A 55,305-nucleotide genomic window follows, 5' to 3' on the forward strand; every position below is an offset into this window, starting at 1 on the left:
TCCTGATGCTGATCCTGACCGCGCTTGCCAATATCGGGCACGCGCTTAGCTGACGGGCGGCACTCATCGTCTCTCGGGCGCGATTTTCTGAACCCACAAAATCCGCGATCAAAACGTACAAGGCGTACGTCCCGTACGCCCGCACCTGAAATCACCCGGATTTCCGTACGTTTCGCGCGTACAGATCGTACGCTTTGTACGTTTTGCCTCACGCCCAGAGGGCATTTTGGATTTCCGGATGAAATTTTCGCCCGGCATGCTATTTTCTTTCTCAGCCACAGAGTCCGGCTCACCGGACCACTGCCGCCACAGGAGTTAAGAAATATGTGCCGCATGTTTGCCGGACAGGATCCAGATCGTTACCAACTTGAAACCCGCCGGATGCGGCTGAACGGTCAAAGCACCAGCATCAGACTGGAAAATTCTTTCTGGGGTATCGTCGATGAAATCGCCGAAAACGAGGGGCTGACCGCCCCGGCATTCGTCTCCAAACTTCACGCAGAAGTGCTTGAATTACATGGAGAACCCAAGAATTTCACCTCGCTTCTGCGCTGCGCCTGCCTAGTCTATCTCGAAAGCGGTGCTGGCACCAACAGCGCCCAGATCGCCGCTGAATAAGCGCTACCGCGCCACGTAGTATCCATTTACTACCCGGGCTTTGCACCGGCGCGCTAGCCTTCCTGAAACAACAACGGTTTGGGAGGGCCCGATGGCAAAAGCCATTCACAGCATGATTCGTGTCCTGGACGAGGCGCGATCGCTCGATTTCTACAGCAGGGCTTTCGGGCTCGAGGTTGCCGACCGGCTGGATTTCGAAAACTTCACGCTGGTCTATCTGAGCAATTCCGAAAGCACGTTCGAACTGGAACTGACCGTCAACAAAGGCCAGTCCGAACCCTATGATCTGGGCAATGGTTACGGCCATTTCGCCGTGCTGGTCGAGGACCTGGAATCCGAACATGCCCGGTTTGAAGAAGAGGGGCTAACCCCCCGTAAAATAGTGGAATTTGCGCCCGACGGCAAACTTGTCGGCAAGTTCTTTTTCGTGGCCGATCCGGATGGCTACGAGATCGAGGTATTGCAACGCGGCGGGCGCTTCAAATGACAAAACGCAAGGGAGGAAACGAGATGAAAGATATAGCAGACCCGAAAGGGCTGACCCGGCGAGAGCTGCTGTCGAGGACGATGGCCGCAGGCGCCAGCTTTGTTGTTGGTGGCAGTTTCGTCGCCGGGGCCGATGCGGCTTGGGCGATGGAAACTACCGCTCTGAAACCTGAAACCATGGCGACACTGATCCAGATGGCACGCGATATTTACCCGCATGACCATGTGGGCGACGAATATTATGCCGTCGCGGTCAAAGGCTATGACACCGCAGATGCCGCTGATGGTGTCGAGGCCGGGATTGCCGCCCTGAATGCGGTCGCCCGCGGCAAAGGCCACGCAGATTACCTCTCAATCGGGTGGGAACGCGACCGTGTCGACATCCTGCGCGCGATGGAAGACAGCGCGTTCTTCCAGAAGGTCCGCGGTGGCCTGGTGACGGGCCTTTATAACCAAAAGGCGGTGTGGCCGCTCTTTGGCTACGAAGGTGAATCCTATTCCCAGGGCGGTTACATCGACCGTGGCTTCAACGACATCAACTGGCTTTAAGCCATAGCCAGCAAGGAGAAACAGACTATGGCTGCACCATTTGAAATGAGCGACGACAGTGTGATTGTCGTGATCGGAACAGGCGCCGGTGGCGGCGTTCTGGCCAATGAACTGGCGCAACGCGGGGTTAGCGTTGTGGCACTTGAGGCAGGTGGGCGTTACCTGCCCGAGGATTATGTCAATGACGAATGGGAGAGTTTCGGGCAACTGGCCTGGCTTGACCCGCGCACCACATCCGGCGACTGGCGCGTCGCCAAGGACTTTTCAGGCCTGCCCGCCTGGATCGTCAAGGCGGTTGGCGGCACCACCACCCACTGGGCCGGTGCCTCTCTGCGCTTCCAGGACCATGAGTGGAAGGCCAAGACCACCTATGGGGATGTCCAGGGCGCAAATCTGCTGGATTGGCCCATAGACGAATCGGAAATGGCCCCGTGGTACGAATTGGCGGAAAACAAGCTGGGTGTCACCCGCACCGGTGGGCGTGAAGGCCTGCCAGGGAACAACAACTACAAGGTTTTCGAGGCTGGCGCGAAGAAACTGGGCTACCAAGAGGTTCACACCGGCCGCATGGCCATCAACAGTGCTGATAATGACGGTCGCCCCGCCTGCCAGCAGACCGGTTTCTGCTTTCAGGGTTGCAAATGGGGCGCCAAATGGTCGGCGGCCTATACCGACATCCCCAATGGCGAGGCCACCGGCAACTTGGAGGTGCGCGAAAAGGCCCACGTTCTCAGGATCGAACATGGCGAGGATGGCAAGGTCAACGGTGTGGTCTATGCCGACGCCGAAGGCAATGAACACAAGCAGATGGCGCGTGCCGTCTGCGTGGCGGGCAATTCGTTCGAAAGCCCGCGTTTATTGCTTAATTCCGCTACCTCGATGTATCCGGACGGGATGGCCAACAGCTCGGGCCAGGTGGGGCGCAACTACATGCGGCACATGACCGGATCCGTCTACGCAACGTTCGAGCAGCCCGTGAAGATGTGGCGTGGCACCACGATGGCGGGCATCATACAGGACGAAGCGCGACACGATCCGTCACGAGGTTTTGTCGGCGGGTATGAGTTGGAAACGCTGGCACTTGGCCTGCCCTTCATGGCCGCCTTCCTTGATCCAGGTGGCTGGGGGCGTGAGTTTACAACCGCACTCGACAGCTATGAAAACATGGCTGGCATGTGGATCGTGGGTGAGGACATGCCACAGGAAACGAACCGGGTAACGCTGAACCATGACGTCAAGGATGACTACGGCATGCCGGTTCCGAACGTTCACTTCGATGATCATCCCAACGACATTGCGATGCGCAATCACGCCTATAAACAGGGTGCGGCTGTCTATGATGCAGTTGGGGCGACGCGGACTTTCCCGACACCACCCTACCCGTCCACGCATAATCTGGGCACCAACCGGATGTCGGAAAATCCACGGGATGGCGTCGTCAACGCCAATGGCCGCACGCACGATATCGAGAACCTGTTCATCTCCGACGGCTCGCAATTCACCACCGGCGCGGCGGAAAACCCAACGCTTACCATTGTTGCTCTGGCGATCCGGCAGGCCGATCACATCGCGAATGAACTGTCAGCTGGAAATCTCTGACCGGTCAGGAGCATAGAAACATCCGGCGCCCTTTACCAAGGGCGCCGGGCTCAGTTCATGCCGCGCCCGACGGCAGATAGGGGATGCCGCCCGTCGCATCGGTGTCGTCGATCACGAACAAGCTGCTATCGGTTCCATCCCGCCGCGCCCTGGCAAAGGGGGCGTAATCAGGGTCTGCGGCAAAAGCCTGGGCCGCATCCACGGACGGAAATTCAATCAGGGCAACCACATCCGCATTTGGCGCGTCGCCCTCTAATTGTGTAATGTTCGCGCTGCGGCTCAAATATTTGCCACCGTGCCGGTCCGCCAGGTCATGCACTTTGGCGGCATAATCCGGTATCCAGGCATCATCTTTCACGTTCACAAGCGCGATCAGGTATACGGCCATTTTCCCCTCCAATTGAATTTGCGCCACTCTGGACGCTGGCGAGAACGAACCTAACGCGTTAGCGTTTTTCAAAGAAGCCGGGATATGTCGCCAACACTGCGACATTAGTATGGTTTGCAGGCGTCTCAACATCCTGACATCGCCCGATTTCGTGCAAAGACAGTCCGGTCGCGTCAGGGCAGCGGCAAAAAATTGCATCCTCGGTGCGATTTTCGCTTGCAGGGGACGCCCATAGTTTATATCTGACGCCTCACCCAAGGACGCGGGTGTAGCTCAGGGGTAGAGCGTTACCTTGCCAAGGTAAATGTCGTGAGTTCGAATCTCATCACCCGCTCCAAATTTTCCATCCAGACATGAATAGACTTCCCCCTAGGGGGTGTTTTGGCAACGGCTTTGCCTATGAAGCCCCATTCCTCTTGGCGGGCGAACAAAGCCGACTTATACACCGCAGTGCATACACCAGCGGAGATGCCTTATGCGCAGCGCTTTGATCACGCGAAAGACGGCCGAAACCGATATCAGCGTCGAGATATCCCTCGACGGAACCGGTAGCTATGACAACCAGACCGGCATCGGGTTTTTCGATCACATGCTGGATCAACTGGCACGGCATTCGCTGATCGACATGAAAATCCGCTGCTCGGGCGATCTGCATATCGACGACCACCATTCGGTCGAGGATGTGGGGATAGCGCTTGGTCAGGCTCTGACCAAGGCACTTGGCGACAAGAAAGGCGTTCGCCGCTATGGTGCGTGTCTCTTGCCGATGGATGATGCGCTTGTGCGCGCCGCGCTGGACCTGTCAGGACGGCCCTTTCTGGTGTGGAACCTTGATCTGCCCACGCCCAAGATCGGTAGTTTTGACTGCGAATTGGTGCGCGAATTCTTTCAGGCCTTCAGCACCCATGGCGGCATCACACTGCATGTGGACGCGCTGCACGGGATCAACAGCCACCACATCGCCGAAGCGGCTTTCAAGTCTGTGGCACGTGCCCTGCGGGAAGCGGTTGAAACAGATCCGCGCAAATCAGATGCGATCCCATCGACCAAAGGTGCGCTCTGACACATCCCGGCGCGATGCGCGGTGAAGGAAAAGCAATGACGACCGTCATTATCGACTACGAAAGCGGCAACCTGCATTCGGCAGAAAAAGCATTCCGCCGGATGGCGGAAGAAGTCGGCGCGGGCAAGGTCCGGGTCACCTCGGACCCTGATGAGGTGCGTAAAGCTGACCGCGTGGTGCTGCCGGGCGACGGTGCATTTCCAGCCTGCCGCAAGGAACTTTTCGATCATCGGGGCCTGTTTGAAGCCATGAAAGAAGCGGTAATTGATGGCGGGCGTCCCTTCATGGGCATTTGTATCGGCATGCAGATGATGGCGACCAAAGGGTTGGAATATGCCGAAACCCCCGGATTTGACTGGATCAGTGGCACGGTCGAGCCGATCTTGCCAGACCACACCGATCTGAAAGTACCGCATATGGGGTGGAACGATTTGGTGATTGATCACCCGCATCCTGTCTTTGAGGGAATAAAAAGCGGTCAACACGCCTATTTTGTGCATTCCTTTCACTTCCGGGCGAGCGATCCGACCCAGAGGCTGGCACATGTAGAATATGGCAACCAGATCACGGCTGTTGTTGGGCGCGACAACCTGGTCGGCACACAATTTCATCCAGAAAAAAGCCAAACTACCGGCCTGAGGATGATCGCCAATTTCATGCGCTGGACACCCTAGATGTCGATCACGGCCCCCCAGTTGCAAACAATTCTTGATGAAATTGCATCCATAGCGGAATCGACAACAGATAAGGGCCGCGTCGCTGATTACATCCCCGAACTAGCGGGCGTGAACCCGGATCAATTTGCCATGGCGGTCTCTCGGCCCGGTCAGTCGACACTCATCGCTGGGGATGCAAATACGCGCTTTTCGATCCAGTCGGTTTCCAAGGTTTTCACTCTGGCGCTGGCCCTGGGGAAAGTGGGCGATCGTTTATGGCAGCGGGTCGGACGTGAACCATCGGGGCAGGCCTTTGATTCCGTAATCCTCCTTGAGCAGGAAAAAGGCCGGCCTCGCAATCCCTTCATAAATGCAGGGGCAATCGTGACCACGGATACCGTGCTAGAAGGGGCGACCCCTAGCGAAACGCTGGGCGCTATTTTACGGTTTGTTCGTGCCGCTGCGAGTGACGATGAAATCCATATCAACGATCAGGTGGCCCAGTCCGAAATCACCACGGGCCACCGAAATTTCGCGATGGCGCATTACCTTTTATCCCATGGCAATCTGGTAAATGCGCCGGAACAGACCCTTGGCACCTACTTCCATCAATGCGCCATCGAAATGACCTGCGCTCAACTGGCCAATGCGGGCCTGTTTCTCGTCGGCGGACCTGAGGCACCCCGGCTGGTTTCGGACGACCGCATCCGCCGCATCAACGCCCTGATGATGACCTGCGGGCATTACGATGGATCGGGCGACTATGCCTACCGTGTCGGATTGCCGGGCAAAAGCGGCGTTGGCGGCGGCATCCTTACGATTGTCCCTAACATCGCCTCAGTCGCAGTCTGGTCGCCAGGGCTCAACCGCTACGGCAACTCGAAGCTGGGCACTGAGGCGATGCAGATTCTGGCAGAAAAAACCGGCTGGTCGGTGTTCTAAGTCAGACGTCTAACATGTCAGGCAGCCTACTCAGTTCAGCTACTTGACGCGTTGCCAACTCTGGCTGCGACAAATCACGGCCACGCAACCCGACACTTTCAACGTATTGCCATTTAACGACATTTTCGACTTGTAGGTCTTGTTGCGATCCGGGGCCCATATCTTGCCACCAGCATAAGCCCCCTCCCCCTTGGCCTGCATGTCCCAAAGCATTCGCTTGCCCAGATGCTCGTATCCCTCGGAGACCGCTCCACCTTCTTTGTAGGCCTGCTTGATGACACCACAGATCGCCTCTCCGCATTTTGAGACAGTGACATGCAGATATCCGCCGGTATCGCCGGGCTGGGTCTTCCAGACGCCCTCAACCGGGTCTGCAAAGCTGGCACTGGCGCTCAGGATCAATGCGGCGGCGCTGAGTGCTAATTTCTTCATGGTCTCGTCCTCCCTGAAACTCTGCGCGACATTGGCCAAGGGATGGATTTCGATCAAGTCTGACGTTGGGTCGCGTTGCAATTGCTGTCCGCGCGTGCAAAACGGCGGGCAAGATTTCGCTGAAAGGGCCACGCCATGATCCTCTACCCCGCCATCGACCTGAAAGACGGCCAGGCCGTGCGCCTGTTCAAAGGTGAGATGGACCAGGCCACCGTGTTCAATGACGATCCTGCAGCGCAGGCAATGGAGTTCGTCGAAGCGGGTTGCGAATGGCTGCATCTGGTCGATCTGAACGGCGCTTTTGCGGGTGAGCCGATCAATGCCGCCCCGGTCGAGGCGATACTGTCGCGTACCAAGGTGCCAGCCCAGTTGGGAGGCGGCATCCGCGAAATGGCCACAATAGAACGTTGGCTGTCAAAGGGGCTTGCGCGGGTCATTCTAGGCACTGTGGCCGTGGAAAACCCAGGCCTCGTGCGCGAGGCTGCCAAAGCGTTCCCCGGTCAGGTCGCGGTGGGTATCGACGCCCGCAACGGTCGTGTCGCCACCAAGGGCTGGGCGGAAGAAACCGACGTGATAGTGACCGATCTGGCGAAATCCTTCGAGGATGCGGGCGTGGCCGCGATCATCTACACCGACATCAACCGCGACGGCGCGATGCAGGGCCCGAACACCGAGGCCACGGCGGCACTCGCCAACGCGGTCAGCATTCCGGTGATCGCGTCGGGTGGCGTCAGTTCGCTCGACGATCTGATCGCCCTTCGCGATTGCGGTGCGGCTTTAAACGGCGCAATTTCTGGCCGAGCCCTCTATGATGGCGCGATTGATCTTAAGGAAGCATTGAATACGCTGAAAAGCTAAAAAACACTTCAAAAACAGCATTCTGCAACATCTACATTCCCGACGCCTTGCCCGTCAGTTTAGCCAGCGCGCCGGTCATTTTTTTCACGTATTCTGCATCTTTCGGCACATTTAGGTCTTCGAGCATTTCGGCAGGGTCTTCATAGGCAAGCCATGTCTGGCCGTCACCATCCTGATAGACCAGCACCTTCATCGGCAGGTAGAGCCCTGCAAGCGGGTCATCCTGCATCGCCGGTGTGCCCAGCTTGGGGTTACCGAAGATCAGCACCTGCTCCGGCGCCAATTCCATGTCCACCTTCGCCGCCCCGGCGGCATGGTCGACGCGGGCGAATACCGTGGCCCCTGCCCCGGTCACGGCGGCTTCCAAAGCATCCATGGTGCTGGCGACATCTCCGCTGGCCTTGACTTTCACGATGTCCTCGCTGGCTACAGCAGGTACGGCAGCCATTGACAACGCGGCAGCGGTGATAATTTTTTTCATGACGATCTCCTCAAAAATCCGACAGGTGCATGCCTATCCTCTGGCATGTGGACCAATTTGCCCATAAACGGTTGCGTGAGTTTTGTGACGGAAAGCAAGAACATGCTCAAGACCCGTATCATCCCCTGTCTGGACGTGGCCGATGGCCGCGTGGTCAAGGGCGTGAATTTCGTTGACCTGGTGGATGCCGGTGACCCCGTTGATGCGGCACGTGCTTATGATGCCGCAGGCGCTGACGAGCTGTGTTTTCTGGACATTCAGGCCACCCATGAAAACCGGGGAACGATGTTCGACGTGGTGCGCCGCACAGCCGAACAATGCTATATCCCGCTGACTGTGGGCGGCGGTGTGCGAACGGTCGAAGATGTACGCGCTTTGCTGCTGGCCGGGGCTGATAAGGTCAGCTTTAATTCCGCCGCGGTCGCCAACCCGGATGTGGTACGCCAGGCCGCGGATCAATTCGGCAGCCAGTGCATTGTGGTTGCCATCGACGCCAAGACAGTAAGCCCCGGAAAGTGGGAGATCTTCACCCACGGCGGACGCAAACCAACTGGCATCGACGCGGTTGAATTTGCCCGGTTGGTCGAAGCCAACGGTGCCGGTGAAATTCTGCTGACCTCGATGGATCGTGATGGCACACGCGCGGGATTCAACTTGCCGCTAACACGCGCCATCAGTGACGCGGTGAATATTCCGGTCATTGCTTCTGGCGGGGTCGGCACTTTGGATCACTTGGTCGACGGGGTGACAAAAGGTGGCGCAAGTGCGGTGCTGGCTGCGTCGATTTTTCACTTCGGTGACTACTCGATCGCCGAAGCCAAAGCGCATATGTCCAACGCGGGTATCGCGATGAGGTTGGACGTATGACACTTGATGATCTGGCAGAAATCATTGCCAAACGCGCAACAGCAGATGCGTCTGAAAGCTGGACCGCCAAACTGCTTGGCAAAGGCCCGGAAAAATGTGCTGAAAAGTTCGGAGAAGAGGCTGTTGAGGCCGTGATCGAAGCCGTTCGGGGCGACAGGGAAGCGCTGACCAACGAGGCTGCCGATGTGCTTTTCCATCTGCTGGTGATGTTGCAATCACGTGATGTGGCGCTGTCCGATGTCATGCGAGAGCTTGCCCGCAGGCAAGGCACCAGTGGTCTGGTTGAAAAAGCCGCAAGAAAGAAGGGCTGAACATGATCCGTCACATCGTTTTTTTCAGCGCATCTGATCCCACCGATATCAAGGCCATTCGCGACGGGCTGATGATGCTCAAGGATATTCCGGACAGCAGCCATTTCGAAGTTGGAGAGAATATCCACAGCGATACAATTTCCGGGCCCCAAATAGACGTTGTCGTCTATGCTGAGTTCGCTGATGAGGCCGCCCTTGCCGCTTACAAATCCAATCCGATTTACGAGGCGTGTATTGCGCGGGTCCGACCCATGCGTGAAATAAGAATTGCAGCAGACTTCAAAGCGTTTTCAGCTACTTGACGCACGTTTTTAAAGTTTTGAAGAAATAACGCCCGTATTGAAACCACCCATCCTGAGTTCTCCGAAAAGCCGCTGGTTTTCGATCTTGGGACAGCGGTTCATAATCACCTCAACGCCGCGCTCACGTGCCATTTGAGCAGCCTCTTCATGGACGACGCCAATCTGCATCCAAATCGTCTGTAGTCCCGAAAAGGTTTCCAGCGCCTCCTCGACCACGGGCGGTACGTGTTCCGATCTGCGAAAAATATCGACCATATCGACCGGGTCTTCTATTTCCGACAAATAGCCCCTGACGAGTTGGCCAAACAACATTTTGCCCGCATGACCCGGATTGATCGGAATCACCGTGAACCCTTTGAGTGCGAGATAGCGCGCCACATAATAGCTGGGGCGTATTGGGTTCATCGAAACACCGACCACTGCAATGGTCTTTGTCCGGGTCAAGACTTTGCGCAAATATGCGTCTGAATATTCTTCCGACATCTCAAAGCCTTGGCTGGAATCGCTTTGCACACTTTAACTATTTGTACGGATAAAAAAAGCGCCCAGGGAAACCTGGGCGCCAGTCGCGGAACGAGGGACAGTGAAGTGAAACGTTGATGTTCCAGATCAACGCTTCTGTAATATAGATAGGTCCTGCTTTAGGAATAAAAAGAGAATGTAATACAGGTGTGAACAGAGTGTTAAAATTGGGGACCTAATCGAAGATATCTTCAACCACGTCCCAAAGCTCTTCAAAAATCTTGCGTGACAGCGGTTTTCGTTTTTTTTGCTTCACCGGTTTGCGAAAGTTTCGCCGCTTATCATCATCCGAAAACTTACGTCGGCTTGGTCGATATGGCGTAGGTTTTCGCATACTCTCTGCGCGTTTCTCGGGCTTCGCTGGTGATATGGGCATGAACTTCATGTCATGAAGAGGTGCACCACAAGCTGAACAGCTCAGCTCATGCCGGGCCTGATCCAGCATCAAAATGCTTCTTGCGCCGCAGTAACAGCAGGTCGCGATCTTACGGGTTTGTGGCATTGTGCGGCGTTCCAGTCGGCGTTTCTTCGCCTTGATATTGGGCGGCGCGCCCCTTGTCGCAAGGGCAAGATCGCCAATAACGGCTCACAAAACAGATGATGACCTTGATCAAGGTCGCGCGGCATACATCGCCACCGCAGCCGCGTTCGATACATTCAACGATCCGAAACCACCTGCATAATCGATCCGAACCAACTGATCACAGGTCTCGCGTGTTTTCTGCCTCAACCCCGGCCCTTCTGCCCCAAGCACCAGCGCGATGGGCCGATTGCGCCGCCCCTCGACTGCCTGCTCTATGGTCATTTCGGCCTCACCATCAAGGCCAAGCACGACATAGCCCATCGACTGAAGTTCGGTGATCCCATCCGCAAGGTTGCGAATACGTAGATAAGGTTGACGCTCCAGCGCACCGCTGGCGGTCTTCGCTAACGCGCCAGTCTCGGGTGCCGCATGGTGGCGCGGGGCGATCACGGCACAAGCTCCGAAAACTTCGGCCGATCGCAAGATCGCGCCGACATTATGTGGATCGGTAACACGGTCCAACAGGATCACACGAGGCGGGCTTTCCCCATCTCCCAGGCAGCGGCTTGCCAATGTGCCCCAATCCAACGGCTTCACCTCAAGCGCGGCCCCCTGATGCACCGACTGCGGATCAATGGGCGCCGGAAACCGACGCGGGTCGGCAGGTTCGGGCGTCATACCAGAGGTTTCTATCGCATCCGCAAGCTTGTCATGCGCATTTTTCGTAACGACAAGTCGTAACTTTTCACGGGCTTCATTTTGCAACGCATCGCGAACCGCATGCAAGCCAAACAGCCAGAGCGTTTCCGCTGCAACCGCCCGCTTTGCCTGCTCTTTTTCGACCACCCAACGGGGTTTTTTCATGGCTTCAATCGCCCCTTTTCCTGAGCGCGCGACAATGCGCTGCGTCTTGGCGTTGTGCAAGGTATTTTCCTGTTGACGGTGCCGGGCCGCGCTAGTAATCAGCGCTGCACGTCAAGCGGTTTGACCGCTGGCAGTGGGCGACAGGCCGCAAGGTGTGGCAGGGGACTGTAACTCCCTCGCGGAGACGCACGCCTGGTTCGATTCCAGGGTCGCCCACCATTTTCTTCTTTCTCGAGTACTTAGAACGCAAAACCCGCCGGTGCGACGCACAGGTGAGACAAATACATGCGTTTTCTGGCTGAACGGTCGCTACAAGTCACTTGGTTAAGAGATCACCGGGTTTCATGTCTGAAGGGGTCGCGAGATGGGAAAGTCATCGATCAGACCGTGCCAGAAGGTGACGAAATTGTGCTACTCACTAACATCGTCATCGCACTCGCTCCTTTCATGCACCCCGAGGTTCCAGATGGTAGGGGTTCCTCATTCCTCGCTCTTCTGTGAGGTCTGCAAAACCCAACGTTCCAATACCGTAGCCTCTTGGGTCAATTTCACGCCCGACCGTTTCACAAGAAAATACCCACGGCCGGTCTTGAGAGAAACTTTCAAAGGTTGCACCAATTCGCCATTACCCAATTGCCGGTCGAGTAGCCGGTCCCACCCAAGGGCTATTCCCTGTCCGGCACATGCGGCCTGAATGAGAAGTGGCAAATTGTTAAACCCGAGTGATCGCATGTCCTCTGAGAATGGGATCTTCTTCTTTGTCAGCCATTGATGCCAGTCGACCCAATCCCAGCGGTCGCCCCGGAGATCCAACAAGGTATGATCCAGAAAATCCCTTGGGGCCAAGATTGGTGGGTTGTTCTGCAAATATTCAGGGGCACAAACCGGGAATATCTCCTCTGAGACAAGCAAGGTCGCATCAAATCCCGGCCAGTTTCCATCTCCGTACAACAAAGCCATGTCGACACCGCTTTTCAGACAATCCCCTTCGCTATCCGACGCGATGATGTTTACGGAAATCTCAGGAAACTGCGCCTGGAATTCGTGGAACCGAGGCATCAGCCAAAGATGGGCCATCGAAAGATCCGCCCCCAGGGTCAGATCATGGGGCGTGTTTTCAACCCGTATTGAACCCGCTGAATTCGCAAGCAAGTCCAAAGCGACAGACACCGAATGCTGGAAACGCTGGCCTGCTTCGGTCAGTTCAATCCGCCTGTGAGTGCGGTCAAACAGTTTCACGCCAAGATACTGTTCCAAAATCCTAATTTGCCGACTTACTGCGGCTTGCGTGATAAATAACTCCTCTGATGCACGGGTAAAACTGCGTAGCCTCGCAGAGGCCTCGAACGCAGCAAGTGTTGTCATCGGCGGCAACTGACTTCGAACTTTATCCATAAGTATTCCTGATGAGACAAGCAAAGTTAATATCGTTTGAGCGGCTTCAAGCACAATTATATCTTATGTCTCACGCAAATGTGGGTTTGAAATTATTTATTATCTTGGTGATCGTTAACGCCCGTCGCGCGTCAGAGTAGGCACAAGCCTGCCGGAAATCGAACAACGGGGAGCACTTCCAATGTCTGATCCGGTATTTTTTCAGTTCTCTACAGTTACCGTCATAATCCTCTTGGCACTTTTCTATGGTGGCACCTTTTGGATGTCGACTTTCGTCAATGAAAAAGAAGAGAGCGTTGACGGCTTCATGGTTTCAAGCGGCGAGGTCGGCTTTGGCATCTCAGCCGCAAGCATGACCGCGACGTGGATTTGGGCGGCGTCTTTTTATGGCGCGGCAATCTCGGGCTACAACTACGGCTTGTCCGGGCCAATGCACTATGGGTTTTGGGGGGCGTTAATGATCCTCTTCATATATCCGTTTGGCCTGCGGTTCAGGAAACTTGCACCAAACGCCCATACCCTGGCCGAGATCATGCATGCACGGCATGGATCCGGCAGCCAGCTGATCCTGGCAATTTCCAACCTTTTTGGCAGCGTGATCAGCCTGATGGTGAATTTCACTGCGGCAGGTGCACTTGTATCTGTGCTATCACCGCTATCCTTCCAGGCGGGGGTGCTAATCGCCGGTATTGGCGTGCTATCCTATACGCTTTGGTCCGGTTTCCGAGCATCCATCCTAACCGATTTTGCCCAAGTGGTTGCAATGATGTCCATTGCTGTCGTCATCATCCCATGGGTCTATTTCAGCGCGGGCGGTAGTGAGGCGTTGAGTAACGGTTTTGCCATCATTACAGAACAGCAGGCCGATTTCTTCTCGACCACCGCAATTCTGGAACAGGGCGCGCCCTTCTTCGTGGCGGTACTGGCCTACGCCATCGGCAATCAAACAATAGCTCAGCGTCTATTCGCTGTGCGCGAGGACCTAATCAAACCCACCTTTATCACGGCAACACTAGGTTATGGGTCGATTGTGATTGGTCTGGGTATGCTAGGTCTGATGGCATTGCTGCTTGGCGTGGCACCACATGAAGGTGACTTGAATAACCTTATCCCACAGATGGCGTCAGCCTACCTGCCACCGTTCATGATCGCGCTTTTCTTCATCCTGGTGATCGGTTCGCTATCTTCTACGGCAGATTCTGATTTATCCGCTCTGTCGGCGATCATGATGACCGATATCTATGGCCGTAATCTGGCCAAGGGCAATCCAAACCCACGCAAGATGCTGCTGTTGGGTCGCCTGACAATGATCGTGGCCACCGTGGCCGGGCTGATCCTCGCGAGTTTCTCGCTCGATATCCTGGTGATGCTGGTATTCGTTGGTGCTCTGTGGGGGGCTATCGTGTTTCCTGTGATCGCCAGTTGTTACTGGAACAGAGTTACCAATACGGCATTCATCTGGGCCGTGCTTGGCGGGCTTGTCCTGTTCACAATCGTGCGTTTCGAAGTCCTACCGCTCAGTGGAATTTTTGGTGGGTTTTTCGAACTTGTCGCCGCAGTAGGTGGTGGTGTGGTTCTGGCCTTAATGGCCTTCGGCTTCTTCGGACGCATCGTTGGACTATTGGTGGGTGTCATTGGATTTGTGGCATGTGCTTTCTACTTCAGTGGGTTTCTTCGGGACTACACTGTCCTGTTAGGATCGCTGACCGCCTATGGCGCCAGCACGGTTATCTGTGTAGCGCTGAGCTTGATGGGCAAGGAAGAGTTTGATTTCGACCTGATCAACGAGCGCGTCACCAGCTTTGACGATGACGCCGCGATGGCGGCTGTTCGTAAAGAAGATGAGCGCCTGAAAAACGCCTGATAAAATGAAAGGAATAAACCAATGCTGACACTTTACATCCTGATATGGCCACTGATTTCCGCGGTCGTTCTAGCCCTGATTGTCACTACGTTTGTGCGCGAATTGCGTCAGGCCAAAAAAGACGGAAAGAAGGTCGTGTAACACATCGGCCGAGGCCTCCCACCTTGGCCAAGCGCTGAAGGCCCGGACCCTAAGCGCAAGCGCCCTCGCGATTTCCCGTTTCGCGAGGGCGCATTTCTGACCGCTCAGCAAGCGAGTTTTTCTGCGACCGCTCTGAGAAAATTCAACCCCTGCTGCAACTCGGTTACTTCAATATACTCATCTGCCCCATGGGCGCGGCGGATCGTTCCAGGCCCGAAAACGACCGTCGACAGGCCTTTATCGCTGAAATACCCGGCATCTGTGCCGAATGAGACGACGCTCTGACTGTTTTGCCCCGTAATCTCACTCACAAAGGCCGCCGCGCGCGCAGCGTTGCGATCATCCAACGGCGGCACCGCAACCTCTGTAATGATTTTGATATCTGCTTTTGGGCTAACAGCCTTCATCACCGGTAGCAGTTCTTGCGCAGCAAAATCTTCGATCTCCCCAATGATGGCACGACTATCTTGCCCCGGCATACCGCGGAACTCCCAATCGAAATTACACCATCCTGCAGTCGCGTTTCGGGCCGCCCCGCCCTCAATCGTGCCGATATTGAACGTCGCGTAGGGCGGATCATAGGGTGAACCGGGCACAGGATCAGCCGCCAGCCGCGCACCTATCTCCTCAATCTTGGCAATCAGGCGCGTCGCCGTTGAAATCGCGCTGACACCGCCGCGGGGATCGCTGGAATGCACCTCGTGGCCTGTAATCTCGGTACGCATCTCGTCACCGGCTTTGTGACCGGTCACGATGTTCATTTCTGTAGGTTCCCCCACGATGACAACCGACGGCTTACATCCCAACGCCTCCATACTATCCAGCAGCACTGGCATCCCAAGCCCGCCAATTTCTTCGTCATAGGTGAAGGCGATATGGATGGGACGTGTCAACTGGGCCGCTTGAAACACCGGGACCGAGGCCATGACACATGCCAGAAAACCCTTCATATCGACCGATCCGCGCCCATAAAGCCGGTCATCAATACGGGTTAACTTGAAGGGATCGCTGGCCCAATCCTGACCTTCAACCGGAACCACGTCGGTATGGCCATTCAGCACGATACCGCCATCAATCCTGGGTCCGATCGTGGCAAACACATTTGCCCGTTCACCATCAACATCATAGCTGAGAATGACATCGACGCCCTGCGCTTCAAGCGTGTCTTTGATGTACCCGACAATCGCCTGGTTTGGCCTGCCCGATACACTGTCAAACCCAACAAGGTTTTCCAGTATTTCAATCGCCGAATTCAGTGTATCAGCCACGTAAAAGCCCCATGAAGCACTCCAACCGAACGGACCCTATAGCGGCGACGCTCGATTCGCCTAACCTAAAATATGTGATGTCGCTAACACGCTAGTCAGGCGCATTTGATCGTGGAAGTCTCTTTCTCATGGAGAGCTATCCCCCCTTCACCTCCACCCCTGTCAGCGGGACATATCAGACCGACAAAGGGCCGGGCAAACACCGGATTGGCCTGATCGTTTTGTCGAATGATTACGTGACCGAGCGTGACTTCATCAATATGCGCCCCAGCGATGACGTGGCGCTTTTTACCAGCAGGGTGCAGAACAGCCAGGATTGCACCTTGGAAACACTGCCACGAATGGCACCACATATTTCCGACGCAGCGGCGCTATTGGTGCCGGATGGACAGCTTGACGTAATCGCCTATGCCTGCACGTCGGGTACAGTAGTGATGGGATATGAAGAAGTCAGCGCTCGCATCTGTCGAAATCGAGCGGAGGTAAAAGTCGTCACGCCGATCACGGCAGCGATGGTAGCCTTCCGGCGACTGGATGCACAGAGGCTGTCGGTTTTGACACCCTACACTGAGGATGTGAACCACGCGATTGCCGATCATCTGGTCGAGAATGGCAAGGATGTTCGCGCGTTCACTTCCTTTCACATCGAAGATAACGAGGTCATGGCTGCCCTGCCGACTGAGGCGATCTTTCACGCGGCGCTCGAAGCTGACCAGCCCGATGCAGATGCGCTTTTCATCTCGTGCACGGCCATTCGCGCCGTCGATGTCATTCAGCAGATCGAAGATACCATTGGGAAACCCGTTGTCACCGCCAATCAGGCGATGATCTGGCAGTCGTTGCGCTGGTCTGGATACCAGGGCGAAATCGCTAATTACGGGAAATTGCTTCATCTCTCTCACCCGACCTAGACAAGGATTTTCAGAATGCGTTCCAAGGATGTTCTATCCCACCCGGCACGGGTTCTTACCCAGCAAGAGCGCGAGTTCTTCTTTGACCAAGGGTATATCGCCCGCAAAAACGTTATCGACGAGAAGTGGCTGGTCAGGCTGAACGCGGCCATTGATGCACAGGTCGACCGTTCGCGGATCCTGACACAATCGGACGGAACATTTGATCTTGAAGCCGGACACAGCGCCGATACACCCCGCCTGCGCCGCATCTCGTTTCTGGATGATCTTGACCCGGTCTTCTGGGAGTTCTGCACCCAGAGTAACCTCCCGGATATGGCGGCAGATCTTATGGGGCCCGACGTGCGCTTCCGCGAATGCATGATCAACATCAAATGGGCCGGTGGCGGGCAAGAGGTGAAGTGGCATCAGGACATACCCTTCTACCCTCTGACCAATCTTTCCGTTGCGCAGTTTCTGGTCTGCCTGAACGATGTCGGTCCGGAACAAGGCCCACTTCAAGTCGTTCCTGAAAGTCACAAGGGCCAAATCTATAACCACTACGATGACGAGGATAATTGGCTGGGCTATATACCCGACGACCGGCTTGGCGATGCAGGGCTTGAGCGTGCGGTTGATCTAACGGGACCAGCGGGTACGGTCACGGTTCACCATTGCGCAACATTGCACGCTTCGCGCGCCAATCTCAGCCCGCGGGGACGTCCGGTTCTGATCGTGGGATTCGCGGCATGCGACGCCCTGCCCTATACTGCACCCGCATATAAATCCTCGCATTATGGCCATGTCGTGCGTGGCAACGAAGCACGATTTTCGCATCATGATCCACTGGATATGCGGCTGCCTCCCGATTGGTCTGGCGGTTACACCTCTATCTTCGAACACCAACAGGATAAGGCGGCGCAGCGATAGCAGCCAAAGGTTTAACGCCTGCCCCTAAGTGGTGAGTTCTATTTAAGATTGCAGCAATAACGCCAACTCGCGGCGCACCTGGCAATGGCCAGACTCCAGTCGAATTTTTTCTATAGGTTTTTCTTTGGTTATCATAGATATTATACGATTGTAGCCTTGTAGTTTTCTGCCCTAGTGTCGTCCACCAGAGGCTGAATCGCAGCACCGGGCTATAACTGGGGGAAATACAAAAACAAAAAATCTGGGGGTGGCTGTCATCATAACGTTAATAACAAGCGCCAATCCCCCTTTGTCTGACTAAACGTCCAATGGAGGAAATATGAAAAGACTACTGTTATCAGGAGTAGCCGTCATCGCATTGCCGGTGGCCGCCTACGCCAATTGTCCGGCAATTACCGTTGCGGACATGCAAGGTGTCGCCGCAGGCGCCTACCCGCAGCAATACGACCTGTCTGAATTCCAGGGCGCCGCGGGCTGCACGATGGAATTTTCAACCAACCCGAATATCGACGCGCTGAATGGCAAGATCAAAGGCAATGGCGACCTGCCGGCACTGGCTGATCGCCTTCCGCAAGAGCCGCTGGTCGTGGTTCCCTACGACTCGATTGGTCAATACGGCGGCACGCTGGATGTGCTGTCGAACGCGACCGAGGCCGGGACATCGGACTTCCTTTCAGTACGCCACGTCAATCTGGTGCGCTACTCGGATGACCTTCAGACCATCGTGCCCAATATCGCCCAATCCTGGGAATGGAACGATGATTACACGCAACTGACATTCAAGCTGCGCAAAGGCCACAAGTGGTCGGATGGTGCGCCATTCACCTCTGCGGACGTGAAGTTCTGGCATGACAATCTGATGCTGGACACCAACATCTTTGAAAAACCGAAAGACTATGTGACCGTCGGTGGCGCGCCGATGACTGTCGATGCGCCCGACGAGGAAACTGTTGTCTTTAACCTGCCCGCGCCGAAGCCCGGCCTACTGGCGCATTTCGCGACCTCATATGCTCAGGGCTTCCAACCCAAGCATTTCCTGGGGCAATTCCATCCGGAATTTAACGCGGATGCAGACAGCTACGCCCAAAGCCTCGGCTTTGAAAACGGCTACGATGCGATCAAGGCGTATTACGGTAATTCGGACTGGACGGACACGCCCACTCCGATGCTGTCAAAACCGGAATTGGTGGACGGTCTGCCAAAGAACACCGTTCCCACGCTGGAAAGCCATATCTACATCAATGATACGACAGAGGGGCGCCAGCTGGTTGCCAATCCGTATTTCCACCAGGTTGATACTTCCGGTCAGCAGCTGCCTTACATCAGCGAACAGGACGAAGTTTACATCAACGACAAAGAGGTGCGGATCCTCAAGCTCGTGAACGGCGAGATTGACTATAAATCACAGTCCGTCCGCCTGGAATCGGCTCCGATCCTGCTTGAGAACCAGGAAGCTGGTGGATATTCGATCCAGCTGAAACCAACCGTCGCGATGCCGGCGTTTTCGTTCAACCTGACAGCCGAGGACGAAGCAAAACGCGCTGTCTTTGGTGATCTGCGCTTCCGCGAGGCGATGTCAGTTGCGATCAATCGCGACGAGTTGAACGAAGTGGCGTATTTCGGTCAGGGCACACCCAGCCAGATCGCACCGTTCCTGCCAACGCCTGATTTTGTTGATCCCAAGTGGAGCAGCTACAAGTCAGAATTCGACCCGGATGCTGCCAAGGCGGCACTGGAAGAGATTGGCATGAAAGACACCGATGGCGATGGCTTCCGCGAATTGCCGAATGGGGACAAGCTGGTTCTGACAATGAACTACTCGACCCAGGGCATTTCCGGACAGGTCGTGGAACTGGTCAGCCAGTACTGGGCTGATGTCGGCATCGAATCGACCGTAAAAGAGGTGACACCGGACGAATATCGCTCGGCGCAATCGTCGAACAAACTGGATGTCGGTCTCTGGCAATATGGTGCGCCTCTGGCGATCCACCTGGGCCTCAACACCTTCTTCCGGGCGCCTTTCGGAACGTATTTCGAACATCGCACCGGGATGCTTTGGGGTGAATGGCTGGATTCCGATGGTGCCAAGGGCGTTGAACCGCCGGAATACGTGAAGCAGCTTGCCGCTGACATCGACGCGTTCCAGTCGGCAACTCCGGGTTCCGACCAGGTTGGGGAACTGGGCAATGCGCTGGTTCAGGGCATCGTCGAGAACCTTGTGCTGATCGGCACCGTTCAAGCACCCGAGCCAGTTTATGCCAGCAACAAGCTGCAGAACTTTACCGAGTTCAAGACCTGGTCCTACGAATACTACCGGACGTACCCGTATCGGGCGTCGCAGTGGTGGCTGTCGGAATAACCGACAGCTCTTTCGTACCTCACTGCGGGCGGCCAATGTCGCCCGCGGTCCTCACGCAAAAGCGTTGAAGATCGCGCCAAAAAGCGATCAAAAACGCAGATACGGAACGGGAACATGTTACAATTCGGCCGCTTCGTGATGGTCAGGGCGATGATGGCGATGACGACGCTGATTATCGTATCGCTGGTTGTGTTCACGCTGATGGAACTTGTGCCAGGCGATTGCGCCGAACGCTATCTTGCCTTCAAGAACACCCAAGGCTCCGGCATTTCGCTGGAAGACATCGAAATCGAACGTCAGCGCCTTGGTCTGGACCGTCCCTTTCTGACACGTTGGGCCAGTTGGATCGTCAACGCCTTTCAGGGCGAATACGGTGACAGCTGTATTCTTAGGGTCAACATCGCCCAACTTCTTGGCGCGAAGTTCTGGCTCTCGCTCGGTGTTTGCCTTGCCTCTCTGGCCCTGGCCTACGCCATTGCCATTCCGGTCGGCATCATCTCGGCCGCCTCCAACAACCCCTTCCTCAACAACGGCCTGCGCCTCTTCAGCTATCTGGGCCTCGCGATGCCAAACTTCCTGTTGGCGCTGATGATCATGCTGGTCTCGACCATATGGTTCGGGGAAACGCTCACCGGTCTATTCAGCAAGGAATACCGCGATGCCCCGTGGGATTGGAACAAGTTTGTCGACCTCATGAAACACGCCTGGTTGCCAATCTTCATCCTGGGTTGGTCGGCCACTGCCTTTGCCCTGCAAACGGTGCGCGCGCTGATGTCTGATGAGATTGGCAAGCTTTATGTAACCGCCGCGGCTGCCCGCGGCGTCTATGGCCGCAAGCTGCTATGGCGCTACCCTGCACGGCACGCCCTGGGCCCCATCGTCAACTCACTGGGTTTTGACCTCAACCGGATCTTTAACGAATTGCCCATCGTGGCGTTGATCCTGACCCTGACAGAAGCCGGCGCATTGTTGATCGAAGCCCTGGCCAGATCCAATGACCAGCAGCTTGCGGGCGCGATCATCTTCCTGCTGACCGCATCCATCGTCACACTCAACTTCTTCACCGACATCCTGCTGGCCGTCATCGACCCGCGCGTCCGTAAAAGCATTCTGAGGTAACCGCCATGACCGATGTGACCACAGACAACACGCAGGATCAGAAGGCCAAAGAGGCTTATTTCACCGCCTCGCAGGGGCAGCTCATCTGGGCACGCTTCAAGAAACAGCGTGCCGCACTTATCGCCGCTGTCATTCTGGTGGCGCTGATCCTGTCGGGTATCTTCGCCCCGTTCCTGTCGCCCTATGACCCGACAATTGCGGGCCGCGACAAGGATTACACCAACGGCGCGCCGCAATTACCGCAATTCTGCGATTCCAATGGATGTTCCGCCCGTCCCTTCATCCACGCGGTCAAGCGCGAACGCTCCATGGCGACAAACTTTCGCTGGGTGACAACGATTGACGAAGACACGCGCCTTTACATGAATTTCTTTGTGGAGGGCGACGACTATCACCTCTTTGACCTGATCCACATGGATACCCACCTCTTCGGCGTCGAAGGTGGTAAAATCCACCTCTTTGGAACTGATGAGGACGGGCAGGATATCTTCTCCCGAACGCTCCATGCGATCTGGACCTCAATGAAAGTAGGGTCCATCGGGGTCTTCATCGCCTTTGTTCTCGCCCTCATCATCGGAGGGGTTTCCGGCTATTACGGCGGCTGGATCGACGGGGTCATACAGATGATCACCGATGCGGTCCGAACGGTCCCGGCAATTCCGCTCTTCATGGCGGTGGCGGCCTTCATGCCCCCCGAAATGACGGCGGAGGCCAGGTTTTTCTACATATCACTCATATTGGGCTTCATCGGCTGGCCCACCCTGGCGCGACGTGTCCGCACCCATCTGCTGACCGAACGCAATCAGGAATACGTGCTGGCCGCCCAGCTTTGCGGTGCCAAACCCGGCCACGTGATCCGCCGTCACCTGCTGCCCAGTTTCACCAGCTACATCATCGTCGATCTGGTGATTTCTTTCCCCTACATGGTGCTTAGTGAAACCGCGCTTTCATTCATCGGGCTGGGCCTGAAAGACCCGGTCAGCTCGCTTGGCGTGATGCTACAGAAAGCCACCAGTGCTGACGTTCTTCTGAACTACCAATGGTACTTCATCCCGGTGATTTTCTTCATCGCGCTGGTGATGGCCTTTGTGTTCGTAGGTGACGGGTTGCGTGACGCCGCCGACCCCTATTCGGAGGCCAAGAAATGAGCCTGCTGACCGTTGAAAACCTGACGCTCCAATTCGACACGGATGAGGGACGGATCACCGCCGTGGACGATGTTTCATTCTCGCTTGAACCCGGCGAGGTCATGGGGCTGGTGGGCGAAAGCGGCTCGGGCAAATCGGTGACCGCGAAAGCGCTGATGAAGCTCAATGCCGGCAACGCGCACTATGCGCCCGAAACCAACATCACGCTTAATCTGGATGACCAGTCAATCGACGTCATGTCACTGAAATCCCCGCGCGAGATGCAGCTTGTGCGCGGCGGGGCCATTTCGATGATCTTTCAGGAGCCGATGGCAAGCTTTGCCCCCGCGATGACAATCGGCAAGCAGATGGTTGAACAATTGCTGATCCATTCGGACATGTCCAAGGCGCAGGCCAAGGAACTGTCGATTGAAATGCTGGACCGGGTCGGCATTTCTGACGCCTCTACCCGCTTTGGGCAATATGCCTTTGAAATGTCGGGCGGGATGCGGCAGCGGGCCATGATTGCAATGGCGCTGAGCACCAAACCCAAGCTGCTGATCGCGGACGAACCCACGACGGCGCTTGACGTGACCATCCAGGCGCAGGTGATCGACCTGATGAAGGATCTGGTGGATGAATTTCACATGGGCATCATCTTCATCACCCACGATCTAGGCGTGGTCGCCCAGACCGCCGACAAGGTGGCGGTAATGTATCTGGGACGGATGATCGAACAAGGCCCAGTGCGCGACGTGATCCGCCGCCCGCAACACCCCTATACGCAGGGACTTCTGGACGCACTGCCGAAACTCGATGATCTCGAAGCACCTCTGACGCCAGTCGCGGGTGATATCCCGTCGCCGCTTGAGCGCCCCTCGGGCTGCGTGTTTCATACGCGCTGCCCCAAAATCATCGGCGACATCTGCAAGCGTGACGTACCGCAGTGGGCCGATACCGGTGAAAACCACCGCACCGCCTGCCATCTTTGTACCGTCAGAGGAGAAGCGGCATGAGCGAAGACCCCCTCATCAAAACCCGCAACCTGTCGGTCGAATTCAAGATCGGTGGCGGCCTCTTTACCAAGCAGATTCTCAAGGCGGTCGATGGCATCTCAATCGACATTCCGCGCGGATCGTTCTTTGGCGTGGTCGGGGAAAGCGGCTCGGGCAAGACGACCCTTGGACGCGCCCTCTTGAAGGCCGTTCCGATCGCCAGGGGCGAGGCCAATTACGACGATGGCGAGGTCCAGTATGACCTGACCACCCTCGCCGGGCCCGAGTTGAAGGATTATCGCAAACGCGCGCAGCTGATTTTTCAGGATCCTTACGCCGCGCTGTCCCCGCGCATGACCGTACGCGACATCATTGCCGAGCCGCTCGAAGTGATGGGGATCACCAGGACACGCGATGAAACCGATGCCCGCGTCCGCGAAATCGCTGAAAAATGCCGCCTGAACCTCGAACACCTGCGCCGCTTTCCCCACGCCTTTTCCGGCGGGCAGCGGCAACGGATTTCGATTGCCCGCGCATTGGTTTCCGGCCCGCAGTTCATTGTGGCGGATGAAAGCGTCGCCGCCCTTGATGTGTCGATCCAGGCCGACGTGCTGAACCTGTTGAAATCCATCCAGCGCGAGATGGGCCTGACCTTCATGTTCATCAGCCACGACCTCAGCGTCGTGGCCCATACCTGTGATCATGTCGCGGTGATGTATCTGGGTCGTATCGTCGAAAGCGCGCCGACACGACAGCTATTCGACAATGCGCGCCACCCCTATACCAAGGCGCTCTTCTCGGCGATCCCCTCGCTTGATCCCGATGATCGCGGTACGGCGCAGAAACTCGAAGGGGAAATCCCCTCGCCCACCAACCAGCCGCCGGGCTGCAAGTTCCACACCCGCTGCCCGTTCGCGACAGATATCTGCAAACGCGAAGAACCCTCGCTAGATACTTGCGAAGAAGGCCACGCCGTATCCTGCCACCACTGGCAGGAGCTGAGTGAAAAGGCCATCGCCTGACAGCAATTCCATCTCGAAGATAAGGATTACCGGATATGGCGCGATCTCAAAACGTGCTGTTCATCCTGATCGACCAGCTGCGTGCCGATCTACTGCACGGCGTGCTGGCCGATCATGTCGACCTGCCAAATCTGCGCGCCCTGATGGCCGAGGCGGTGACGTTTCGGCGCCACTATTCTGTGGTCAATCCCTGCGGGCCATCCCGTGCCTCGATCCTGACGGGTCAATACGCCAAGAACCATCGCTCTGTGCGCAACGGCACGCCCCTGCGGCATGACACGCCGAACCTTGCCATCGAGGCGCGCAAGGCCGGCTATCAGCCGCTGCTCTTCGGCTATACCGACACCACGCTTGATCCACGCATGCATCACCCGTCAGACCCGGCGATGCACAGCTACGAACAACCCATGCCGGGCTTTGACGAGATCGTGGAAATGCGCTCGGGCGACTCCTATCCGTGGCGGGCTTACCTGGCAGGCAAGGGCTATGACCTGCCGGATTACGATAGGTTCTATGTACCTAACGCAGCACAGGATCAGCCGCGGACGCTCACCGATCCAGCTTTCTACAAGGCCGAGGATAGCGACACCGCCTTCCTGACAGATCGCTGTCTGGACCATCTGCGCGTCCAGCAGGGCCAGAGCTGGTTTACCCATCTGACCTATATCCGCCCGCACCCACCGCTTGTTGCGCCCACGCCCTACAACCGGATGTACGACCCTGCCAACCTGCCCCTGCCGCGCCAATCCGGCGATGCGCCTCACCCCTTCCACGAGATTTCCAAACAGCGTGTCACCCCACGGGATTTCGTGCAGGGTTTCGATGACCTTGAAGCGACAGAAGAAACCATCCAATCCCTGCGCGCGATCTATCTGGGCCTGGCAAGCGAGGTCGATCATCATATCGGCCGCGTGATCCGCTACCTGAAAGAGACCGGACAATATGACGACACCTTGCTGATCGTCGGCGCAGATCACGGCGAGATGCTGGGGGATCACAATTCCTGGGGCAAGATGACCTTCTACGACGCGGCCTACCACGTGCCGCTGATCATTCGCGACCCCCGCAATACCGCCCAGCACGGCAATTCCGTCAGCGCTTTCACCGAGTCGGTCGATGTCATGCCAACGCTGCTGGATTGGATCGGGGAGCCCACGCCAACATCGGTCAATGGCCACTCGCTGATGCCTTTCCTGCAAGGTGAAAACCCAAAGGGCTGGCGCGGCGAAAGCTATTCCGACTTGGATTTCGGCGATCCGCTCACCCTAACGATCTGGCAGAACGAACTGGGGCTCAGCGAGGCCGAGGCGAGCATGTCCATCCTCAGAACCGACCGCCTGACACTGGTGCATTTCGCGGGTAATCTGCCGCCGGTGCTGTTTGATCATCAGGCGGAAGGAGAGCTGCGTAACGTCGCCGCTGATCCCAAGTATGCAAGCGACCTACTGGCGATGACGCAAAAGCTGCTCAGCCACCGCATGCGGCATCCCGACACGACGCTGTCAAAGACAATGATCACCGATGCCGGCCCGGTGACCGGTCGCTGAAACTGCCCTCTTCTTTGCCGCGCATAAAACCGTATAGTAACGCCAGGCAGTAAGGCAGAAGCGACGGGACATGGCCGGGCAGGCAGGAATTTCACACCCCTACAACATCGTGGTTGTTGGTCAGGGCGGCAGATTGCAATACGAGGCGATCATCTTCGCCGCTTCCCTGCGTGCCATGAGCCCCGATTTCGCGGGTCGCCTGATCGTGGCCGAACCGCAGCCCGGTCCGCGATGGGACAACGATCCGCGGCTCCGGGGCGACGACACGCACGAATTGATGGAGCGTCTGGGGATCGAAGTTATTCCTTTTGAAAACAGGTATTTCGGCCAATCCTACCCCTATGGCAATAAAATCGAGGCGCTGTTTGCCCTGCCCAAGGGTGAACCGTTCGTCTTCTTCGACACCGATACGCTGGTGACGGGGGATATCGCCAGCGTTCCGTTTGATTTCGACCGTCCCACCGCCTCGCTCAGACGCGAAGGCACCTGGCCCAAGCTCGAACTCTACGGCCCCGGCTACACCCAAATCTGGAAATCGCTTTATGATCTGGTCGGGCTGGATTTCGAAAGCTCACTGGATGATCGCTGGCCTGACGAGTACTGGCAACGCTACCTCTATTTCAACGCCGGGTTCTTCTTCTACAAATGCCCGCACGAATTCGGCCAGCGGTTCCTCGATTACGCGCTGGCGATCCGCGACACCCCGCCGCCCGAGCTGGTCGTGCAGGAATTGAACCCCTGGCTGGATCAGGTTGCCTTGCCGCTGGTCATCCATGCCCTGGGCGGCGGGCGCGATACCCTGCCCGACGGTCTGCTGGACGGCGACATCACTTGCCATTACCGCATCCTGCCGCTGCTATATGCTCGCGAAAACGACCATGTGGTCGAGGTGCTTGAAGCGGTCACCGCCCCCAACTGGATCAAGAAAGTGCTGAAGAAATACGATCCGATCAAGCGGATGATCTACCAGGAACGCGGCCACAAGGTGCGCGCACTTTTCGACCGCGAAAACTTGCCCCGCAAGGAACAGGCCATTCGCAATACGATCAAGCGTAACGGTTTCTGGATGCGCTGATGGCCATCTTACCGACCTGCCGCCATTAACAAAATCTCGCCGTATTGTTGTCCAGACCGTCTGGTATGGCTCAAAACCACGCCATTCGCGTATTTTAAGTTCAGAGACACGTTGAACATCAAAGAGGTTGAAATGAATAAACTGCTCGCCGCGCCTATACTTGCCCTGCTTCTGACCGCCTGCGGTCAACCAATACCAGTGACCGACCCGGAAACGGGCGAGAAGAAATACGTGACTTTCGGCGACTAAGCGTCGACAAAACAGCGGTTGTCCTGATTTCCGCTTTACCCTAACCCTGTAGCGAAAGTTTTACAGGGAGATATTCCAATGTCCGATCGCGTTCACGAATTTGGCTTCGACACGCTGCAAATCCACGCGGGCGCCCGGCCCGACCCGGCAACCGGCGCGCGCCAGACCCCGATCTACCAGACAACAGCCTATGTGTTTCGCGATGCCGAACATGCCGCGGCTTTGTTCAACCTTCAGGAAGTCGGCTATATCTATTCGCGCTTGACCAACCCCACGGTCGCCGTATTGCAGGAACGCGTTGCCACGCTCGAAGGCGGTGTCGGCGCGGTCTGCTGCTCATCCGGCCACGCGGCGCAGATCATGGCACTTTTCCCGATCATGGCACCGGGGCGCAACGTCGTGGTCTCGACCCGTCTCTACGGTGGCTCGGTCACCCAGTTCAGTCAGACCATCAAGCGCTTCGGGTGGGAGGCGAAATTCGTCGATATCGACGACGCGGATGAAATCCGAGGCGCGATTGATGAAAATACCCGTGCGGTCTTCTGCGAATCCATCGCCAACCCGGGCGGCCATATCGCCGATATCAAGGCAGTGGCCAAAATCGCCGACGATGCGGGCATCCCGCTTATCGTCGATAACACCTCGGCCACGCCCTATCTCTGCCGTCCGATCGAACACGGCGCCACGCTCGTCGTGCATTCTTTGACTAAATACCTCACGGGCAATGGCACCGTCACAGGTGGCGTCGTGGTGGATTCTGGCAAATTCGACTGGTCCGCCAGCGATAAATTCCCTTCGCTCAGCGAACCGGAACCCGCCTATCACGGGCTGAAATTCCACGAAACCTTCGGCCCGCTGGCCTTTACCTTCCACGGCATCGCCATCGGTCTGCGCGATCTGGGCATGACCCTGAACCCGCAGGCGGCGCATTACACGCTGATGGGCATCGAAACCCTCAGCTTGCGCATGCAGCGCCACTGCGAAAACGCGCAGGCGGTGGCCGAATGGCTGGAAAAGGATGACCGGATCGAAGCGGTCACATACGCGGGTCTCAAATCCTCGCCCTATAACAAACGCGTCAAGACCGTTTGTCCCAAGGGCGCGGGCGGGCTTTTCACCGTCGCGTTGAAAAGCGGCTATGACGGCTGCGTCAAACTGGTCGATAACCTCGAACTTTTCAGCCATGTGGCCAATCTGGGCGACACAAGATCGCTGATCATCCACTCGGCCAGCACCACCCACCGCCAACTCACACCCGAACAACAAAAAGCGGCCGGGGCCAGCCCGAATGTCGTGCGGATTTCAATCGGGATCGAAGATCTCGACGATATCATTGCCGATCTGGATCAGGCCCTGACCAAGGCCGCGTCATAACCTTACCGGCCCATGATCCGCCCCGTCGCCCCATCTTTCCCCGGGGCGGCGGGGCTTTTTCTTTGCCTCGGCGGTGAACTGCTGTAAATTCCGGTAAGTACGAGTTGATCTCCCGCAGGTCCTGCCTAGGTGTTAGAGCGTTGACCATGAAACCGAATTTTGCCTTAACCCTGTCCTTCGAGGGGATCGGCCTGTTGCACCGGGCCTTTCCCGGTTGGCATCTTGTGGGCGAAATCGGTCTGGACAACAGCGACCTTCCAGGTGAGCTCAGACGACTGCACGACAAGGCCGTAGCGCTTGATCCTTCCGGGGTGCGCAGCAAGCTTGTGATCCCCAACGATCAAATCAGATATGTCCAGTTTGACGCCACCGATGCCACGCCTGAAGACCTGCCTGGTCTGGTGGAAAAAAATCTGGACGGCGCGACACCCTATCCGCTCGCAGATCTGGTTTTCGACTGGGCCGAGGATGACGGTGCTGTCACTATTGCCGCTGTCGCCCGCGAAACCCTGCGCGAGGCCGAGGCCTTCGCGAAAGAACATCAGTTCAACCCAATCAGTTTCGTCGCCGTGCCCGAAAACGGCGATTTTTCGGGCGAGCCATTTTTTGGCGAAACCTCCTGTGTCGGTGAATATGCGCAGAACGGCGAAGCGGTCGAGCGTGACCCTGTTCCCGTGCGCGTTATCGGCGCGGCAAAACTGCCGGATCCCGAACCGGTCAGCGACCCGGCCGAGCCTGAGCCTGTTGCCCCCTCTGATTTCGACCAGACCGTAGCAAACAAGGAAAAAGCGACCGGATTTTCCGAACCCGCAGCTGTCTACGATCCCCCCAAAGCGCCCGAGACCGAGACCGAGACCGAGACCGAGACCGAGACCGAGACAATTGAGCTCGACGCCGATCCCGTCAAGCCTGACGCGACCGCGTTCTCAAGCATCCGGGCGCATCGCAGCGACGCCCCTGCAACAGCGCCCAGGCTTGAAGGTGTCGCGCGGCACTTCACGCCCGTCCCGACATCAGCCGAGGTTGTGTCGGACAGCCTGCCCCGTGACCCGGACGACATAACCGAGCGCGCGCAGCCCGCTGAACCGGTGATCAGCGCCGCCAACCGGGCGCGCATCCCGCCCTCGCCGCCTGAATTTGTGCCCGAGGCGCCGACGGATCACACCGCATTCACTTCTCGTCGGGTGGCACCGGTGATGGCAGCCGCCGCTACAGCTCCAAGACGTGGCAATCCGTCGATTGAAGAACAGCAGCGCATGACTGTTTTCGGCGCGCGCGAAACCGAAACGGTGGGCGGCAAACCGAAATATCTGGCACTGATCCTGACCGCGATCCTGCTCTTGTTTCTGGCTGGCGTGGCGGTTTGGGCTTCGGTCTTTCTGGATGACAAGATCGCAAGCTTTTTCCGCGATGACCCCGAAATCATCGTCGCCGACGTCCCCGCCCTGCCAGATACCGCGACCGAAAACTCTGAAACATCCCTGGAAGAGGGCGATGTCGTTGCCTCACTTGCCCAGCCCGAGGACGGAATCGACGGCGTGCTGGGTGGCACTCTCAGCCAGCCGAAACCAGCCGAACTGACCGACGACGAGGCGCGCGCACGCTACGCCGCCACCGGTATCTGGCTGATGGCACCACGAATACCCGACGCCCCTGTCGCTGGCAGTCTCGATGCGTTCTACCTGACCTCGATCGACAGTGCCGTTACCATTCAGGACGCGGTCGCCCTGCCCGACCCCGGCAGCTGGGCAGCCGATGAACGCCCGCAAACCCCAAACTCTCCGGCGCGTGCCGGCACGACATTCGCACTTGATGAACGCGGACTGGTGGTTGCGACACCGCAAGGGGCCTTGTCACCGGATGACATCCTGATCTATGCGGGCAGCCCGCCAAAGACGCCACCCGCAATGCCCAAACGCGAGATCGTTGAAGACGTCGTCGAACCAGATGGCCCCGAGGTGCAGCGATTGCTTGCCTTCCGCCCGAAAACCAGACCCGTTGATCTGAGCGAACAGAATGAACGCGGCAATCTCAGCGGTCGAACGCTGAACGAACTTGCCAGCCTGCGTCCCAAACTGCGTCCCCAAAGCGCGCAGGAACGCGCGGAACAAACCGCCCCGCAAACCGCCGCTGCCACGACCGAACCCGCGGTTCAACCCTTCATCGACCTTGATGCGGTGAACAGCGCGGTCTCAGAAGCCGTTGAAACCGAAACCACTATCGCAAGCGCCATGCCGCAGGCGGTCGCCTCGTCGCTCAAGCCGAACACCCGCCCACGGAATTTCGACAACATCGTGCAACGCAGCACAGACGGTGGCGAAACCGCGGTCGCCGTCAGTGCGGCACAGCGCGTTACGCCCAGAATTCCGACCGCGACAAGCGTGGCCCGGCAAGCCACACAGAAAAACGTGCTGAAAATGCGCAAGATCAACCTGATCGGCGTCTACGGCACCCCCAACAGTCGCCGCGCCCTTGTGCGCCTGTCGAACGGCCGTTACCGCAAGGTAAAGGTTGGCGATCGGCTGGATGGTGGCAAGGTGTCAGCGATTGGCGACAGCGAACTCAGATACCGGAAAAGCGGGCGCAACGTGATCCTGAAAATGCCGCGGGGATAAACAACACCGCGCTACATCTTGTAATTGCGTTAGAACCCAATACAATTTCCCGTGTCGCGACAGTAATAAAAACAACACCACATCGAAACATGCTGCTTTCGGTCTGATCGCCATAGAGGGATATTGGGATGGAAGGTTTTCTGATCCAGGCTTCGATCTATCTGGCCGCCGCGGTAATCGCGGTGCCGCTGGCAGCACGATTGGGCCTTGGATCGGTGTTGGGCTATATCGCCGCCGGCATTCTGATCGGCCCGATCATCGGCCTTGTGGGCCACGAAACCGAGGAATTACAGCACTTTGCCGAGTTTGGCGTGGTGATGATGCTGTTCCTGATCGGTCTGGAGCTGGAACCCAAAGCCCTTTGGGACATGCGACACCGGTTGATAGGTCTCGGCGGGCTTCAGATCTTCATCACAACGGTTGTGGTCATGGCCGGGGCCATGGTGCTTGGTCAGGTCTGGAGCGTCTCGCTGGCCATCGGTCTGATCTTTGCCCTTTCATCGACCGCCATCGTGCTGCAAACCCTGTCGGAAAAAGGCTTGATGCAGACCGGCGGTGGCAGATCGGCCTTCTCGGTCTTGTTGACGCAGGACATCGCGGTGATCCCGATGCTGGCGCTGCTGCCGCTCCTTGCCCTCCCGAAACGCCCCGAAGACGTACTTGAGGGCGCGCTGGAACGTATCCACAGCGGTGGCGCAGCAACAACAGACGACGGCCACGGCGCCAATGCCACGCATGAGGCCGCGCTGTCCCTTGTCGAAGGGTTGCCCGGATGGGGCGTCACCCTGGTGACCATCGGGGCCGTCGCCGCCATCGTATTGACGGGGGTCTACCTGACACGCCCGGTCTTCCGGTTCATACATGCCGCACGGCTGCGCGAAATGTATACGGCGCTGGCATTGCTGATCGTCGTCGGCATCGCCTTCCTGATGAACCTCGTGGGGCTTTCGCCCGCATTGGGCGCATTCCTGGCAGGGGTGGTCCTGGCCAGCAGCGAATTCCGGCACGAGTTGGAAAGCGACATCGCCCCCTTCAAGGGCCTTTTGCTGGGGCTCTTCTTCATCACCGTCGGCGCAGGCATCAACTTCAAGGTTCTCTTCGGGGAATTCGTCATCGTCGTGGGCCTGGCCCTTGCCATCATCCTGCTCAAAGGCGCCATACTCTATATGTTGGGGCGGATGTTCAAACTGCGCGGGCGCGACCTCTGGCTCTTTACGCTATCACTGGCGCAGGCGGGTGAATTCGGCTTTGTGCTGATCTCGTTTTCGACCAAGACCAATGTGATCCCACGCGAAATGACCGAATTGCTGTTGCTGGTCGTCGCCCTGACCATGCTGATCACGCCACTGCTCTTTATTCTCTACGACTGGCTGTCGCACCGGATGGAAGAAGCCGCTGTAGATCATGAACCCGATGAGATCGACCACGAAGGCCCGGTGATCATCGCCGGGATCGGCCGGTTCGGCCAGATCGTCAACCGGCTGGTACGCTCCAGCGGCTTCGACACGGTGGTACTGGATCATGATCTGGGTGCCATCCAGCGGATGCGGCGTTTCGGCGTCAAGGGCTTCTTTGGCGATCCCTCACGCCCCGAGCTTCTGCTGGCAGCCGGGCTGAAAGAGGCCAAGGTGCTGGTCGTGGCCCTCGACGATACCGAGGCCGCGATCCGGCTCGTCACCTTCGCCCGCCGCGAGCGACCCGATCTGCATATCGTGGCCCGCGCGCGCGACCGCACCCATGTATTCCGGCTATATCAGGCGGGGGCCAATGACATCGTTCGTGAACTTTTCGACAGCTCCCTGCGCGCCGGTCGCTACGTGCTTGAAAACGTGGGCCTGACCGAATTCGAGGCCTCTCAACTGGAGACCGCCTTCTACCAGCATGACAGGCAATCGGTCCGAGAGCTTGCCGCATTGTGGAGCCCCGACATTCCGACCATCGAAAACACCGCCTATATCGAGCGCGCGCTGGAACTGGAAAAAGACCTTGAAACCATGCTGCTGTCGCAGCTGGAAGAGGCGGTGGCAGATCAGAAAGCCGCCAAGGAAAAGTAATCAGCCGTCTGTAACGCCCGCCTCGGCAAAAGTGGCCATGCCGGAATGGCAAGCGATCGCGCCTTGCAATATGCTGATCGCCAGCGCCGCGCCGGACCCTTCACCCAGACGCATCTCCAGCGCCAGAAGCGGGGTCTTGCCCATCTTGTCCAGCAGTGCGGCATGGGCCGCCTCGGCGCTTTGATGGCCAGCAACCACATGATCCAGCGCAGATGCATCAACCGCCTGCAAACAAGCTGCTGCCGCACTGCATATAAACCCATCCAGAATGACCGGGATACGCATGACACGCGCCCGCGTGATCGCGCCAGCCATCGCTGCCAATTCGCGCCCCCCCAGACAGCGCAGCGCCTCCAGGCCATTTCGCTGCGCCGACCGGTTGAATGCTACGCCCTCGGCGACGATCCGCGATTTCAGCGCGATACCATCCGCCCCCAAGCCGGTTCCCGCACCGGTCCAATCCTGTGCGTCACCACCAAAAAGCGCCAATGCAATGGCGGCGGCGCTGGTTGTGTTACCAATCCCCATCTCACCTGTGACCAGCAGATCACATTCGGCATCCACGGCGTTCCATCCCGTGCGCAACGCGTCAATGACCGCCTCCTCGTCCATCGCCGGACCGGTGGTGAAATCCGCTGTAGGCGTCTCCAGCGACAGGGCATGCACATCCATACGCGCACCAAAGATTTGCGCCAGTTGGTTGATCGCGGCCCCGCCATGCCGGAAATTTTCGACCATCTGTGCCGTCACTTCCGCGGGAAACGCCGAGACACCCCGCGCCGTCACACCATGATTACCCGCAAAGATAATCACCTGCGGGTGGTTGATCCGGGGCTGCGGATCCCCCCGCCAACTGCAATACCACTGCGCCAGGTCCTCTAACCGGCCAAGCGCCGCCGGGGGTTTGGTCAATTGGGCATTGCGTGCTGCTGCTGCCGCCCCTGCCGCCTCATCCGGGCCGGGCAGGTTGCGCAAAATACCGGCAAATTCGGCGAGAGTGGTGAAATCCTGGCACATCGGCTTGCTCATTGCATGTTATCTGCCGTCTGTGTATCGCAGGCCCGTCAGCAGGCAACAGCTGAAAAGGCGCAGGTAATGGTAAAAAACGACACGGATCTGGTGCGGCTTTCCGACATTGCGCAGGCTGTCGCCCTCCTGACACGCCTGCCCGTCCGGGTCAGCGATACGGCGCGTGGGGGTGCTGCCGCCTGGGCCTATCCGATTGTGGGCCTGATCGTCGGCGGCATTGCTGCACTGGTTGGTGTGATGGCGCATTGGTCCGGCCTGCCGGATATCGCCGTTGCCTTGCTGTGTCTTGCAACACTGGTCATCGTCACCGGCGCCCTGCACGAAGACGGTCTGGCCGACACCGCCGATGGGCTCTGGGGCGGCTGGACCCGCGAAAAGCGCCTTGAGATCATGAAAGACAGCCATATCGGAACTTACGGCGTTCTGACCCTGATCGTGATCACCGTTGCCCGGTGGATCGCGCTTTGGCTGCTTTTCCAGACCGGCATCGCGGCCGCCGTGGCCGCCCTTCTTGCCGCCTGCATGCTCTCGCGCGCCACCATGCCCAGCCTGATGGCCACCCTGCCCCATGCCCGCGACACCGGCCTGTCGCACAGCGTCGGATCGACTTCGCGCGCAAGCGCCGCGATTGCCTGGGCCATAGCATTGGCCGCCGCCCTGCTTTTGACCGGCGGAGGCGCGATCTGGGCAGCGCTCTGGGCCGGGATGATTTGCGGGGCCATCGCAATGATCGCACGGCGCAAGATCGGCGGCCAGACCGGCGATATTCTGGGCGCCACACAACAAATCAGCGAAGTCGTCGTGCTTTTCAGCCTGCTAACCTAGCACAAAACGAAAAACCGCGCCCGGGATCGGACGCGGCCTTTTCTTGCAGTGTTACGTGTCTTACGCGGCGCGCGACACCAGAACCTCGTCAACCTGCTTGGTTGCCTGCACTTCGTCACCACCGCTTACGGCGGCCACTTCGCGGGTCAGACGCTCCAGCGCGGCTTCATAAAGCTGACGCTCGGAATAGCTTTGCTCGCGCTGATCATCGGTGCGGTGCAGGTCGCGCACCACTTCGGCAATCGCGATCAAATCGCCCGAGTTGATTTTCTGTTCGTATTCCTGCGCCCTACGCGACCACATCGCGCGTTTCACCTTGGCCTTGCCCTTCAGCGTGGTCATCGCCTTGGATACAACATCCGGGCTCGACAGGCTGCGCATGCCGATTTCGGTTGCCTTGTTGGTGGGGACGCGCAAAGTCATCTTGTCTTTCTCGAACGAGATCACGAAAAGCTCCAGCGTGATGCCGGCGATTTCCTGCTCTTCGATCGAAACGATCTGGCCTACCCCATGCGCGGGATATACGACATAATCATCGGGCCGAAACTCGAACTTCTTAGACTTGCTCATTCAGATCTTCCTCATGCGGGTGAAGCCAGTTCCGGCACCGATGCGAGTTACAGGCGCGAGGCCGTTAACAGGTACGTTTTGGCGCAAAGAAATCCATCCCCGAACAGCGGTGCGGGCAGATGGATATCTGGCAGGTATCTACATTTACGACAGTAATATAACATAAAAACGCTGCTTGCGAAAGTCTGGCAGCGTCTCATTTGCCATCCGGCGCGGCAAATAAGGGGTTTAAAGCGCTCTATTTACAACGATTTGAGGCTTTCAGAACCCAAACTGAACGAATCGTTTCAGTTGCCTCAGCCGCCCTCGCCCGGCGCTTCCGAGAAATACTTCTCCAGCTTTCCGTCTTCCCCATCACGTTCTTCGGCCTCGGGCAGCGGGTCTTTCTTGGTGATGATGACCGGCCACATTTCCGAGTATTTCCGATTGAACTCGACCCATTTCTCCATATCCGGCTCAGTATCCGGGCGGATGGCGTCGGCGGGACATTCCGGCTCACACACACCACAGTCGATGCACTCGTCGGGATGGATGACCAGCATGTTCTCACCTTCGTAGAAACAATCCACGGGGCATACCTCGACACAGTCGGTGTATTTACAGGCAATGCAGCTATCGTTGACGATATAGGTCATCTTGGTCTCATGTCTTGATCATGGTCGCGCTGCGCCTCACCTAATCCAGTGACAGGGATCAATCAAGCGCCCGGCGTGATTTCAGGGCTTATTCAGATCGAGTTTACGGCGATCTCTCTTGGTTGGGCGTCCTTTTCCTTCGTATCGCGGCGCGGATGGAAGATTTTTCTCATCCGCTGGCGTTTCTGCGGACGGCGTCATGTCTTCGTAGAGCGCCTGTGCCTCGGGGGCCGGGCCGCGCCGGGTACCCAACGCCACGATACGCACCACACGGATCACCCGCGCCTGGGGAAAGGTCAGCACATCGCTCTCACCGATCTGATGCGCGGGCTTGCTCACAAGGGTGCCGTTCACGCGGACATGACCGGCACTCACCTCTTTCGCGGCCAGGCTGCGGGTCTTGAAGAACCGCGCCTGCCACAACCACTTGTCCAACCGGAGCTTTTCAGGCGATACGTTCACGCCTTGGGCACCCCTCAGGTTTTGTCTTTCAACCCCATCAGGGCGGCGGCAAAGGGATTATCGGGATCAATCCGATCCTTCTTCTGCGGCTTGGCCGAGTAGGATTTCGCCTTGTTGTCCTGCCCCCCGCGCGGTTTACCCTTGCCTGGTTTTCCCTTGCCGGGCTGGCCTTTGCCGCGCGGCTTGCGATCATGCTGCGGGCGATTACCACGCGGTTTGGGGGCCCAGCTGAACGTGTAGAACACCTCGACTTCGGGGGCGGCATCCGCCGTTTCTGTTGCCTCTGCGGCCTCCGCCACCTCGGTGGGTTCTGCGGCATCCGGGGCCGTGCCCGGGGCCAATTCCCCCTCACTTTCAGACGGGATTTCGGCAGGTATTTCTGCCGCATCAGTTGGCTCTGCCGCGATAGGTGCAACCCCGTCATCGGCAATCTCTTCTGCCACCACATCGACCGGCGCGGGTGCCGCGGCGTCCTGCGCGGCGGGCTCTGCCATCGCCACGTCGACGGCCTTGACCTTTTCACGCTCGCCACGTTCGGCGCGGTATCCCAAGCCCTGCATCAGGTCGGCGAATTGTTCCAGCGTCATGCCGGTGATCGACAGCATATCGGCCTTGGCCTCAAAACCGCCGCGGCTGTCTTCGACGCGCAGCATATCGGCCAGCCGTTCCAGCATGTCGATCCGGATCGCACGCTCGCCAGCCGCCCGGTAGCCCGACATGGTGTGGAACCCGGTCACATCCGATCCCGGTGTCGCGGCCGGTACGGTGACCAGGCCCGGTGGGGGCGCTTCAGGAAACTCTTCCAACCCATTGGAAAGTGACCATAAAACCAGTCGCAGCCGTGTCGGCGCGGGCTTCAGCAAAAGCGGCATGAAGATGGTGAATTGACCGAACCGGATGCCATGCTTGCGCAGGGCGCCGCGCGCATCCTGATCCAGCGCCTTGACCTCATCGGCCACATCGCCACGCGGAATGACACCAAAGCTCTCGACCATGCGGAAACCAAAGCCCCGTGCCAATCCACTCAGTGTCTCGTCGCGCTGGATGTTCAGCAAAGGCTCGAACAAGGTCGTGACCTTGCGGTCAATAAAGTGCTGCAAGCGACGCTGTACCTTCTGCGCCACATCCGCACCGGCCTCGTCATCGACAAAGGCAACCGCCTGCGGCTTCAGCGGATCGGGGCCAGCGACAAGCTTGCCAACCGCATCGGTGCCCCACATCAACCCGCCCTGCTCGGTAAAGTCGATCTCGGTATCGGGAGCGTTATAGAAACGGTCCGCCTTCAGATGGAAATGCGGCGCCAGCGCCTGCAAGCTGGCCTGAGCCAGCGTCTTGGCCTCCTGTCCGGCCGCACCCTTGTCCTGAATGAACCGGAACCCTTCCAGCCGACCGACAAATTCGCCTTCGACCGTCACTTCACCACTATCATTTACTTCGGCCACCATGGCCTCCTTCTGTTTGAGCCGGCGCAATAGCACGGATGTGCGCCGGTCCACAAATCTTTGCGTCAAACGCTCGTGCAGCGCATCCGACAGGCGGTCTTCTACCGCGCGCGTGGCATCGCGCCAATGGTTTTCGTCCTCGACCCAGCCTTTTCGTTGCGCCACGTATGTCCAGGTGCGGATATAAGCCAACCGTGTCGACAATGTGTCAATGTCGCCATCTGTCCGGTCGATGCGACGCACCTGCCGGGCCAGCCAATCGTCTGAAATTCGGCCCTTTTCCTGAAGATCTGCGTAGATAACGCCTAACAGGCCAGCATGTTCCGCCTGGCTGATGCCGCGAAAGTCGGGCACGCGACAAACGTCCCATAACAGCCGGACCGACGGCCCGTCGCAGGCCCGCGCGCGGATTTCCGCCTGTTGCGCCAGTGTTTTCAACGCGCTCAGGTCATCCGCTTCGCGCCCGCGCGCAAGCAAGTCATCCTGCGGCTTCACCTCAAGCGACGCAATCAGCGCCGCGACCGTGCCAAAGCTCAGATCGGAATTGCGCCATTCCAGCTTGCGGATCGGCGTGAACTGATGATCCATGATGGCGCGGGCGACCTCTTCGTGCAGATCCGGCGCCTCTCCGGTCACACCAAAGGTGCCGTGGCTCATTCCCCGGCCCGCGCGCCCCGCGATCTGGCCCAGTTCATTGGGGGCCAGGGCGCGCATCCGGCGGCCATCGAACTTGGCCAGCGATGAAAACGCCACATGGTTGATATCCAGGTTCAACCCCATCCCGATAGCATCGGTCGCCACCAGGTAATCCACATCCCCGTTCTGATAAAGATCGACCTGCGCGTTGCGTGTACGCGGGCTCAGCGCCCCCATCACAACCGCAGCCCCGCCTTTCTGGCGACGCAGCAACTCGGCCATCGCATAGACGTTATCGACCGAAAACCCGACGATGGCACTGCGCGCGGGCATCTTGCCGATCTTCTTCGGGCCAGAATATGTCAGCTGCGACATCCGTTCGCGGTGCAGAAACTCCACCCGCGGCACCAGCGCGGCAATGGTCTTGCGCATGGTCTGCGCGCCCAGAAACTGCGTCTCGCGCAGTCCGCGCATCTTCAACAACCGGTCGGTAAATACATGCCCACGCTCGGGATCGGCGCAAAGCTGGATCTCATCCACCGCCACGAAATCCGCGCCCATACCTTCGGGCATCGCCTCGACTGTGCAGACCCAGTATTTGGTGCGTTTCGGCACGATCCGCTCTTCGCCGGTGACCAGCGCCACCACCGACGGGCCCCTGATGGCGACAATCTTGTCATAAACCTCGCGCGCCAGAAGACGCAGCGGCAGCCCGATCACCCCCGTGGGATAGCCAAGCATCCGCTCGATCGCATAATGCGTCTTGCCCGTATTCGTCGGTCCCAGCACCGCCAGGATCCGTGACTGCTCGGCCATCGGCCCGCTCCGTTCCTGTCAGAGGTCCTCACCGCCAAGCGTCGCGCCCAGCCTGTCCAGCACATCGTTTACATCTTCAAAATGCGGGTGGATTTCAAGTACCCGGGAATAGGCGTCATAGGCCATTTCGGGCTGGTTCAGTTCTTCAAGGATCACGCCCAGGCCATAAATAGCCTCGAAATGGCGCGGACGCAGGGCAAGGGCGCGTTCCAGATCGGACAGCGCAGGCCCATACCGGCCCGAGCGTGAGAACGCCACCGCGCGCATATGCCAGCCCTCGGCGAATTCCGGCGCATGATCGGTCAGCGCGGTCAAATGCTCGATCGCGGCCCGCGTATCATCCGCCTCCAGCGCATCGCGGCCGCGTTTCAGCAGCAAATCCATCGCGGAAGAGCCGGATTTCGACAATTCCAACACGATTTCGTTACCAATCTTAACGGCTTCTGAAGATTCTGCCTGCTTCAATTGCGCATATAAACGGTCCAGCCTGTCCTGCTCAACCGCTGTGCAAGGTAAGGAAAACATGACTATCGCCAGAAATGCCGCGACGATATTCTTGAAGAGGTGATTCAGTGCGCTCATAACAGCGTAGAGTTTAGCGTGCGCAGCCGGAATTCAAACCCCCGGCATGTCAAAATTGGAGGAAGCGCAAATGAGCGATGTGATCACATCAGCAGTAGAGGCCCTGAATAACAAGATGGGCGACACCGGATTGGCCGGAACGGCCAAGTTCGTCATCGAAGACGAAGGGGCGATCATGGTAGACAGCAACGGCGCCCGCGCCGGCGATGACGAGGCCGATGTCACCCTGACAGCCGATGCCGAAACCTTCCAGTCCATCCTTGAAGGCGATCTTGATCCCACCTCCGCATTCATGTCCGGCAAACTCAGCGTTGATGGTGACATGGGAATGGCAATGCAGCTTGGCGGTGCGCTAAGCTGATGGAACGCGCGCCCCTATTTGCGGAAATCGCCGACGGACCTGATGGCGGCGAAGCCTGGTGGCTCAATTCCGATGACGGGGTGCGCATTCGTGTCGCGGCCTGGGCCAAGGACGCCCCCAAGGGGACGGTTCTGCTGTTTCCAGGCCGAACAGAATATATCGAAAAATATGGCCGTACTGCTGCCGACCTGGCGCAGCGCGGCTATGCAACCTTTGCCATCGACTGGCGCGGTCAGGGGCTGGCCGACCGCCTGGTCAGCGATGCGATGGCAGGTCATGTCATTCATTTCAGCGATTACCAGCGCGACGTGACCGCGATGCTGACCGCCGCAAAAGAACTGGACCTGCCCAAGCCCTGGCACCTTCTGGCGCATTCAATGGGCGGCTGTATCGGCCTGCGCGCCGTGTTGGACGGCCTGCCGGTGAATTCCTGCGCGTTTTCAGCCCCAATGTGGGGCATCCAGATGTCCGAGGCCCTGCGCCCCGTCGCCTGGTCTCTGTCCTGGAGCAGCAATCACCTTGGCATGGGCCACGTCTTTGCGCCCGGAACATCGCCGCAAAGCTATGTGCTGATCGAACCATTCGAGACCAACAAGCTCACCAATGACCGCGAAATGTATCAATACATGATCGACCAGACCCGCGCACATCCCGCGCTTGGCCTTGGCGGTCCAAGCCTGCGCTGGCTTTATGAAGCGCTCAGAGAATGTCGCGAGCTGTCGCAGATCCCCTCACCCGACCTGCCCTGCGTGACCTTCCTGGGCTCGGACGAACAGATCGTCGATATCCCCCGCATCCAAGACCGGATGACCCGCTGGTCGGATGGCACGCTTGAAATGGTCGAAAACGGCAAACACGAATTGCTGATGGACAACAGCGATATCCGCAATCGCGCCATCGGCTCCTATTGCGACCTGTTCGACCGCGCCAACACCATGCCGGTCAATCGCGCGCAACGCTCTGCTGCTGGCGGCCAAGCCCGGAAATCTCAAGGTTCATCACGTCACCATCGGTCAGAAAACGGGGCGGGTTTTTTCCCATTCCTACCCCAGGCGGTGTTCCGGTGGCGATCACATCACCGGGCAACAGGCTCATCATCTCACTCAGATACGCTATGATCTGAGCGACCGGGAAAATCATCGCGCGGCTATTGCCCGTCTGCATCCTCTCGCCATTCACATCCAGTGACATATCCAGCGCCTGTGGGTCCGGCACCTCGTCCGGGGTTACCAGCCACGGGCCAATCGGCCCGAACGTGTCGCAGCTTTTGCCCTTGGTCCACTGGCCCTTGCGTTCGGTCTGGAAATGCCGTTCCGACACGTCATTGACGATGCAATAGCCCGCCACATGGTTCAGCGCATCGGCCTCGCTCACGTATTTGGCATGTTGGCCGATAACCACGCCCAGCTCGACCTCCCAATCCGATTTCTCTGATCCGCGCGGCAGGCTGACCGTATCGTTCGGCCCGATGATCGACGAGGTTGCCTTCATGAAGACAATCGGCTCGGGTGGCGGTTTCAGCCCGGCCTCCGCCGCATGATCCGAAAAATTCAACCCGATGCCGATAAACTTGCCGGTACCCGCCACCGGGGGGCCAAGCCGCGGCGAGCCCGCAACCTTGGGCAGGCTCTCGGGGTCCACCTTCGGCAAATCACCCAGCACCTCCCCCGCCAGATCGTCTACATGGCCAGACAGGTCGCGGATCATCCCGTCGGCATCCAGCACCCCCGGCTTTTCATGGCCCGGCTCTCCGTAGCGTAGAAACTTCATGGTGCTGCCCTCCTGCGATTTCTGACCGGCTCAGAATAGGCCGCTGCGAAAGCCCGGCAAGGCGAAACCCGGCAGCGGGTCCACCGTTCCCGTCGGTGGATGACTTCCGTTCACAGCCGCACCGCTGCGCGCGCTCTTAACCGGGGTAATTGCGGTAATAAATACCGACGTAATACCGACGTTATACCGACGTAACACAGCCAGTGGTTTTCCCTTGTTAACCAAGGGCTTGGGCCCGATTCGCCCGGTTCCGGGCACCACGCACTTTTCATTCGCCGCAAACGTCCTACTCTGGGCTTATGGTTCTCAAGTTCACTCCCGCCGGAATCTACTGTCCCGCCGGCGATTTCTACATTGATCCCTGGCGCCCGGTTGACCGGGCCCTGATCACCCACGGCCATGCCGATCACGCCCGCCCCGGCCATGCCCGGTATCTTTGTACAGACATCGTCGCGCCAGTGATCCGGCACCGGTTGGGAGAACTTGAACTTGAGACGATAACCTACGGAGAGAAAACAGAAATAGGCTCTGCCTCTGTATCGTTTCACCCCGCAGGCCACACCCCCGGCTCAGCACAGATCAGGGTCGAGGTCGCAGGCGAGGTCTGGGTTGTATCGGGCGACTACAAGGTCACGCCCGATGCGCTCTCCACCCCGTTCGAACCGGTGCGCTGCCACGCTTTCATCTCGGAATGCACCTTTGGCCTGCCAGTCTTCACATGGCCGGACGAGGCGCAGATCAGGGACGAAATCAACCACTGGTGGGCCGCCAACGCCGCCGACGGCCGGACCAGCCTGCTGGGCGCTTACTCCTTTGGCAAGGCGCAGCGTGTGCTCAGCTTGCTGGATGCTGACATCGGCCCGATCCTGACTCATGGCGCAGTTGAAAACACGAATATTGTGATGCGAAATCAAGGCATTACCCTGCCCGATACGCTTCAGGTCACGCCAGACCTCAATTCCAAGGATCATCCTGGCGCGCTGGTTCTGGCTCCGCCCTCGGCGCTTGGCTCCACCTGGGCACGGCGGTTCGGATCGCCCGCCACCGGCTTTGCCTCGGGCTGGATGCGCCTGCGCGGTGTGCGCCGTCGCCGTGCGGCAGATCGCGGTTTCGTGCTCTCTGATCATGCCGACTGGCCCGGACTGAACAGCGCCATCGCCGAAACCGGTGCCGAAAAGATATTCGTAACCCACGGATATACCGACATTTTCGCCCGCTGGCTCAACGAACAAGGCTATCAGGCCAAAGTGATCCCGACTGAATTCACCGGTGAACCCCTGGATGAGGGCGACACCACATGAAACGCTTTGTCGATCTCTACACAACCATCGACCAGACCACCAAGACCAACCGCAAAGTGGCCGCGCTCGCCGCTTATTTCTCCGCGGCTTCTGACGCTGACAAACTCTGGACCATCGCATTGTTCTCGGGCCGCCGCCCGCGCCGCGCCATCACCACCACAAAGCTTCGGGAATGGGCGGCAGAACGCGCGGGCATCCCGCTTTGGTTGTTCGAGGAAAGCTACCCCATCGTCGGTGATCTGGCCGAAACCATCGCCCTTGTTTTGCCCGCCCCTACGGCGACGCAGGATGACAGTCTGAGCGACTGGATTACCCGTCTGCGCGCCTTGGACAACGCCAGCGAAGAGGATCGGAAAATCGCCGTACTGGATGCGTGGAACCGGATGGTGGCCACAGAACGGCTTGTTTTCAACAAGTTACTGACCGGTGGTTTTCGCGTTGGCATCAGCCGGAAACTGATGACGCGGGCGTTGGCGCAGGCGACCGACAAGGACGAGGCCGAACTGGCCCACCGGCTGATGGGCGACTGGACGCCCGACAGCATCACCTATCAGGCCCTGATCGAAGCGCCGGATAACTCGGCTGGCCTATCGCGTCCCTACCCGTTCTGCCTCGCCCATGCGCTCGAAGGCGACCCCGACGCCCTTGGCCCGCCCGGCGACTGGTGCGCCGAATGGAAATGGGACGGCATCCGGGGACAGCTTATCCGCCGCGGTGGCGATCATTTCGTCTGGTCACGCGGCGAAGACCTGATGACCGATCGGTTTACTGAATTTTCACGGCTGTGCGATTTCCTCCCCGACGGCGTTGTCATCGACGGCGAGGTGTTGGCCTGGGACATGAACGCAGATGCGCCCCAGCCCTTCAATGCGCTGCAAAAACGCCTCGGTCGTAAGACCGTGCCAAAAAAATTGCTGAAAGACGCGCCTGCCCTTCTGATGGCCTATGATCTGCTCGAGGAGGATCACGCAGACCTGCGCGACATGCCTTTTGCAGAACGCCGCAAGAGGCTTGAAACGTTACTGACCGGCCTGCCATCAGACGCGCCGGTCCGCCTGGCGCCGCTTTTGCCCTTCGATGACTGGACAAAGTTGGCAGAAATCCGGATCGATGCCCGCGACATGCGCGCCGAGGGGCTGATGCTCAAACGCGCCGACAGCCCCTATCACGTGGGCCGCAAGAAAGGCGACTGGTGGAAATGGAAGCTGGATCCGCTGACCATCGACGCGGTGATGATCTATGCCCAGCAAGGCCATGGCCGCCGCGCCAACCTGTTTACCGATTTCACCTTTGCGGTGCGCGATGGCGACGATCTGGTGCCGTTCACCAAGGCCTATTCCGGCCTGACCGATGCTGAATTCCGCAAAATCACCGCCTGGGTCCGCAAGAACACCTTGCAACGTTTCGGCCCGGTCAGGCAGGTGACGCCCGAGCATGTGTTCGAAATCGCTTTCGAAGGCATTGCAGCCTCGACCCGGCACAAATCCGGCGTCGCCCTGCGCTTTCCCCGCATGGCCCGCTGGCGGCATGACAAACCTGTGTCCGAGGCCAATACACTGGACGATCTCAAGGCCATGCTGGCGCAATATGGTTAAGCGGGGTTGAGGCGCAGGCCAGTCCCGCCTATGTCATGGGAAACCCTGTAGGAGACCCATATGTTGCAGCCCATTAAGCCTGTTTTCGATGCCACCGATGCCGCCAGCGGAAAGGATCTGGGCGACCTGCCGGAATGGGACCTGAGCGACCTTTATAGCTCGGAAGACGCGCCAGAGCTGCAAACCGATCTGGACTGGCTGGAAAAGGCCTGCGCCGATTTCGCCGCAGATTACGAAGGCAAGCTGGGTACGCTGGACGCCGCCGGACTGCTGGAATGCATCCACCGGGATGAGAAGATAAGCAACATCGCCGGGCGCATCATGTCCTTCGCCGGGTTGCGCTATCACCAGCTGACCACCGATGGCGGACGCACGAAATTCCTGTCGGATTGCCAGGAGAAGCTGACCAATTTCACCACGCCGCTGGTGTTTTTCACCTTGGAACTCAACCGGTTGGAAGAGGACAGCCTGACGGCGATGTACGCTGAAAATGCCGATCTCGCCCGGTACGAGCCCGTCATCCGCCGCATCCGTGCGATGAAACCGCATCAGCTAAGCGACGAGTTGGAAAAATTCCTGCACGACCTGGGCGTTGTCGGCGACGCGTGGGAGCGGCTTTTTGATGAAACCATCGCCGGGCTCACCTTCACCGTTGACGGCGAAGAGCTGAATATCGAAGGCACGCTGAACCTTCTGACCGAACAGGACCGGTCCAAGCGCGAGGCTGCCAGCCGCGAACTGGCGCGGGTCTTCGGCGAAAACATCCGTACCTTTGCCCGCGTCCACAACACCGCCGCCAAGGAAAAAGAGGTTATCGACCGCTGGCGCAAAATGCCCACCGCACAGACCGGGCGACACCTCTCTAACGATGTCGAACCCGAGGTTGTCGAGGCGCTGCGCGATGCGGTCGTTGCCGCCTACCCCAAGCTCAGCCATCGCTATTATGAGCTCAAGCGTAAATGGCTGGGTCTTGATGTCATGCAGGTCTGGGACCGCAACGCCCCCCTGCCCGTCGATGATACCAAGACCGTCGACTGGCCTGCCGCGCGCAAAACCGTGATGGATGCCTATTCGGCCTTTGATCCGCGCATGGGCGATCTGGCGAAACCCTTCTTCGACAAGGGCTGGATCGACGCAGGCGTGAAGCCCGGCAAGGCCCCTGGCGCCTTTGCCCACCCCACCGTCACCACCGTGCATCCTTACGTGATGCTCAACTATCTGGGCAAACCGCGCGACGTGATGACCCTCGCGCATGAACTGGGCCACGGCGTGCATCAGGTGCTGGCCGCCGAACAGGGTGAATTACTGGCCTCGACCCCGCTGACTCTGGCCGAAACCGCCAGCGTGTTCGGTGAGATGCTGACTTTCCGCAAAATGCTGGATACGGCTAAGGACGATCAGGAACGCAAGGTACTGCTGGCCGGCAAGGTCGAAGACATGATCAACACCGTTGTCCGTCAAATCGCCTTCTATGATTTCGAATGCAAGCTCCACGCGGCGCGGCGCGAGGGCGAGTTGACGCCGGATGACATCAATGCGCTCTGGATGTCGGTGCAGGCTGAAAGCCTTGGACCCGCCTTTGAGTTCATGGATGGCTACGAGAGCTTCTGGGCCTATATCCCGCATTTCGTCCACTCACCCTTCTACGTCTATGCCTACGCCTTTGGCGACGGGTTGGTGAACGCGCTTTATGCGGTCTACGAAGAAAACCCCGAGGGCTTTCAGGATAAGTATTTCGACATGCTGAGAGCCGGTGGGTCAAAGCACCACAAGGAATTGCTCGCACCCTTCGGCCTTGATGCCTCGGATCCGAAATTCTGGGACAAAGGTCTCAGCATGATCTCGGGCTTCATCGACCAGCTTGAGGCGATGGAGGGCTAATCAGGGCGACTTTTGCAGTACGATGTAATCGCCCATCCAATGCCCTGCACGCTCTGACTGAGAGATCAGACCTTTCAGCAACCGCACGGCAACTGGGGATGTGACCGGCACGATATGGTTCAACCCCTTGCCGTCGGACACTTCTGAAAAGTCCACCACTTGGACGTCAAGCCCCTTCACCTCGTCCGGGCTATCCACCACGCCCAGCCGTGGTTTGCGGCCGCTCAGGATCGCCGACAGCCCCAGGGCCCGGTCCTGTTTCGAGGTGAAGATGACAAAGGGCTGCGGCAGTTTGCCGATCGCCTCGGCCTGGCGGCGAAACAGGTCCGGGTCGATGTCCGGCGACATCAGCGCGACACCGCTAATCCGGTTCAACAACTGCCGGTCACCGCGCAAAGCCGCCTGTCGCAGCACCTCCATCGTCAGATGCGTGCCAACGGAATGCGCCAGGATGAACACCTTCTCGCCGGGCACCTCTGTCAGCGACTTCAGCACATGTTCCAGATCGTCACGGGCAAAAAGAACGCTGTCACGATCATAGATATATCCCCGCGGATCTCCGGCCGAGGGCCACGAGAACAGGACCGCCGGTTTACCCTGATTGAAATCCGTCCGTATCTGCGCCAACCGGTACATCGCCTCGGACAGCGTGTTATTGTAGCCGGGCACAAATACCATCGTTTCACGCTCGGGCGTGGCCCGCTGAACGCTGCGTGCCAGCGCGGTGGCACTGTCATAAAGCTGGGTATTGGTGACGACAAAATCGGTCCGCGCATCCGGTTCGCCCTCTGCCCATTCGATCTTGCCGGCCTCATGGGTGGGCGGCACCGACACGTCTACGCGGAAAAAATTCAACTCTGTCGAGCGGGCTGCCCCAAAGGCCGGTCCGGTCTTATCAAGCTCACGCGTCGTGGCGACATAGACCGGCTGTATCTTGGCCGAAGGGTGCGGCGGCGCACGCATGGCAGTGTCACGTTCGGAACACGCCGACAGAAGAAGCATGCAAACTGGCACCAAAGCCCGAAGGCTTTTCCACCTGAAGCAGGCTGCGTGGGCTACCCCTATCATGAAAAACCTCTCCCGGCTGCCCAGAAGAGGTTACATTGGTTTGCGATGGTCTGAAAGGTCAGGCTTGGGTCAACATGCCCTTTTCCTGCGCCAATCCGCGCATCCGCTTTTGCAGCTTCTCGAACGCACGCACTTCGATCTGGCGGATACGTTCGCGGCTGACATCATATTCGGTGCTCAGGTCCTCCAGCGTGATTGTCTTGTCGCTCAACCGGCGTTGGGTCAGAATATCGCGCTCTCGCTCATTCAGCACATCCATCGCCTCGGCCAGCAACTCGCGCCGCGCTTCCAGTTCGTCACGCGCCTCGTAATCGCCTGCCTGGTCGGCATCTTCGTCCTCCAGCCAGTCCTGCCATTGCATGGTGCCCTCGCCTTCAGACCCGACCGTGGCATTCAGCGACGCGTCCCCGCCCGACATGCGGCGGTTCATGCTGATCACCTCATCCTCGGTCACGCCCAGATCGGTCGCGATCCGTTTGACATTATCGGGGTGCAGATCACCATCTTCCAGCGCGCCGATCTTGGCCTTGGCTTTGCGAAGGTTAAAGAAAAGCTTCTTTTGCGCGCTCGTGGTTCCCAGTTTGACAAGGCTCCACGATCTAAGAATGTATTCCTGGATGCTGGCGCGGATCCACCACATCGCGTAGGTCGCCAGGCGGAAACCACGTTCCGGATCAAAGCGTTTCACCGCCTGCATCAGGCCCACATTCGCCTCCGAGATGACCTCGGCCTGCGGCAGACCATACCCGCGATAGCCCATCGCGATTTTCGCGGCCAGACGCAGGTGACTGGTGACCATCTTATGTGCCGCCTCGGTATCTTCCTTTTCGACCCAGGCCTTGGCCAGCATGTATTCTTCTTCCGGCTCCAGGAGCGGGAATTTACGAATTTCCTGCATGTACCGGTTCAGTCCGCCCTCAGGCGTCGGTGCCGGAAGATTTTTGTAATTACTCAAGCCTCTGTCCCTCCCAATGTTTAGGGTGTTAACATTAATGTAGGGTCGCGATGCATCCCGTTCAAGCCACGTGAACCGAATAGTTTAACAAAATATGAATGCACAGTCGGCATAATGCCAGATTGAACCCTGCATTTTCGCACAATAGTGAGAAAAGTTTCAGCTTTTCAGGGCCGTAATCAGATCGGCGATATCTTGCGGAAGGGGCGCCTCGAAGCGAATTTGTTCTTTTGTTAACGGATGCTCAAATCCCAGAAAGGCCGCATGAAGCGCCTGCCTGGGAAATTCACGCGCCGCGTCGACACCCAAACTGCCTAGCGCTTTCAGCGGCAATTTGCGCCGCCCCCCATAGGTCGGATCGCCAATCAACCCGTGCCCGACATGGGCCATGTGCACCCTGATCTGATGGGTGCGCCCGGTTTCCAACCAACATTCCACCAAAGCAGCCACAGCTGGCGCGCCAAAAACCTCTACTATTCGCGCCCGCGTCACCGCATGACGCCCGCCCTCGAACAACACCGCCTGTTTTTGCCGGTCGGTCTTATGCCGCGCCAGTTGCGTGGTGATCCGCATGATGTTCCCCGACTCGAAACTAACACCCCTGATCCCACGCAAACGTGGATCGCTGGCATCAGGTACGCCGTAGACCACCGCGTTATAGTACCGTTCAACGCTATGCGCCTCGAATTGTGCGGCCAGTCCATGATGTGCCCGGTCTGATTTAGCAACAACCAGCAAGCCACTGGTATCCTTGTCAATTCTGTGTACGATCCCGGGCCGTTTCTGCCCGCCAACGCCTGACAACGCATCTCCACAATGATGCAAAAGCGCATTTACCAGCGTGCCACTCGGTGTCCCTGGCGCAGGATGCACCACCATGCCCACCGGCTTGTTGATCACAATCAGATCATCATCTTCATACACCACGTCCAACGGAATATCTTCTGGCCCGATATGGCTCTCGGCGGCTTCGGGCACGGTGATCTCCGCGATATCGCCCTCGGATACCTTGGCCTTGGGGTCATGCGCCACCTTGCCGTTCAACACCACCTGCCCGTCCGCTATCAACCGCCCCAACCGGGTACGCGACAGGCTCGCCGCCTCTGGCACATCCCGCGAAAGCGCCTTATCAAGGCGCGCAGGCGGATCAGCAGCGATCCGGACGATAAGCGGTGTGGAACCCATGAATAACAGCCCTGAAACGCAACCGGTCGATCCGGCCCTGGTGAAATATTTGCGCGTACTGGTCACGGTTCTGACCGTCACGATGATTCTGGGTTTCATAGTGATCGTGGTGCTCTTTGTCACCAAGTTCTCGGACGCCTTCCGCGCCGATTTGCCCGATACGATCACCTTGCCCGACGGCAGCGCGGCCTCGGCATTCACGCAGGGAAATGGCTGGTATGCGGTGGTTACCGATGGCGACAAGATACTGATATACAACCAGAAAACCGGCGAACTGCGCCAGACAATTGCGATCGAAAACTAAGCCAGAAGTGAGGGTGGTACCACCTCCCCGGCTCGAACGGGGGACCTCTTGATCCACAATCAAGCGCTCTAACCAACTGAGCTAAGGCGGCACTACCGGGCGATGTACATATTCAGACGATGAAATGCAAGCCTGATGCCGCGCAAAAACCAGTAAATTTCAGCATCCTGCGGCCCTGCGGATCGCTTGCCAAGCCGGGTCAAAACAAGTACCTGAACCGCTGACAAAGGAGGCCACAATGGGCATCAATTCGGAAAGCAATATCGAAGCCAATTTGCAGATTGGCCCAACGGATCAGGGCATGGTTCGCCTTTACATCGAAGCGCAAGACCTTGAAATTCCTATGGACTTCACTCCCGAAGAAGCCGAAGAAATCGCCACCGAAATCGTTGCTGCGGCCAAGATCGCGGCGGGCCGCAAATCATAGCACCGGATCGCGAAACCCCTGCAACCTGCGCCCGGCATGGCGCGCGAATTTCCGGGTCAGGGCCGCGCGCCGCGCAGGGGCCAAACGATCCTCGGGCCCCATGCGAATGATCTCGGCATTATAGGCATCCGCAATGATCAGGCCGGTGCCTTCAGGCAGCAGATCAGAGGGAAATTCCTCGTCCACCGCCCAGAAATACCGATCGCACCATTCCAGATACCCTTCCCATTTCGCATCTGAGGTGAAATCAACCCGGCTCGACTTGCACTCAATCACCCAGATTTCACCCTTGGGTCCAAGCGACATCACATCCACCCGTTTACCCCGTTCCGGAATAAATTCCACTATGGAAACAAAGTCATACTCGGTCAGATGCCGGCACACGCCCCGCGCCAAAAGCTGACCTGGCAGTAATGTTTTATCTCCAGAAACATGCATCCCAGAATTATGAACAAAAGATGAACATATGCAACCCCTTGCCGCGGGTCTGACGACACACTAGGTAGGGCGGTGGCGGGTTCTGCGCTTCTTGTGAACGGTTGCATTCCGGTGGCCTTAAGCAATTCCGAGGGAGCTGGCTCTGTCCGGGCCCTGGTCCGGTTACCCGGCGCCCACCTGTATATACAGGTCCTCGGGAATGAGATAACCACACGGTCCGCGCGGTCCCGCCACCCTTTCGAAGACATTCCACACTGCAAAGCAGGGATTCTTGAGAAATCACACCCGAACTAAAAGAGGTCAGCCGCGTCTCGGAAAACTCCGGTCACCTCGCGCCTCGACCCGGACAGGGATGGGCACTGGCTCGGGTCGCATCACGCGGTTGCGGCGTCCACCGCGCGGCTCATCATCGTCATCATCCTTCATGCGCATCACGGCGATGGCAAATTGCACACCGGCAAAGACGATTCCGTTGGCGATCCAAAGGATAAGCACCGCAAGCCACCCCTGTTCGGTATGGCTGACCAAATGCCAAAGATTTCCGACGTTGAACCACAATAGCATGGCCACGAACACAGCGGCCAGTGCGAAACCGATTGCTACGTTGATGATATAAAGGCGGATCAGCTTTGGCATGGGCGACTCAATGCTTGCTCTTGATCTATAAAGTAGCATGTTCAGGGACTGCCTCAAGACCCTGCGTCAATCCCACGCTGCCTACCCGCGAACCAGCGCCTAGATAACTATCCGCGACCAGGGGTTTGGGGGGATCACCCCCAAAGGCCGAGTGCCTCGAAGGCTAACAAAATCTTGCGCCGCAGACGCTACGGCAGAGAAAAAATACGATCTATTAGGTTGGGTCGGGCCAGTTATCTGAAAATTAATTCAATCCAAAAACGCACCCCTGCGTAATAACCTGAAAGAAGTTCAATTTACCCGGCCACGTCAGGCCATTGCCTTTGTATTTTGACAGCCGCAATTTCGCAGGAGAACAGAGTCATGAGTACGGTTGATGAGATCGAAACACTGATTGGCAAGGTTTCTCTCGGCGACCGGCAGGCCTTCTCCAGGCTCTATGACCTGACCCATGCGAAACTTTTTGGCGTCAGCCTTCGTATATTGAACAACAGAGCCAGCGCCGAAGATGTCTTGCAAGAGACATATATGAAGATCTGGCGCTACGCCGACAGATACGCAAGCAAAGGCACAAGCCCGATGACCTGGCTGATCACCATCGCGCGGAACACCGCAATCGACAAGCTGCGCACCCGACGCGATAGCGAGGACATAGAGGGTATGGCAGAGACACTGGCATCAAGTGGCCCCACCCCCGAACAGGTGGCGGTCGCCAGCGGCGAGGCTGGTCGGATCGCGCATTGCCTGGAGCAGTTGGAAGAACCACGCGACAAGGCCGTCCGCGGGGCCTACCTTGAAGGCCTGAGCTATGCTGAGCTGTCCGAGAAGCTGAGCGTACCGCTCAACACCATACGGACTTGGTTGCGGCGCAGCCTGATCAGCCTGCGAGAGTGTATGGAGCAATGACCGACGCCGACCTGCCTGATCGTGACGACGACAGCCTACTGGCGGCAGAATATGTACTGCGCTTACTGGAACGCGAAGAAGAGCGCGCATTTGAGGCGCGGCTGGAGCGTGATTCGGCGCTGATGCGTGAAGTCAACGCCTGGAGCGAGCGACTTTCGGGGATGGACGCGGAATTTGCCGCGGAAACGCCACGTGCAGCAATAAAGGCACACTTGATGGAACGCCTCTTCGGTGCGCCCGAACGCACCACATCCATTTGGCAAAAACTGAGTTTGTGGCAAGGCCTCAGCTTTGCCTCGCTGCTGGTGGCCGGGTTCTTTGCCTGGCAGGTTACACAATTGGCCCCGGTTGATACCCCAGCAAGCGGGCCGCTCTATGTCTCTGAGATCGCGGCCGAAGATCAATCCTTGCGGGTTCTAGCGGTCTATGACAGCGACTCCGATGCCCTGCAAATCAACCGCACCGCCGGTCAGGCAGCAGCAGGCCGCACATTGGAACTCTGGGTGATCACCGATGGTAACGCGCCGGTGTCCTTGGGTGTATTGCCCGATGCTCAAACCACAGAGATCACCCTGCCCGAGGAATTCCGCGCCCAGGTAGCAGACCTGACCCTGGCAATTTCCGACGAGCCACCCGGCGGGTCGCCCACCGGACAACCCACCGGCGCGGTTCTGGCCGTAGGAACAGTGACGGAGCTGTAATCTCCAGCTAGGGCGCGCTTACGTCTGCTATGCGGACATAGCCCTTAGCTCCCGTCAGGCTGAGGCGTTGATCTAAGAATTCCGTCTCAGCCATTCGTCGGCGACATCGCCCATCGTCTTGGGCTGACCATCCTTAATCCAATTCATGAAGGGGCGGTCAAACTTAAAGCAATCGCCGCATTGCAACTTCAGAAATCGTCTAACATTCTGTGTTGACTTGTATTTCTCAGTCACAATCGTTTGTCGATCGATTGGATCAGAATGCCAATCAAAGCCTGCCATTGGGCACCTCGGCAACCACTTCGAACACAGCATATCCGATCTTATGCCACCAGCAAGTTCCTGAGCAACCGAGAGCCTAGATGACCCCAATCGTGCTCAGCCGTGGGGTGAATTGGGCTCAAATTGGACTTTAGGCCGCTCAGGTATTCAGAATGCCTCTGGCTTGGCTTCGCGGGCCATATGGTCAAGTACGGCGTTGACGAATTTGGGCTCACGGCCTTCAGGGAAGAAGCTTTTCGCGATATCCACAAACTCCATGATCACCACCTTGGGTGGTGTGTCTGACTGGGTCAGTTCTGCTCCGGCGGCGCGGAACAAGGCGCGGATCGTCGGGTCAATCCGGTTGATCGGCCATTTCGCCACCAGCGCCCGGTCGGTCATCTGATCTATCAGCGCCTGATTATTAACCGCATCCTGCATCAGGCGTTCGAAGAGGCTCACATCCCCTTCGGCCATGTCGCCCTCGTCGTAGGACGCACCGAAACGGTGATCTTCGAACTCGTGCATCACTGCATCCACGGTCTGGCCGGAATGCTCCATCTGAAACAGCGCCTGTACGGCATAAAGCCGCGCGGTAGATTTCATCTGCCGTTTCTGATTGCCGGAGAGCTTGGTCATGCTTTCGGATTATCCTTGAGGCCACCGGCCAGCTTGTATTCTTCTGCTTCGGGCAGGAATCCCACCCCCTTGCGCGAGGCGCCCCACTTACGGGTGAGCGCGACAAGTTGCAAGGCTGCCGCTGCGGCCCCGGCGCCTTTGTTCATCCGGTTCGGATCGGCGCGCACCTCGGCCTGATCGCGGTTTTCGACAGTGAGGATGCCATTGCCGATGCACAGCCCTTGCAAACCCAGCAAAGTGATCCCGCGCGAACTGTCGTTGCAGACAGTCTCATAATGCGTGGTCTCGCCTCGAATGACACAGCCTAATGCCACGTAACCGTCGAAATTCGACATGCGTTCAGCGATGCCAATCGCGGTAGGTACTTCCAAAGCGCCGGGCACTTCGACCAGGTC

General features: G+C 58.0%; 58 protein-coding genes, 3 tRNA genes and 1 pseudogene (2 of these 62 running past the window's edge). 38 read left to right on the top strand and 24 right to left on the bottom strand.

Annotated elements, in window-relative coordinates:
• The 5 genes from Q1B27_RS13795 to Q1B27_RS13815 form a co-directional block, all read left to right on the top strand.
• Nucleotides 1-53 carry the final stretch of an MAPEG family protein gene (locus Q1B27_RS13795; protein WP_299848372.1) on the top strand. Its footprint begins 337 nt before the window's first position, so 53 of the gene's 390 nt are visible here — the last part of the coding sequence; its start codon lies beyond the left edge, outside the window; it ends in the stop codon at nt 51-53.
• A gap of 271 nt (nt 54-324) precedes the next feature.
• Nucleotides 325-618, top strand: a complete 294-nt coding sequence (locus tag Q1B27_RS13800; RefSeq protein WP_299848373.1) for a ribbon-helix-helix domain-containing protein — start codon at nt 325-327, stop codon at nt 616-618.
• Between the two features lie 91 nt (nt 619-709).
• Entirely contained in the window at nt 710-1,105 is a 396-nt protein-coding gene (locus Q1B27_RS13805; RefSeq protein WP_299848374.1) for a VOC family protein, read from the top strand.
• Between the two features lie 23 nt (nt 1,106-1,128).
• Nucleotides 1,129-1,653 carry a Twin-arginine translocation pathway signal gene (locus Q1B27_RS13810; RefSeq protein ID WP_299848375.1) on the top strand — a complete coding sequence of 175 codons (525 nt, stop codon included), beginning with the start codon at nt 1,129-1,131 and terminating at the stop codon, nt 1,651-1,653.
• A gap of 27 nt (nt 1,654-1,680) precedes the next feature.
• The gene (locus Q1B27_RS13815) at nt 1,681-3,252 is read left to right on the top strand and encodes a GMC family oxidoreductase (RefSeq protein WP_299848376.1); all 1,572 of its coding nucleotides are present in this window, start codon (nt 1,681-1,683) and stop codon (nt 3,250-3,252) included.
• 55 nt (nt 3,253-3,307) lie between these two features.
• On the opposite strand, the gene Q1B27_RS13820 is transcribed toward Q1B27_RS13815, so the two are convergent.
• On the bottom strand, nt 3,308-3,640 hold the full coding sequence (locus tag Q1B27_RS13820) for a DUF1330 domain-containing protein (RefSeq protein ID WP_299848377.1): 333 nt from the start codon (nt 3,638-3,640) through the stop codon (nt 3,308-3,310).
• Between the two features lie 262 nt (nt 3,641-3,902).
• Between Q1B27_RS13820 and Q1B27_RS13825 the strand changes: the two genes are divergently transcribed.
• The 4 genes from Q1B27_RS13825 (at nt 3,903) to Q1B27_RS13840 (ending at nt 6,301) form a co-directional block, all read left to right on the top strand.
• Nucleotides 3,903-3,977: transfer RNA gene (locus tag Q1B27_RS13825), tRNA-Gly, on the top strand.
• A gap of 138 nt (nt 3,978-4,115) precedes the next feature.
• Nucleotides 4,116-4,703, top strand: coding sequence for an imidazoleglycerol-phosphate dehydratase HisB (gene hisB / locus Q1B27_RS13830; protein WP_299848378.1), 588 nt, complete (start codon nt 4,116-4,118; stop codon nt 4,701-4,703).
• 35 nt (nt 4,704-4,738) lie between these two features.
• Nucleotides 4,739-5,377, top strand: a complete 639-nt coding sequence (gene hisH / locus Q1B27_RS13835; protein WP_299848379.1) for an imidazole glycerol phosphate synthase subunit HisH — start codon at nt 4,739-4,741, stop codon at nt 5,375-5,377.
• Complete coding sequence (locus Q1B27_RS13840) at nt 5,378-6,301, top strand: glutaminase (protein ID WP_299848380.1); 924 nt, start codon at nt 5,378-5,380, stop codon at nt 6,299-6,301.
• 39 nt (nt 6,302-6,340) lie between these two features.
• Here Q1B27_RS13840 and Q1B27_RS13845 read toward each other — a convergent pair whose 3' ends face one another.
• Nucleotides 6,341-6,733: a DUF2147 domain-containing protein gene (locus Q1B27_RS13845; RefSeq protein ID WP_299848381.1), complete on the bottom strand. Its 393-nt coding sequence runs from the start codon at nt 6,731-6,733 to the stop codon at nt 6,341-6,343.
• A gap of 135 nt (nt 6,734-6,868) precedes the next feature.
• Between Q1B27_RS13845 and hisA the strand changes: the two genes are divergently transcribed.
• On the top strand, nt 6,869-7,591 hold the full coding sequence (hisA, locus tag Q1B27_RS13850; RefSeq protein ID WP_299848382.1) for a 1-(5-phosphoribosyl)-5-[(5-phosphoribosylamino)methylideneamino]imidazole-4-carboxamide isomerase: 723 nt from the start codon (nt 6,869-6,871) through the stop codon (nt 7,589-7,591).
• Between the two features lie 31 nt (nt 7,592-7,622).
• Here the strand turns inward: hisA and Q1B27_RS13855 are convergent, their stop codons facing one another.
• Nucleotides 7,623-8,072 (bottom strand): DUF302 domain-containing protein, encoded by a 450-nt coding sequence (locus tag Q1B27_RS13855; RefSeq protein WP_299848383.1) that lies wholly within the window; start codon nt 8,070-8,072, stop codon nt 7,623-7,625.
• Between the two features lie 102 nt (nt 8,073-8,174).
• On the opposite strand from Q1B27_RS13855, the gene hisF reads away from it, so the two are divergent.
• From hisF to Q1B27_RS13870, 3 genes are read left to right on the top strand one after another with little or no spacing between them, the layout of a single operon-like run.
• Nucleotides 8,175-8,939 (top strand): imidazole glycerol phosphate synthase subunit HisF, encoded by a 765-nt coding sequence (gene hisF, locus Q1B27_RS13860; RefSeq protein ID WP_299848384.1) that lies wholly within the window; start codon nt 8,175-8,177, stop codon nt 8,937-8,939.
• Nucleotides 8,936-9,250: a phosphoribosyl-ATP diphosphatase gene (locus Q1B27_RS13865; RefSeq protein ID WP_299848385.1), complete on the top strand. Its 315-nt coding sequence runs from the start codon at nt 8,936-8,938 to the stop codon at nt 9,248-9,250. The genes hisF and Q1B27_RS13865 overlap by 4 nt, the downstream gene beginning before the upstream one ends.
• A gap of 2 nt (nt 9,251-9,252) precedes the next feature.
• The gene (locus Q1B27_RS13870; RefSeq protein WP_299848386.1) at nt 9,253-9,552 is read left to right on the top strand and encodes a Dabb family protein; all 300 of its coding nucleotides are present in this window, start codon (nt 9,253-9,255) and stop codon (nt 9,550-9,552) included.
• Nucleotides 9,553-9,561: 9 nt separating this feature from the next.
• Here the strand turns inward: Q1B27_RS13870 and Q1B27_RS13875 are convergent, their stop codons facing one another.
• The 3 genes from Q1B27_RS13875 to rlmB all read right to left on the bottom strand — a co-directional run bounded on the left by Q1B27_RS13875 (nt 9,562) and on the right by rlmB (nt 11,461).
• On the bottom strand, nt 9,562-10,035 hold the full coding sequence (locus Q1B27_RS13875; RefSeq protein WP_299848387.1) for a CoA-binding protein: 474 nt from the start codon (nt 10,033-10,035) through the stop codon (nt 9,562-9,564).
• 214 nt (nt 10,036-10,249) lie between these two features.
• Nucleotides 10,250-10,519 (bottom strand): hypothetical protein, encoded by a 270-nt coding sequence (locus tag Q1B27_RS13880; RefSeq protein WP_299848388.1) that lies wholly within the window; start codon nt 10,517-10,519, stop codon nt 10,250-10,252.
• Nucleotides 10,520-10,684: 165 nt separating this feature from the next.
• Nucleotides 10,685-11,461, bottom strand: coding sequence for a 23S rRNA (guanosine(2251)-2'-O)-methyltransferase RlmB (rlmB, locus tag Q1B27_RS13885; RefSeq protein WP_299848389.1), 777 nt, complete (start codon nt 11,459-11,461; stop codon nt 10,685-10,687).
• Nucleotides 11,462-11,596: 135 nt separating this feature from the next.
• Here rlmB and Q1B27_RS13890 point away from each other — a divergent pair.
• Nucleotides 11,597-11,680 (top strand) — tRNA-Tyr (locus tag Q1B27_RS13890).
• Nucleotides 11,681-11,941: 261 nt separating this feature from the next.
• On the opposite strand, the gene Q1B27_RS13895 is transcribed toward Q1B27_RS13890, so the two are convergent.
• On the bottom strand, nt 11,942-12,910 hold the full coding sequence (locus Q1B27_RS13895) for a LysR substrate-binding domain-containing protein (RefSeq protein WP_299848390.1): 969 nt from the start codon (nt 12,908-12,910) through the stop codon (nt 11,942-11,944).
• A 127-nt stretch (nt 12,911-13,037) separates the two neighbouring features.
• On the opposite strand from Q1B27_RS13895, the gene Q1B27_RS13900 reads away from it, so the two are divergent.
• Nucleotides 13,038-14,720 carry a sodium:solute symporter family protein gene (locus Q1B27_RS13900; protein WP_299848391.1) on the top strand — a complete coding sequence of 561 codons (1,683 nt, stop codon included), beginning with the start codon at nt 13,038-13,040 and terminating at the stop codon, nt 14,718-14,720.
• Nucleotides 14,721-14,741: 21 nt separating this feature from the next.
• Nucleotides 14,742-14,861, top strand: coding sequence for a putative transporter small subunit (locus Q1B27_RS13905; protein WP_299848392.1), 120 nt, complete (start codon nt 14,742-14,744; stop codon nt 14,859-14,861).
• Between the two features lie 104 nt (nt 14,862-14,965).
• Here Q1B27_RS13905 and argE read toward each other — a convergent pair whose 3' ends face one another.
• A complete protein-coding gene (gene argE / locus Q1B27_RS13910; RefSeq protein ID WP_299848393.1) occupies nt 14,966-16,129 on the bottom strand; it encodes an acetylornithine deacetylase in 1,164 nt (387 codons plus the stop codon).
• 128 nt (nt 16,130-16,257) lie between these two features.
• Here argE and Q1B27_RS13915 point away from each other — a divergent pair, with 128 nt between their 5' ends.
• The 12 genes from Q1B27_RS13915 (at nt 16,258) to Q1B27_RS13970 (ending at nt 33,485) form a co-directional block, all read left to right on the top strand.
• Entirely contained in the window at nt 16,258-17,040 is a 783-nt protein-coding gene (locus tag Q1B27_RS13915) for a hypothetical protein (protein WP_299848394.1), read from the top strand.
• Between the two features lie 15 nt (nt 17,041-17,055).
• Nucleotides 17,056-17,949, top strand: coding sequence for a phytanoyl-CoA dioxygenase family protein (locus tag Q1B27_RS13920; protein ID WP_299848395.1), 894 nt, complete (start codon nt 17,056-17,058; stop codon nt 17,947-17,949).
• Between the two features lie 319 nt (nt 17,950-18,268).
• Nucleotides 18,269-20,308, top strand: coding sequence for an ABC transporter substrate-binding protein (locus Q1B27_RS13925; RefSeq protein ID WP_299848396.1), 2,040 nt, complete (start codon nt 18,269-18,271; stop codon nt 20,306-20,308).
• 114 nt (nt 20,309-20,422) lie between these two features.
• Nucleotides 20,423-21,427 (top strand): ABC transporter permease, encoded by a 1,005-nt coding sequence (locus Q1B27_RS13930; protein WP_299848397.1) that lies wholly within the window; start codon nt 20,423-20,425, stop codon nt 21,425-21,427.
• A 5-nt stretch (nt 21,428-21,432) separates the two neighbouring features.
• Nucleotides 21,433-22,575 (top strand): ABC transporter permease, encoded by a 1,143-nt coding sequence (locus Q1B27_RS13935; RefSeq protein WP_299848398.1) that lies wholly within the window; start codon nt 21,433-21,435, stop codon nt 22,573-22,575.
• Nucleotides 22,572-23,570 (top strand): ABC transporter ATP-binding protein, encoded by a 999-nt coding sequence (locus tag Q1B27_RS13940; protein WP_299848399.1) that lies wholly within the window; start codon nt 22,572-22,574, stop codon nt 23,568-23,570. Before Q1B27_RS13935 ends, Q1B27_RS13940 begins: the two co-directional genes overlap by 4 nt.
• The gene (locus tag Q1B27_RS13945) at nt 23,567-24,571 is read left to right on the top strand and encodes an ABC transporter ATP-binding protein (protein ID WP_299848400.1); all 1,005 of its coding nucleotides are present in this window, start codon (nt 23,567-23,569) and stop codon (nt 24,569-24,571) included. Before Q1B27_RS13940 ends, Q1B27_RS13945 begins: the two co-directional genes overlap by 4 nt.
• Before the next feature lie 35 nt (nt 24,572-24,606).
• Nucleotides 24,607-26,118 carry an alkaline phosphatase family protein gene (locus tag Q1B27_RS13950; protein WP_299848401.1) on the top strand — a complete coding sequence of 504 codons (1,512 nt, stop codon included), beginning with the start codon at nt 24,607-24,609 and terminating at the stop codon, nt 26,116-26,118.
• Nucleotides 26,119-26,188: 70 nt separating this feature from the next.
• Complete coding sequence (locus Q1B27_RS13955; protein WP_299848402.1) at nt 26,189-27,193, top strand: hypothetical protein; 1,005 nt, start codon at nt 26,189-26,191, stop codon at nt 27,191-27,193.
• Between the two features lie 327 nt (nt 27,194-27,520).
• A complete protein-coding gene (locus Q1B27_RS13960; RefSeq protein ID WP_299848403.1) occupies nt 27,521-28,816 on the top strand; it encodes an O-acetylhomoserine aminocarboxypropyltransferase/cysteine synthase family protein in 1,296 nt (431 codons plus the stop codon).
• Nucleotides 28,817-28,962: 146 nt separating this feature from the next.
• Nucleotides 28,963-31,431 carry a hypothetical protein gene (locus Q1B27_RS13965; RefSeq protein ID WP_299848404.1) on the top strand — a complete coding sequence of 823 codons (2,469 nt, stop codon included), beginning with the start codon at nt 28,963-28,965 and terminating at the stop codon, nt 31,429-31,431.
• A gap of 128 nt (nt 31,432-31,559) precedes the next feature.
• Entirely contained in the window at nt 31,560-33,485 is a 1,926-nt protein-coding gene (locus Q1B27_RS13970) for a cation:proton antiporter (RefSeq protein ID WP_299848405.1), read from the top strand.
• Here Q1B27_RS13970 and cobT read toward each other — a convergent pair whose 3' ends face one another.
• Nucleotides 33,486-34,502, bottom strand: a complete 1,017-nt coding sequence (gene cobT / locus Q1B27_RS13975; RefSeq protein WP_299848643.1) for a nicotinate-nucleotide--dimethylbenzimidazole phosphoribosyltransferase — start codon at nt 34,500-34,502, stop codon at nt 33,486-33,488.
• 78 nt (nt 34,503-34,580) lie between these two features.
• Here cobT and cobS point away from each other — a divergent pair, with 78 nt between their 5' ends.
• Nucleotides 34,581-35,339, top strand: coding sequence for an adenosylcobinamide-GDP ribazoletransferase (gene cobS, locus Q1B27_RS13980; RefSeq protein ID WP_299848406.1), 759 nt, complete (start codon nt 34,581-34,583; stop codon nt 35,337-35,339).
• Between the two features lie 60 nt (nt 35,340-35,399).
• Here cobS and Q1B27_RS13985 read toward each other — a convergent pair whose 3' ends face one another.
• The 5 genes from Q1B27_RS13985 to Q1B27_RS14005 form a co-directional block, all read right to left on the bottom strand.
• A complete protein-coding gene (locus tag Q1B27_RS13985) occupies nt 35,400-35,909 on the bottom strand; it encodes a CarD family transcriptional regulator (RefSeq protein WP_299848407.1) in 510 nt (169 codons plus the stop codon).
• Between the two features lie 296 nt (nt 35,910-36,205).
• Nucleotides 36,206-36,544 (bottom strand): ferredoxin FdxA, encoded by a 339-nt coding sequence (gene fdxA / locus Q1B27_RS13990; protein WP_299848408.1) that lies wholly within the window; start codon nt 36,542-36,544, stop codon nt 36,206-36,208.
• Between the two features lie 81 nt (nt 36,545-36,625).
• Nucleotides 36,626-37,006 (bottom strand): RNA-binding S4 domain-containing protein, encoded by a 381-nt coding sequence (locus Q1B27_RS13995; protein ID WP_299848409.1) that lies wholly within the window; start codon nt 37,004-37,006, stop codon nt 36,626-36,628.
• Nucleotides 37,007-37,020: 14 nt separating this feature from the next.
• Nucleotides 37,021-39,900 (bottom strand): helicase-related protein, encoded by a 2,880-nt coding sequence (locus Q1B27_RS14000; protein ID WP_299848410.1) that lies wholly within the window; start codon nt 39,898-39,900, stop codon nt 37,021-37,023.
• Between the two features lie 18 nt (nt 39,901-39,918).
• On the bottom strand, nt 39,919-40,425 hold the full coding sequence (locus Q1B27_RS14005; RefSeq protein ID WP_299848411.1) for a tetratricopeptide repeat protein: 507 nt from the start codon (nt 40,423-40,425) through the stop codon (nt 39,919-39,921).
• Between the two features lie 127 nt (nt 40,426-40,552).
• Between Q1B27_RS14005 and Q1B27_RS14010 the strand changes: the two genes are divergently transcribed.
• Together Q1B27_RS14010 and Q1B27_RS14015 are read left to right on the top strand one after the other, a co-directional pair.
• A complete protein-coding gene (locus tag Q1B27_RS14010; protein WP_299848412.1) occupies nt 40,553-40,843 on the top strand; it encodes an SCP2 sterol-binding domain-containing protein in 291 nt (96 codons plus the stop codon).
• A pseudogene (locus Q1B27_RS14015) lies at nt 40,843-41,706 on the top strand (alpha/beta fold hydrolase); the annotation flags it as partial. The gene Q1B27_RS14010 and the pseudogene Q1B27_RS14015, both read left to right, overlap by 1 nt.
• Nucleotides 41,707-41,785: 79 nt before the next feature.
• Here Q1B27_RS14015 and Q1B27_RS14020 read toward each other — a convergent pair.
• On the bottom strand, nt 41,786-42,613 hold the full coding sequence (locus Q1B27_RS14020; RefSeq protein ID WP_299848413.1) for a fumarylacetoacetate hydrolase family protein: 828 nt from the start codon (nt 42,611-42,613) through the stop codon (nt 41,786-41,788).
• Nucleotides 42,614-42,912: 299 nt separating this feature from the next.
• Between Q1B27_RS14020 and Q1B27_RS14025 the strand changes: the two genes are divergently transcribed.
• The 3 genes from Q1B27_RS14025 to Q1B27_RS14035 are packed head-to-tail and all read left to right on the top strand — an operon-like array spanning nt 42,913 to nt 47,390.
• A complete protein-coding gene (locus Q1B27_RS14025) occupies nt 42,913-43,914 on the top strand; it encodes a ligase-associated DNA damage response exonuclease (RefSeq protein ID WP_299848414.1) in 1,002 nt (333 codons plus the stop codon).
• Entirely contained in the window at nt 43,911-45,509 is a 1,599-nt protein-coding gene (locus Q1B27_RS14030) for an ATP-dependent DNA ligase (protein ID WP_299848415.1), read from the top strand. Before Q1B27_RS14025 ends, Q1B27_RS14030 begins: the two co-directional genes overlap by 4 nt.
• A gap of 60 nt (nt 45,510-45,569) precedes the next feature.
• Nucleotides 45,570-47,390, top strand: coding sequence for a M3 family oligoendopeptidase (locus Q1B27_RS14035; protein WP_299848416.1), 1,821 nt, complete (start codon nt 45,570-45,572; stop codon nt 47,388-47,390).
• Here Q1B27_RS14035 and Q1B27_RS14040 read toward each other — a convergent pair whose 3' ends face one another.
• The 3 genes from Q1B27_RS14040 to Q1B27_RS14050 all read right to left on the bottom strand — a co-directional run bounded on the left by Q1B27_RS14040 (nt 47,391) and on the right by Q1B27_RS14050 (nt 50,598).
• On the bottom strand, nt 47,391-48,392 hold the full coding sequence (locus Q1B27_RS14040; RefSeq protein WP_299848417.1) for an alpha/beta fold hydrolase: 1,002 nt from the start codon (nt 48,390-48,392) through the stop codon (nt 47,391-47,393).
• Between the two features lie 124 nt (nt 48,393-48,516).
• The gene (gene rpoH, locus Q1B27_RS14045; RefSeq protein ID WP_299848418.1) at nt 48,517-49,413 is read right to left on the bottom strand and encodes an RNA polymerase sigma factor RpoH; all 897 of its coding nucleotides are present in this window, start codon (nt 49,411-49,413) and stop codon (nt 48,517-48,519) included.
• Nucleotides 49,414-49,572: 159 nt separating this feature from the next.
• The gene (locus Q1B27_RS14050; RefSeq protein ID WP_299848419.1) at nt 49,573-50,598 is read right to left on the bottom strand and encodes an RluA family pseudouridine synthase; all 1,026 of its coding nucleotides are present in this window, start codon (nt 50,596-50,598) and stop codon (nt 49,573-49,575) included.
• Between Q1B27_RS14050 and Q1B27_RS14055 the strand changes: the two genes are divergently transcribed.
• Complete coding sequence (locus Q1B27_RS14055; protein WP_299848420.1) at nt 50,597-50,902, top strand: DUF6476 family protein; 306 nt, start codon at nt 50,597-50,599, stop codon at nt 50,900-50,902. The genes Q1B27_RS14050 and Q1B27_RS14055 overlap by 2 nt on opposite strands.
• Before the next feature lie 14 nt (nt 50,903-50,916).
• On the opposite strand, the gene Q1B27_RS14060 is transcribed toward Q1B27_RS14055, so the two are convergent.
• Nucleotides 50,917-50,993 (bottom strand) — tRNA-His (locus tag Q1B27_RS14060).
• Between the two features lie 147 nt (nt 50,994-51,140).
• Between Q1B27_RS14060 and Q1B27_RS14065 the strand changes: the two genes are divergently transcribed.
• Nucleotides 51,141-51,329, top strand: a complete 189-nt coding sequence (locus Q1B27_RS14065) for a DUF6324 family protein (protein ID WP_299848421.1) — start codon at nt 51,141-51,143, stop codon at nt 51,327-51,329.
• Here the strand turns inward: Q1B27_RS14065 and Q1B27_RS14070 are convergent.
• Together Q1B27_RS14070 and Q1B27_RS14075 are read right to left on the bottom strand one after the other, a co-directional pair.
• Entirely contained in the window at nt 51,324-51,767 is a 444-nt protein-coding gene (locus Q1B27_RS14070; RefSeq protein ID WP_299848422.1) for an MmcB family DNA repair protein, read from the bottom strand. The two genes, Q1B27_RS14065 and Q1B27_RS14070, sit on opposite strands and share 6 nt — an antisense overlap.
• A 300-nt stretch (nt 51,768-52,067) precedes the next feature.
• A complete protein-coding gene (locus tag Q1B27_RS14075; RefSeq protein ID WP_299848423.1) occupies nt 52,068-52,403 on the bottom strand; it encodes a hypothetical protein in 336 nt (111 codons plus the stop codon).
• A 363-nt stretch (nt 52,404-52,766) separates the two neighbouring features.
• On the opposite strand from Q1B27_RS14075, the gene Q1B27_RS14080 reads away from it, so the two are divergent.
• Nucleotides 52,767-53,309 (top strand): sigma-70 family RNA polymerase sigma factor, encoded by a 543-nt coding sequence (locus Q1B27_RS14080; RefSeq protein ID WP_299848424.1) that lies wholly within the window; start codon nt 52,767-52,769, stop codon nt 53,307-53,309.
• The gene (locus Q1B27_RS14085; protein WP_299848425.1) at nt 53,306-54,010 is read left to right on the top strand and encodes an anti-sigma factor; all 705 of its coding nucleotides are present in this window, start codon (nt 53,306-53,308) and stop codon (nt 54,008-54,010) included. Before Q1B27_RS14080 ends, Q1B27_RS14085 begins: the two co-directional genes overlap by 4 nt.
• A gap of 72 nt (nt 54,011-54,082) precedes the next feature.
• Here the strand turns inward: Q1B27_RS14085 and Q1B27_RS24525 are convergent, their stop codons facing one another.
• From Q1B27_RS24525 to Q1B27_RS14095, 3 genes are all read right to left on the bottom strand, one after another.
• Nucleotides 54,083-54,325, bottom strand: a complete 243-nt coding sequence (locus Q1B27_RS24525) for a DUF6434 domain-containing protein (protein ID WP_367181352.1) — start codon at nt 54,323-54,325, stop codon at nt 54,083-54,085.
• Nucleotides 54,326-54,439: 114 nt separating this feature from the next.
• Nucleotides 54,440-54,910, bottom strand: coding sequence for a transcription antitermination factor NusB (gene nusB / locus Q1B27_RS14090; protein ID WP_299848426.1), 471 nt, complete (start codon nt 54,908-54,910; stop codon nt 54,440-54,442).
• Nucleotides 54,907-55,305, bottom strand: partial view of a 6,7-dimethyl-8-ribityllumazine synthase gene (locus tag Q1B27_RS14095; protein WP_299848427.1) — the 3' portion only. The gene runs 147 nt beyond the window's last position; 399 of the gene's 546 nt are visible here — the last part of the coding sequence; its start codon lies beyond the right edge, outside the window; its stop codon occupies nt 54,907-54,909. Before Q1B27_RS14095 ends, nusB begins: the two co-directional genes overlap by 4 nt.

The sequence above is a fragment of the uncultured Roseovarius sp. genome (assembly GCF_947489715.1).
In the GTDB taxonomy this organism is placed as follows: domain Bacteria; phylum Pseudomonadota; class Alphaproteobacteria; order Rhodobacterales; family Rhodobacteraceae; genus Roseovarius.

What these genes read in the sequence shown, in the direction of transcription:
- Q1B27_RS13800 (WP_299848373.1), top strand. Translation starts at nt 325, where the DNA reads ATGTGCCGCATGTTTGCCGGACAGGATCCAGATCGTTACCAACTTGAA.
- Q1B27_RS13805 (WP_299848374.1), top strand. Translation starts at nt 710, where the DNA reads ATGGCAAAAGCCATTCACAGCATGATTCGTGTCCTGGACGAGGCGCGA.
- Q1B27_RS13810 (WP_299848375.1), top strand. Translation starts at nt 1,129, where the DNA reads ATGAAAGATATAGCAGACCCGAAAGGGCTGACCCGGCGAGAGCTGCTG.
- Q1B27_RS13815 (WP_299848376.1), top strand. Translation starts at nt 1,681, where the DNA reads ATGGCTGCACCATTTGAAATGAGCGACGACAGTGTGATTGTCGTGATC.
- Q1B27_RS13820 (WP_299848377.1), bottom strand. Translation starts at nt 3,640, where the DNA reads ATGGCCGTATACCTGATCGCGCTTGTGAACGTGAAAGATGATGCCTGG.
- hisB (WP_299848378.1), top strand. Translation starts at nt 4,116, where the DNA reads ATGCGCAGCGCTTTGATCACGCGAAAGACGGCCGAAACCGATATCAGC.
- hisH (WP_299848379.1), top strand. Translation starts at nt 4,739, where the DNA reads ATGACGACCGTCATTATCGACTACGAAAGCGGCAACCTGCATTCGGCA.
- Q1B27_RS13840 (WP_299848380.1), top strand. Translation starts at nt 5,378, where the DNA reads ATGTCGATCACGGCCCCCCAGTTGCAAACAATTCTTGATGAAATTGCA.
- Q1B27_RS13845 (WP_299848381.1), bottom strand. Translation starts at nt 6,733, where the DNA reads ATGAAGAAATTAGCACTCAGCGCCGCCGCATTGATCCTGAGCGCCAGT.
- hisA (WP_299848382.1), top strand. Translation starts at nt 6,869, where the DNA reads ATGATCCTCTACCCCGCCATCGACCTGAAAGACGGCCAGGCCGTGCGC.
- Q1B27_RS13855 (WP_299848383.1), bottom strand. Translation starts at nt 8,072, where the DNA reads ATGAAAAAAATTATCACCGCTGCCGCGTTGTCAATGGCTGCCGTACCT.
- hisF (WP_299848384.1), top strand. Translation starts at nt 8,175, where the DNA reads ATGCTCAAGACCCGTATCATCCCCTGTCTGGACGTGGCCGATGGCCGC.
- Q1B27_RS13865 (WP_299848385.1), top strand. Translation starts at nt 8,936, where the DNA reads ATGACACTTGATGATCTGGCAGAAATCATTGCCAAACGCGCAACAGCA.
- Q1B27_RS13870 (WP_299848386.1), top strand. Translation starts at nt 9,253, where the DNA reads ATGATCCGTCACATCGTTTTTTTCAGCGCATCTGATCCCACCGATATC.
- Q1B27_RS13875 (WP_299848387.1), bottom strand. Translation starts at nt 10,035, where the DNA reads ATGTCGGAAGAATATTCAGACGCATATTTGCGCAAAGTCTTGACCCGG.
- Q1B27_RS13880 (WP_299848388.1), bottom strand. Translation starts at nt 10,519, where the DNA reads ATGCTGGATCAGGCCCGGCATGAGCTGAGCTGTTCAGCTTGTGGTGCA.
- rlmB (WP_299848389.1), bottom strand. Translation starts at nt 11,461, where the DNA reads ATGAAAAAACCCCGTTGGGTGGTCGAAAAAGAGCAGGCAAAGCGGGCG.
- Q1B27_RS13900 (WP_299848391.1), top strand. Translation starts at nt 13,038, where the DNA reads ATGTCTGATCCGGTATTTTTTCAGTTCTCTACAGTTACCGTCATAATC.
- Q1B27_RS13905 (WP_299848392.1), top strand. Translation starts at nt 14,742, where the DNA reads ATGCTGACACTTTACATCCTGATATGGCCACTGATTTCCGCGGTCGTT.
- Q1B27_RS13915 (WP_299848394.1), top strand. Translation starts at nt 16,258, where the DNA reads ATGGAGAGCTATCCCCCCTTCACCTCCACCCCTGTCAGCGGGACATAT.
- Q1B27_RS13920 (WP_299848395.1), top strand. Translation starts at nt 17,056, where the DNA reads ATGCGTTCCAAGGATGTTCTATCCCACCCGGCACGGGTTCTTACCCAG.
- Q1B27_RS13925 (WP_299848396.1), top strand. Translation starts at nt 18,269, where the DNA reads ATGAAAAGACTACTGTTATCAGGAGTAGCCGTCATCGCATTGCCGGTG.
- Q1B27_RS13930 (WP_299848397.1), top strand. Translation starts at nt 20,423, where the DNA reads ATGTTACAATTCGGCCGCTTCGTGATGGTCAGGGCGATGATGGCGATG.
- Q1B27_RS13935 (WP_299848398.1), top strand. Translation starts at nt 21,433, where the DNA reads ATGACCGATGTGACCACAGACAACACGCAGGATCAGAAGGCCAAAGAG.
- Q1B27_RS13940 (WP_299848399.1), top strand. Translation starts at nt 22,572, where the DNA reads ATGAGCCTGCTGACCGTTGAAAACCTGACGCTCCAATTCGACACGGAT.
- Q1B27_RS13945 (WP_299848400.1), top strand. Translation starts at nt 23,567, where the DNA reads ATGAGCGAAGACCCCCTCATCAAAACCCGCAACCTGTCGGTCGAATTC.
- Q1B27_RS13950 (WP_299848401.1), top strand. Translation starts at nt 24,607, where the DNA reads ATGGCGCGATCTCAAAACGTGCTGTTCATCCTGATCGACCAGCTGCGT.
- Q1B27_RS13955 (WP_299848402.1), top strand. Translation starts at nt 26,189, where the DNA reads ATGGCCGGGCAGGCAGGAATTTCACACCCCTACAACATCGTGGTTGTT.
- Q1B27_RS13960 (WP_299848403.1), top strand. Translation starts at nt 27,521, where the DNA reads ATGTCCGATCGCGTTCACGAATTTGGCTTCGACACGCTGCAAATCCAC.
- Q1B27_RS13965 (WP_299848404.1), top strand. Translation starts at nt 28,963, where the DNA reads ATGAAACCGAATTTTGCCTTAACCCTGTCCTTCGAGGGGATCGGCCTG.
- Q1B27_RS13970 (WP_299848405.1), top strand. Translation starts at nt 31,560, where the DNA reads ATGGAAGGTTTTCTGATCCAGGCTTCGATCTATCTGGCCGCCGCGGTA.
- cobT (WP_299848643.1), bottom strand. Translation starts at nt 34,502, where the DNA reads ATGTGCCAGGATTTCACCACTCTCGCCGAATTTGCCGGTATTTTGCGC.
- cobS (WP_299848406.1), top strand. Translation starts at nt 34,581, where the DNA reads ATGGTAAAAAACGACACGGATCTGGTGCGGCTTTCCGACATTGCGCAG.
- Q1B27_RS13985 (WP_299848407.1), bottom strand. Translation starts at nt 35,909, where the DNA reads ATGAGCAAGTCTAAGAAGTTCGAGTTTCGGCCCGATGATTATGTCGTA.
- fdxA (WP_299848408.1), bottom strand. Translation starts at nt 36,544, where the DNA reads ATGACCTATATCGTCAACGATAGCTGCATTGCCTGTAAATACACCGAC.
- Q1B27_RS14000 (WP_299848410.1), bottom strand. Translation starts at nt 39,900, where the DNA reads ATGGCCGAGCAGTCACGGATCCTGGCGGTGCTGGGACCGACGAATACG.
- Q1B27_RS14005 (WP_299848411.1), bottom strand. Translation starts at nt 40,425, where the DNA reads ATGTTTTCCTTACCTTGCACAGCGGTTGAGCAGGACAGGCTGGACCGT.
- Q1B27_RS14010 (WP_299848412.1), top strand. Translation starts at nt 40,553, where the DNA reads ATGAGCGATGTGATCACATCAGCAGTAGAGGCCCTGAATAACAAGATG.
- Q1B27_RS14020 (WP_299848413.1), bottom strand. Translation starts at nt 42,613, where the DNA reads ATGAAGTTTCTACGCTACGGAGAGCCGGGCCATGAAAAGCCGGGGGTG.
- Q1B27_RS14025 (WP_299848414.1), top strand. Translation starts at nt 42,913, where the DNA reads ATGGTTCTCAAGTTCACTCCCGCCGGAATCTACTGTCCCGCCGGCGAT.
- Q1B27_RS14030 (WP_299848415.1), top strand. Translation starts at nt 43,911, where the DNA reads ATGAAACGCTTTGTCGATCTCTACACAACCATCGACCAGACCACCAAG.
- Q1B27_RS14035 (WP_299848416.1), top strand. Translation starts at nt 45,570, where the DNA reads ATGTTGCAGCCCATTAAGCCTGTTTTCGATGCCACCGATGCCGCCAGC.
- Q1B27_RS14040 (WP_299848417.1), bottom strand. Translation starts at nt 48,392, where the DNA reads ATGCTTCTTCTGTCGGCGTGTTCCGAACGTGACACTGCCATGCGTGCG.
- Q1B27_RS14055 (WP_299848420.1), top strand. Translation starts at nt 50,597, where the DNA reads ATGAATAACAGCCCTGAAACGCAACCGGTCGATCCGGCCCTGGTGAAA.
- Q1B27_RS14050 (WP_299848419.1), bottom strand. Translation starts at nt 50,598, where the DNA reads ATGGGTTCCACACCGCTTATCGTCCGGATCGCTGCTGATCCGCCTGCG.
- Q1B27_RS14065 (WP_299848421.1), top strand. Translation starts at nt 51,141, where the DNA reads ATGGGCATCAATTCGGAAAGCAATATCGAAGCCAATTTGCAGATTGGC.
- Q1B27_RS14070 (WP_299848422.1), bottom strand. Translation starts at nt 51,767, where the DNA reads ATGCATGTTTCTGGAGATAAAACATTACTGCCAGGTCAGCTTTTGGCG.
- Q1B27_RS14075 (WP_299848423.1), bottom strand. Translation starts at nt 52,403, where the DNA reads ATGCCAAAGCTGATCCGCCTTTATATCATCAACGTAGCAATCGGTTTC.
- Q1B27_RS14080 (WP_299848424.1), top strand. Translation starts at nt 52,767, where the DNA reads ATGAGTACGGTTGATGAGATCGAAACACTGATTGGCAAGGTTTCTCTC.
- Q1B27_RS14085 (WP_299848425.1), top strand. Translation starts at nt 53,306, where the DNA reads ATGACCGACGCCGACCTGCCTGATCGTGACGACGACAGCCTACTGGCG.
- Q1B27_RS24525 (WP_367181352.1), bottom strand. Translation starts at nt 54,325, where the DNA reads ATGCTGTGTTCGAAGTGGTTGCCGAGGTGCCCAATGGCAGGCTTTGAT.
- nusB (WP_299848426.1), bottom strand. Translation starts at nt 54,910, where the DNA reads ATGACCAAGCTCTCCGGCAATCAGAAACGGCAGATGAAATCTACCGCG.